Source organism: Comamonas kerstersii, assembly GCF_002056725.1.
GTDB lineage: Bacteria > Pseudomonadota > Gammaproteobacteria > Burkholderiales > Burkholderiaceae_C > Comamonas > Comamonas kerstersii.
Genome location: NZ_CP020121.1, coordinates 1,333,747 through 1,380,000, shown reverse-complemented (window position 1 = coordinate 1,380,000; position 46,254 = coordinate 1,333,747). Strand labels below are relative to the sequence as shown.

The following is a 46,254-nucleotide window of genomic DNA, read 5'->3' as shown; positions in this document are numbered from 1 at the left end:
ATACCATCAGCGCCCACGCGGAAGATGCCCATGCCCCCCATGCCGTCCAGCGGCTTGAGGATGATGTCCTGGTGCTGGGCGTGGAAGGCGCGGATGTCTTGCGGGTTGCGTGTAATCAGTGTGGGGCCGAGCAGCTCGGGGAACTCCATGACCGCCATTTTTTCAGGATGGTCACGCAGAGCTGCAGGCTTGTTGAATACCTTGGCACCTTCACGCTCAGCCTGGCTGAGCATATGGGTAGCGTAGAAGAACTCGCTGTCAAACGGCGGATCCTTGCGCATGAGCACGGCGTCAAAGCTGGCCAATGCTTCCTGCTCTACGGCAATTTCTTCGTACCAGTCTTTCAGGTCACCCGTCAGGCGCAGCTTGCGCACGCTGGCCATGACACGGCCACCCACTTCCCAGCTGATGTCCTTGGGCTCAGTGGCGAACACCGTGTGCCCACGGCGCTGCGCTTCACGCATCATGACAAAGGTCGTGTCTTTCTTGGTATTGAAGGTGTGCAGAGGATCGGCAACAAAAAGAAATTGCATGGCTTGCTGGGGCCTGGCCCCGTTCAATGAATGACAAAAGGTTTAGCGCTGTGTTGTACGCCAAGGTCGGTACTGTTGCACAAACAGGGCCAAACTGCCGGCAACCACACCCCAGAAAGCAGACCCCACCCCCGCAATGACGACGCCGCTGAGCGTGACCAGAAAGGTGATGAGTGCAGCCTCGCGGCTGCTTTCCTGCTGCAAAGCAGCGACCAGGCCACTACCTATCGCACTGAGCAGTGCCAGACCTGCAGTGGCCATTACCAGCTCTTTGGGGAAAGCAGCCAGCAGGCTGGCAACCACAGCGCCGAAGATGCCCATCAAGATATAGAGCAGACCACACCACACGGCAGCGGTGTAGCGCTTGTTCATGTCGTGGTGTGCTTCAGGGCCCATGCACATGGCGGCAGTGATGGCCGCAAGATTCAGCGAGAAAGCACCAAAGGGGGCTAGCAGCAGCGTGGCGATGCCTGTCATGCCGACCAGCCTAGAGACTGGCAGCTGATAGCCTGTTGCGCGAATGACGGCCACCCCGGGCAGGTTCTGCGAAGCCATGGTCACCACAAACAGCGGCAGAGCCAGGCTCACGCAAGCCTGCCAGGAAAAGCTGGGCGTCGTCCATGCAGGCATGGCCATGGACCACTGCACTTGCTCCCAGCGCATCTGCCCTTGCAACGCAGCATAGGCAACACCGGCCAGCAGCGTCACCATGACGGCGTAGCGGGGCGAGAGGCGGCGCGTGAGCAGATATGCCAGCAGCATGACCAACACCAGCGGCAGCGCGGTCTGGGCCGATTCAAACACCTGCAGGCCAAAGCGGGCCAGCACACCGGCCAGCAAGGCCGCAGCAATGGAGGCGGGAATGCGGTCCATGAGCTTTTCAAACCAGCCACTGAAACCCAGCAGCGCAATCAGCGCAGCGCTGATGATGAAAGCCCCCACGGCCTCCGCCATGGAAAAGCCGCCTGCCAGCCCAGCTGCAGCCAGAACTGCAGCCCCGGGCGTGGACCAAGCCACCATCACCGGCTTGCGCAGCAGCAGCGAAGGCAGCGCACAGCACAAGCCAATACCCCAGCCCAGTGCCCACATCCAGGAGCTGATCTGCGCGGCGCTGGCACCAAAGGCCTGTGCTGCCTGAAAAACCAGCGCCACCGAGCTGGTCACGCCGACCAGCATCGCCACAAAACCAGCGCTGAGTGCGGACAGGCTGAAGTCTTTGAAAAACTGCATAGCTGCACATTGTGCGGACCACAGCCAGTCAGCGCCACTGCAGAATTGGTCTGCATCTTCAGCGCCACAAAAAAAGCGCGGGGCTTGCACCACGCGCTTCATTAAAAATAAGAGCTTCTTGCGCTGGTATTTATTGGATTTCAGATAGTTTTCTATTTGAAAACCAATACTGATAAGCGCTGGCAGCTCTATTTTTAATAGCAAATGATTTACTCGTAGACCTCTGCCTCTGGGTTGGTGGCTTCCAGCTCATAGCTGGCGGCCAGCATGGCCAGGCGTGCAATCACGCCGTACATATAGAAGCGGTTGGGCGCACTGGCACCGGGGTTCATGCCGGGCTGAGGCATGTGGGTGCTGTGCGCAAACGCCAGAGGCACATAGCTGGAGCCCGGCGCATTCAGGTTTTCGTCTGTGCCACGCTCGGGGTGCATGCGGTAGAAGCCGCCGACCACGTAGCGGTCCAGCGTATAGACCACGGGCTCGGCCACGGCGTCGTGCATGCGCTCAGAAGTCAGCACGCCTTCCTGGATGATGACGTCGTGCACCATCTGGCCATCCTTGATGACGCTCATCTTGTTGCGCGCTTTCTTGGTCAGGTCTTCCAGCTCCTTGGCATCGCGCACCGTCATCACGCCCATGCCATAGGTGCCGTTGTCGGCCTTGACGATGGCAAAGGGCTTGTCCTTGATGCCGTATTCCTTGTACTTGCGGCGCACCTTGGTCAGCAGGGCATCCACCTGCGCGGCCAGAGCGCCCATGCCAGTGGTGGAGCCTTCGGAGAAGTCCAGGCCTTCCGCCTTGGCGAACAGGGGGTGAATCAGCCAGTGGTCAATGCCCAGCAGCTTGCCAAAACGCTTGGCCACTTCTTCATAGCACTGGAAGTGGCGGCTCTTGCGGCGCGTCCACCAGCCTGCATGCACAGGAGGCAGCAGGTATTGCTCGTACAACTCTTCGAGAATGCCGGGCACGCCTGCAGACAGGTCGTTGTTGAGCAAGATGGTGCAGGGGTCAAAGTGCTTCAGGCCAATGCGGCGCTTGGTGCGCAGCACGGGCTCCAGCAGCACAGTCTCCCCATTGGGCAGCTTCAGCTCTGTAGGCTTTTTGATGTCAGGGCTGATAGAGCCCAGACGCGCATTCAGGCCCGCCATCTTGAAGATGCGCTGCAACTGGGCCAGATTGCTCAGGTACGAGGGGTTGCGGTTGTGGTTCTCCGGAATGATCAGGAGATTGCGCGCCTCAGGGCAGATTTTTTCAATGGCCGCCATGGTGGCCTGCACGGCCAGGGGCAACATCTGGTCGGTCAGGTTGTTCCAGTTACCGGGAAACAGGTTGGTATCCACTGGCGCCAGCTTGAAACCCGAGTTGCGAATGTCTACCGAGCTATAAAAGGGCGGCGTGTGCTCCATCCACTCCAGACGGAACCAGCGCTCAATGGCTGGCATGGAGTCGATGATGCGCTGCTCTAGCTCATTGATCGGGCCAGTCAAAGCAGTGATGAGATGTGGAACCATTTATGTCCTCAAACGACGGTGGTTGTGTAATTGTAGGGAGTTGCAGCCGAATTAAGTACTTACCCTTATCCCTCGAATCATACGCATACGCTTATTTAGCGCCTCCAGAATGCCGGTGTAAGCAGAGCAAGAAAGCTCAAAATCTCCAGTCGCCCTAGCAGCATGCCTAGCGTGCATACCCAGATTTGAAAGTCCGTGAGCACCGCATACGTGGAGGCCGGCCCGACAGCGCCAAGCCCCGGCCCCACGCAGTGCACACTCGCAATCACCGCAGAAACTGCGGTAATGGGGTCCAAGTCCGTGAGCATCAGCACCATGCTGAGCAGCACGATCGTGCCGCCATACACGAGCATATAGGCCAAAACCGCAAAAATCATGCGGTTATCCACGACGCGCGCTCCCAATACAACGGGTTGTACCGCGCGTGGGTGCACAAGCCGTGTCAGTTCACGCCGCGCCTGACTGAACAAAATCAGCATACGCATCATCTTGATGCCGCCACCGGTCGAGCCTGCACTGGTAGCCATGCCCGAGAGAATCAGCATGAACACCGGGGCAAACACCGGCCAGGTCAGATAGTCCGTCGTAGCGAACCCCGTCGTGGTCGCGACGGAGACAGCATTGAACATGCCGTAGCGCAGTGCATCCAGCAGGTCATAGACCCCCTTGAACCACAGCAGCGCCGACACCAGCAGCCCGCCGCAGAGCAGAACGCCCACGGTGGCACGCATTTCCGGGTCACGCCAGAAGCCTCGCCAGTGCCCTTTTCGCATGGCCACAAAGTACAGCGCGAAGTTGCAGCTGGCCGCCACCATGAAGATAAAAGCAATACCTTCCAGTAAAGGCGACCGAAAGTAGCCAAAACTGGCGTCATGGGGTGACAGACCGCCCAGGCTCACCGTGGTGAACATGTGCATCATGGCTTCCAGCGGTGGCATGCCCGCCAGCCAGAAAGCCGCAAAGCAGCTCACGGAGAACACGGCATACACACCCCACAGGCCCTTGGCCGTACTGGTAATGCGCGGCGTGAGCTTGGTGTCCTTGACAGGGCCTGCCGCCTCGGCACGGAACAGCTGGCTGCCGCCCACCCCCAGCAGCGGCATGATGGCCACCGCCAGAATCAGGATGCCCATGCCGCCCAGCCACTGCAAAAAGGTGCGCCAGATGTGCAGCGAAATGGGCAAACCATCGAGATTACGCAGCACGGAAGCACCCGAAGTCGTCAGCCCGGAGACAGCTTCAAAGTACGCATGGGTGAAGGACAGATGCTCGCCCTGCTGGTGGTAGATCAGCATCATGGGCAGTGCAGCACTCAGCGGCAGGCAGACCCAGACCAGCGTGACCAGAATCACACCGTGACGGGGGTGCAGCTCCTGCTTGTGCTGACGCATCAGCAGCCAAAGCAGCAGCCCTACCACCATGGTGGTCAGCATGGCTGCAGGCCATGCCTGCCAGACACCGTCCTGCACAAACCAGGACACGGCCAGCGGCACAGCCATGCTGCAGGCAAAAAACACCAGCAGCACACCCAGCACTCGCAGAACCGGAAACAGATCACGCATGGATGACAGCCTCCGCAACTCAGAAGAAAGTTGCACTCACGCGGAAGAGGCGCTCCACTTCCTGCACCAGACGCTTGTTGGGCAGGAAGAACACCACGTGGTCATTGCTCTCAATCACGGTGTGTGAGCGCGGGATGATGACCTCCGGCTCCACACCTTCGCTTTGCGCGCGAATGTCCTCGGTATCGGGCAGACCACGCACGATCAAACCGATGTGTACTTCAGGTGGCAGCTTGAGCTCACTGACCTTGCGCCCCACCACTTTGGAGCTGCGCCGGTCGCCACGCGCCACAATCTCCAGCGCCTCGGCCACGCCACGGCGCAGGCTGTGCACGGCCTGCACATCGCCCTTGCGCACATAGGCCAGAAACTCCCCCAGCATGGCCTGCGCAGGCGAGAGCGCAATATCGATCTGCGTGCCGTGCATCAGGTCCGCATAGCTGCGGCGGTTGATCAGCGCCAGCACGCGGCTGGCCCCCATGCGCTTGGCCAGCAGGCTGGCCATGATGTTGTTCTCGTCGTCGTCCGTGAGAGCGAGGAAGAGGTCCGTCTCGTCCACGTTTTCGTCGGCAAACAGGTCTTCGTCCGTAGGGTTGCCGTGCAGCACCAGCACCTCGGACGGCAAGGCGGCAGCCAGCTCTTCGCAGCGGCGGGCATCGCTTTCAATGATCTTGACGTGAAAGCGCCCGGGCTCTGCCACCAGCGACTGCGCCAGCTGCAGGCTGACACGGCTGCCCCCAGAGATCAGAATGCGCCGCACCTGGCGCGCCACCTGGCCCATGCGCAGGTGAAATGCCTCCAGCACCTGGCGCAGATGCTCGCGTGCGGCCAGTACAAAGACTTCGTCACCCGGCTCGATGCGCGTGGTGCCATCACAGCGCACAAAGCGGTCGGGCTCATCGGCAAAGCGGCGGTAAATGGCGACGATGCGCAGCCCCAGCTCCGGGTTGTGCACGCGCAAGTCGCCAATGCGCATGCCCACAGCAGCTGCTCCAGCACGCGCCCGCACGGAAGACAGGCAGGCGCGGCCACCGGCAAATTCACGCACCTGCAGCGAGTCGGGGTACTCGATGAGCTTGCGGATATAGCGTGTCATGGAAATTTCCGGACACACCACGGCATCCACCGCAAAGCCTTCGGCACTGAGCAGGCGCGGGTCATGCTCGAAGGCCGTGGAGCGCACGCGGGCTACACGGGCCGGAATGCCAAATGCCATGTGTGCCAGCTTGCAGCACACCAGATTGGTTTCGTCCAGCGCCGCACAGGCGATCAGCAAGTCAGTATCCGCCGCGCCTGCTTCGGCCAGCACGCGCACATCCGTGCCATTGCCCACTACGCCGCGCAGATCGAAGCGATTTTGCAAATCCTCCAGACGCTCAGCGTCCGTATCGATGACCGTGATGTCGTTGCGCTCCGAAACCAGGCTCTCGGCCACGCTGTAGCCCACACGGCCTGCACCCAAAATAATGATCTTCATGCACTGTCCTTGCTATTGCCGCGCACGCCAAAAAGAAAAGGCAGCCCAAGCTGCCCGTTCTTTGCTAACGCCTAGCTGCGTACATCGCCTTCGCCCAGCACCACGTATTTGAGCGAGGTCAGGCCTTCAATGCCCACAGGACCACGCGCATGGAACTTGTCGGTGCTGATGCCGATTTCTGCGCCCAGCCCGTATTCAAAACCATCGGCAAAACGCGTGCTGGCATTGACCATGACGCTGGAAGAGTCTACTTCGCGCAGGAAACGCTGTGCGTGGACATGGTCGCGCGTGAGAATGGCCTCGGTGTGGCCGCTCGAGTACTGGTTGATGTGGGCAATGGCTTCGTCCACACCAGCCACCACCTTCACGCTGAGGATGGGGGCCAGGTACTCTTCGCTCCAGTCGGCTTCCGAGGCCTGGGCCAGCTTCAGGCCTTCCACGGCTTGCAGAATCTGCAGCGATTCAGGGCAGCCGCGCATTTCCACGCCCTTGGCGGCAAACACCTTGCCGATCTCGGGCAGGAAGGCCTGTGCCACACCGCGCGCCACCAGCAGGCTTTCGGTGGCATTGCAGGGGCTGTACTTGTTGGTTTTGGCGTTGTCCGTCACCTTCACGGCCAGCGCGATATCACAGGGATCATCCACATAGGTGTGGCAGTTGCCGTCCAGGTGCTTGATCACAGGCACCTTGGCTTCGCGGCTGATGCGCTCGATCAGGCTCTTGCCGCCACGGGGGATGATCACATCCACATAGGCAGGCATGGCAATCAGCTGGCCCACAGCCTCACGGTCGGTGGTCTGCACCAGCTGCACGCCATGGGCAGGCAGCCCGGCTTCTACCATTGCCTGCTCCACCAGCTTGGCCAGTGCCTTGTTGGATTCGATCGCTTCCGAGCCGCCGCGCAAGATGCAGGCATTGCCGCTCTTGATGGACAGGCTGGCCGCTTCAATCGTCACATTGGGGCGGCTTTCAAAAATCATGCCGAACACGCCGATGGGCACGCGCATCTGGCCTACGCGGATGCCGCTGGGCTGCTGCTTCATGCCCATGATTTCGCCAATCACATCCGGCATATGCGCCAGCTGCTCGCAGCCCTGGGCACAGGTTTCCAGCACCTTGGGCGTCAGACGCAGGCGGTCAACCATGGGCGCAGCCAGGCCATTGGCCACGGCACGCTCCAGGTCCTTGGCGTTGTCGACTTGCAAAGCTTCGGTGCTTTCACGCAGCAGGCGTGCCAGCGCCAGCAGGGCTTTGCTTTTGGTAGCAGCATTGGCACGCGCCATCTGGGCTGCGGCCACTTTTGCTTGCAAACCCAAGGTTTGCATGTATTCGGCAATGTTCAGCGCATTCATGCTGCGATTTTGACCGAGAAGCAGGGCGCGTGCTATGGCTCTTCGCAGCGCCACCTTCTACACTGCGCCTACATGCATTGGAATTTGGAGGTTGGATATGACTGCTCACGCCCAGGCACTGCTGCAATGGCAAGCGCTGCAGGACGCTGTACTGCGGCTGGAGGACGGCACGCTCTCCGCCTCAGCCCTGAACGAACAGGCACGCGCCTCGCAGGCGCTGTTGACGGCCCTGCCCGAACGCTATGGCCCGGCCTTGCTGCAATTGCTCGACCGCCTCGAGTCCAGCGCGCTGTTTACGGAAGAAAGCTGCTCCTTCAGCCAGACCGACCTGAAGCAGCATCTACAGACCTGGCTGGACAAGGCACGCGAAGTGCTGGAACAAAAACAATAGCTGCCAGCACCCATTTGACGGGCTCTGACAGCTATTTTTGGTTCAAACCTCAGACATCACACCTTGCAGACACCAAGACGGTCTGCACGGCGTGAGGGTGGTCAACAGTTTTAGCCGTTGGCACGCTTTTGCAGGATTTCAAAGGCGGGCAGGGTCTTTCCTTCCAGCACTTCCAGGAAAGCACCACCGCCGGTGGAGATATAGCCCACCTTGTCTTCAATGCCGTACTTGGCAATCGCGGCCAGGGTATCGCCACCACCCGCAATACTGAAGGCGGGGGACTCGGCAATCGCGGCAGCAATGGTCTTGGTCCCGTTGGCGAACTGGTCAAACTCAAACACGCCCACAGGGCCATTCCAGACGATGGTGCCCGCCTTCTTGAGCTGCTCAGCCAGCTTGGCGGCAGTCTCGGGGCCGATGTCCAGAATCATGTCGTCGTCTTCGACTTCCGTCGCCTTCTTCACAGTAGCCACCGCATCGGGCGCGAAAGCCTTGGCGCAGACCACATCGGTGGGCACGGGCACATCCGCACCGCGTGCGGCCATGGCGTCGATCACGGCCTTGGCTTCGCCCACCAGATCAGGCTCAGCCAGCGACTTGCCGATCTTCAGACCCGCAGCCAGCATGAAGGTGTTGGCAATGCCACCACCCACGATCAGCTGGTCCACGTTCTTGGACAAGGCTTGCAGGATGGTCAGCTTGGTCGAGACCTTGGAGCCGGCCACGATGGCTGCCAAGGGGCGCGCAGGCGCAGCCAGGGCCTTGGTGATGGCATCGATCTCGGCCGACAGCAGCGGACCCGCGCAGGCGATGGGCGCGAACTGGGCGATGCCATAGGTCGTGCCTTCGGCGCGGTGGGCGGTGCCAAATGCGTCGTGCACAAAGATGTCGCACAGGGCCGCCAGCTTCTTGGCCAGCTCTTCCTTGTTCTTCTTCTCGCCCACGTTCACGCGGCAGTTTTCCAGCAGCACGACCTGGCCGGGGGCCACATCGACACCGTCCACCCAGTTGGCGACCAGTGGCACTTCGCGGCCCAGCAGTTCACCCAGGCGCTTGGCCACAGGAGCCAGCGAGTCGGAAGGCTTGAACTCGCCTTCCGTGGGGCGGCCCAGGTGGCTGGTCACCATGACGGCGGCACCGGCCTTGAGCGCCATCTCAATGGCAGGCACGGAGGCGCGCACGCGGGTGTCTTCGGTGATTTCACCGGCGTCATTCAGCGGCACGTTCAGGTCGGCACGAATAAAAACGCGCTGGCCCTGGACTTTGCCCTGGGCACACAGGTCGGAGAAGCGGATGATGTTCATGGCGTCAGCCTTCAAGTCTTATAGAAGTGTGAAAAACTGGGACGCATTGTAGGCGGCGTGCTGTTTGGGACGGCTTATTTCCAGCGCTCGGGCTCGACATACACCGTGCCCAGATTGCTCGACAGCGTGAGCTGCCCTTCCTGAATCGTGGCCTGCAGCTGCATGCTGCGCTCGGCCAGGCTGCCCAGCTGCTGCGCCACTTCAGAATCGATGTACTGCACTTCCAGCTTGCTCTGGCGGTTGACCTTGCCTTCCAGGCCCTTCCACCAGACGTTGGCGGCGTGGTTGAAGGGGTAGACGATGACGTGGTCCGACTTGTTACAGGCCTTGGTAATGGGCTTTTCGTCAGGCTGGCCCACTTCAATCCACAGGCGCTTCTGGCCGGTGTAGTCGGTGATGTGCACATCGGGGTCGTCGGGGTCGCACAGGCCCACGCCAAAGCTGAGCGTGCCATCGCCATTACACAGTTCCTGCAGCTGCCAGGCATTGAGCGCCAGCGCGACGAGGCGAATCATCATGCGGTCGTCGGTCTCACTGGGGTGGCGGGCCAGTGTCAGGTTATGGTCAGCGTAGTAGTTGTGGTCAATATCGGCAATCGAGAGGTTGGCCTTGTAGACCGTGGATTTGAGGGCCATTGCGGCAATCCTTTAAATAAAAGAAGAGCTGCCAGCGCTTGAAAACAAACGCTTTGACAGCTCTTTGTATCTGAAACGCTTGAATATCAAGCGCTAGCAGCTATGGTTTTTAATTAGACACGGCGGGCCAATTCTGCAGCCTTACCAATGTAAGACGCAGGCGTCATGGCCAGCAGACGGTCCTTGTCGGCCTGGGGAATTTCCAGACCGTTGATCAGGTTGTGCAAGTCAGCCGCCTGCACGGTCTTGCCGCGTGTGACCTCCTTGAGCTTTTCGTAAGCACCGGCCACACCGTAGCGGCGCATCACAGTCTGGATGGGCTCTGCCAACACTTCCCAGGCGTTGTCCAGGTCTTGCTGCAGGCGCTCTTCGTTCAGCTCCAGCTTGTTCAGGCCGGTCATGAGCGAGGTGTAGGCCAATGTGGCGTACCCCAGCGCCACACCGATGTTGCGCAGCACGGTGGAGTCTGTCAGGTCACGCTGCCAGCGGGAGACGGGCAGCTTCTCGGACAGGTGCTTGAGCAGCGCATTGGCCAAGCCCAGATTGCCTTCGGCGTTTTCGAAGTCAATGGGGTTGACCTTGTGGGGCATGGTCGAAGAACCAATCTCACCGGCCTTGAGCTTTTGCTTGAAGTAGCCCAGAGACACATAGCCCCAGACGTCACGCGAGAAGTCGACCAGAATGGTGTTGGCACGGGCCACGGCGTCAAAGAACTCGGCCATGTAGTCGTGCGGCTCGATCTGGATCGAGTAGGGCTGGAAGGTCAGGCCCAGGCCCTTGGGCTCGGGCGACTCGATCACGTTCTTGGAGAACGCTTCCCAGTCGAACTCAGGCCAGGCCGACAGGTGGGCGTTGTAGTTGCCCACAGCGCCGTTCATCTTGCCCAGAATCTTGACGTTGGCGATGTTGTCCACCGCCTTTTGCAGGCGCACCAGCACGTTGGCAATTTCCTTGCCCACGGTGGTAGGGGATGCTGTCTGGCCGTGGGTGCGGCTGAGCATGGGCACGTCGGCAAACTGGTGTGCCATTTCGCGCAGCTTCAGCACGATGCGGTCCAGCGCTGGCATCAGCACCATGTCGCGGCCCACACGGATTTGCAAGGCATGGCTGGTGTTGTTGATGTCTTCGCTGGTGCAGGCAAAGTGCACGAACTCAGCAGCTTTTTGCAGCTCGGGACGGCCGTCAAACTTGGCCTTGATCCAGTACTCCACGGCTTTCACGTCGTGGTTGGTGGTCTTCTCGATCTCCTTGATCGCCGCAGCATCGGCCTCGGAGAAGTTGGCAACCAGGCCATGCAAGTAAGTACGCGCACCTTCGGACAGTGGCGGAAATTCGGCAAAACCGGCATCCGACAGCGCGATGAACCAGGTAATTTCAACCTGGACACGACGGTGCATATAGCCTTGTTCGCTCATGATGGGGCGCAAGGCGGAAAGCTTGGAGGCGTAACGGCCGTCCAGCGGGGAGAGTGCGGAGATGGAAGACAGGCTCATGGACCGTGATTGTAGGTGCCTGCGTTCCTGTCCACAGTGCGCAGAACCCACACATGCCAATCAGCCAAAAAAGAAAGGCACCCAAGGGTGCCAAGAGAGGGGAAGAAAAAGGCTGCGAAGCGTCTTGGTGTGAATTAAGAGAGGGAGGGAGGAGATGCACCCCAAGACTGACAATCTTTCGAAAAAGACAGGCTTCGCAACACGAAACTGGCGGGATCAGAGCCCGGACATAACGATATGAGCGCGGCTTTTTAGATTAGTTCCAAAAAAACTTCACACATTTCGTGATGTCATGAATCGATCATAGGGCCAGCAGTTTTTCCAGGGGTAGGCGAACCATCACATCTTTGTGTGCGACAGGACTGACAATCTTCCAGGCCGGCTGCGCGGTATCGCGCGGCAGCGGCTCACCAGTTGCCATGCCTGAGCGGTTGAGCAGCACTGCCACACGCGGCGTGGCAGCCGATGCACCGCGGCGCACCACTACGCCGATTTCGCCACTGGCCAGCTTCACCCATGCACCAGGCGGGTAAATGCCCAGCGCCTTGACCAGCGCGGCACCTGCCTCGTCCATGGACTTGGTTTCATCGTAATAGCTGGCCTGCATGGCAGATGTTACGGACATGGGCTCACGTGTGACACGTGGTGCAATGCGTGCACCAAATATATCGGCCCGCTGAATCAGCCGCGCCATCTGCTGACCCAGTGTTTTTTCCGCCAGTTTCCCGGGAGCACGGTGGTGGTGGGTCCTGACCGCATCCAGCCACAGAGGATCGGTCACCCCCATGGCGCGCAGGATGCAGGCCGATACATCTGAATGCATGTCCACCTCCTGTGCCTGCTGCGCTGTCAGCGGTGTGGTCTGCTGGGCCAGCTCGTCCTGCAGCCTCGCCATGCCGATGTTCATGCTCAGCGCTGCACGCCCCAGGGGCAGGACGCGGTTTTCCGGCCAGCGCAGGGTCTCACCCGCCACCGTCATGCAGATGGCAGACACCAGCATGGCATGGGTCGCGCAGTAGTATTTCGTCTCTTCTGCAGACATCTGCATCAGCGCAAGCAAGGTGGCATCGGGCTGCTTGAGCAGATAGCGGCGCAGACCAGCGAAGAGATCCTCAAAGCGCGACAGAAAATCCGAAGCATCGGGGTTACGCAGCAGCTGCGTCAGACCGAGCTGCCACTCACGCCAGGGTGGAGGGCTGTTGTCCTGAGTCTCACTGGCTTTGGCCGCACGCTGCTCCAGCGTCATGTTGGCAATTTTTTTCAGCGGCGTATCTGACAGCAGCAGGGACTGCAGCTGCGCCAGAAAGGCGCGGTAGCTATCTCCGGACTCATCCGTGTCCACATACAGCGTCTGCCCGCGCGCGATCAGCACGCGCAGGTCGTCGGCAGAGCGAATGACATAGCCCTTATTGGCCAGCAGCGCGCCACCCACCCCGCGCAAGACAAAAGGCAGGGGCTTGCCAAAAGGGATGGTGGAGACATTGAGTTCAACGAGATTCATACAAATCCAACACAGTTGAACGTATTTTTACATTCTGAAGCACAAGTGCCTGTGCCGGGCGTGGGACGACCCTTCATTGGTCTGCAAAAACCGCCTGCCACAAGGCCAGCACCGCATCCCGGTGGGTCGTGACCAGGGCTTCAGGGACCAGGCCGCTGCCCTCATCCAGACGCGATGTGTGCTGCATGCGGCGCAGTTCCCGATACGCCGATGCTGCCGCCTGGCCCACGCCCGCTGGCAGCAGACCCGCTTTTTCAGCACGCTGCAGCAGCGCAATATTGCCCAGATTGGCCACCAGCTCCGGATGCTGCGCAGACTGCGAGAGCACCAGGTACTGCACGACAAACTCGGCATCGAGCATGCCACCGCGGCTGTGCTTGACGTCAAACCAGTCTCCGCGCACGGGGTGTGCACTGCGCACGCGCTCACGCATGCTGACAATTTCCTGCTTGAGCGCCTGCGCATCACGTGGCGCGGTAATCACCGCCTCGCGCACGGTATCAAAGCGCTGGCGCAGGCTGTCGCTGCCCAGCACGAAGCGGGCGCGCGTCATGGCCTGGTGCTCCCAGGTCCATGCGGTATTACTGCCCCGCTGCTGCTGGTAGTTCGCATAGGACTTGAAGCTGGTCACCAGCAGGCCAGAGTTGCCGTTCGGTCGCAGGGCTGTATCGATTTCATAGAGATCACCCTCGCCCGTCTTCACCGTGAGCCAGTTGATGAGCTTGCGCACCCAGGCGGTGTAGATCTCAGGGGCGTTGTCATCCTCATCGTCAAAGATGAACACTATGTCCAGGTCGCTGCCATAGCCCAGCTCCTTGCCGCCCAGCTTGCCGTAGCCAATGATGCCGAACTGCGGATCTTCGCGGTGGCGCTGTTTCAGGCGCTGCCAGCACCACTGCGCTGTGACACGCAGCACGCTGTCAGCCAGCGCACTGAGATCATCCGCCACTTGCTCGACCGTGATCGCGCCTTCAATGTCACGCGCCAGGGTACGGAAGATTTCCGCGTGCTGTGCACGGCGCAGCAGATTCAGCAGGTTTTCGTCGTCGTCCTCACCCGTGCTTTCCAGTGCAGCCAAGCGCAGCGCCATTTCCTGCTCAAACGCGGCCGCGTCAAACCGCTCGCTAAACAGCTGGTCGCTGGCCAGCTCATCAATCACACCAGGGTGCTGCTGCAGATAGCGTGCAGGCCACTTGGCGGCACCAAGCAGATCCAGCAGGCGCTCATGCACGGCAGGGCGTTCCAGCAGCAGTGCCAGATAGCTTTCGCGGCGCAGCAGTGGCTCCAGCCAGTCAATAAAGCGCAGGGCAGCCGTGGCTTGCAGGCCATCTTGCTCCTGGCCCACGCGCTGCGCGGTGCGCTGCACCAGCCGGAACAGTCGGGCACGCGCTTCGTCGCGCAGACCTCGCACCTTGATGTTGTCACGCCAGCCCATGAGGCGTTCGGCCATCAGCGGTGGCAAATCCTCAATCAGTGTCTCCAGATCCGGTGCGCTGGCAGTCTGGGTGGCACGTGGCCCATTGCAGTTACCGCTAGGGCACTGGCCGGACTGGCTGCCACCCAGCAGGGTGTCAAACTCCTGCGCCACCAATTCGCGGTGTGCGTCCAGCTGCAGCAAAAAGCCACTGGCATCACTAAAGCCCATGGTGCTGGCGATCCACTCCAGGTCATCGTCACGCGTGGGCAGCACATGGGTCTGCTGATCGTCCAGGTACTGGATACGGTGCTCCACATTGCGCAAGAAGACATAGGCCTGCGCCAGCTGTTCGGCGGTTTCCGCAGGCATCAGGCTGGAGCGTGTCAGGCGCTGCAGCGCTTCCAGTGTGGGGCGGCAGCGCAGTTCTGGGAACTGGCCGCCACGCACTACCTGCAGCAGCTGCACGGTGAATTCGATTTCGCGAATACCACCGCGCGAGAGCTTCACATCATTGGCGCGCTCGGGGTGGCCCGCACTGCGACGCATGGCATGTTCGCGGATCTGCCGGTGCAGGCTGCGCAGTGACTCAAATACGCTGTAGTCCAGGTATTTGCGAAACACAAAGGGCAGAACCACATTGCGCAGCGCCTGCACATTGGGTGCACGTACGGCATCCAGCGGCGCCACCACTCGGCTCTTCAGCCAGGCAAAACGCTCCCATTCGCGGCCGTGGATCTGCAGATAGTCTTCCAGCGAAGACAGGCTGATGGCCGCTGGCCCAGAGTTGCCGTGGGGGCGCAACGCCAGATCCACACGGAAGACAAAGCCATGCTCCGTGGTGTCGCCAATCAGGTTGTAGATGGCCTTGACCGCCTTGGAAAAGTATTCATGGTTGCTGATCTTGCCGCGACCATCGGGCAGCCCCAGCGTCTCGCCTTCGTGCTCATAGACATAGATGAGGTCAATATCGCTGGAAACATTGAGCTCCCGCGCTCCCAGCTTGCCCATGCCAATGATCCACAGCGGCACTTCCTGGCCTTCAGGGCCGGCAGGTCTGCCGTGACGGGCGTCCAGCTCCTGGCGCACCTGGGCACAGGCGCGATCCAGCGCAAGCTCTGCCAGTTCCGTCACGCCACGCGTGACCGTGTGCAAATCGGCCTGGCGGGCACAATCGAGCGTCATCAGGCGCTCCATGACCAGCTGACGCACCACCCGCAACGCGGCAGACAGATCCCAGCCCTGCTCCTGCTGCAATCGCTGCAGCGCCTGCTCCATGGTGGCACGCACAGGAGCGCCGGGAGGCAAAACGTCCATGACATCGGCATAACGACGATGGAGGCGCTGCCAGAAACGCGAATGCGATGCGGCAAGAGAAGCCGTGGGCGCTGGAAGATGGTCTGCGATCTGCATGCTTGGCACTTTGGGGTACAAGTTCACAGGTTCTCCGCGCCGTTACACCTTGTGTCCTGCACCGCAAAAAGCCGACAGGGGATAATCCCATCGCCTGTGAACCTTTGAATGATCGATCCGAGTCCCCTGCCATCCCGCCTGTTGCACGTTTTTTCCCATGTGGCCCGCTGGTCACTGGGGCTGGTGCTGGCTTTCTGGCTCTTGCTTGCCACAGCCTGGGGGACTCTCCATGGATTCATTGTGCCGCGAATTACAGAGTGGCGCGCAGAAATCGAAGGCTTGGCGACGCAGGCGCTGGGGGCTCCCGTTCGCATTGACGCCATCTCGGCACAGTCTGACGGCATTTTCCCCACCATACACCTCTCTGGCGTCAGCATTCTGGATGCGCAGGGCAGGCCAGCACTGCAGCTGCAAAGCGTGATTGCTACAGTTTCTGCACGTTCCTTGCTGCGCCGCGGTCTGGAGCAGCTCTACATTGATGCCCCCACCCTTGACATCCGACGCTTGCGCAATGGCCACTGGCAAGTTGCTGGCATAGACCTCATGCAAGGCAGTTCCTCAGACAGCTCTGCACTGGCATGGCTGCTGGAGTTGCCAGAGCTGGTGATACGTCAAGGCCATGTGCATTTCACGGATGAGCTGCGCGCCCCTGATGCCGTGCAGTTGCGCGATGTCGATATCGTGCTGCGCAACCGCCACTGGAGCCATGTGCTGCGCATCGATGCTACGCCTGCCGCAGGAGACAGCGAGCGCATACAGCTGATCGGCGCCTTCCGCCAGCCCTTGCTACCCTCTTCACTAGCCCCCTGGGAACGATGGAGTGGCCAGTGGTATGCCAGCCTGCAGCTGCAGCAAGTCCCCACCCTGCCCTGGCCCCAGGCCTGGGGCATACAGACACTGGATGGCATGGGCCACGTGCGTGCCTGGCTGGATGTGGAAGATGGGCAGCCCATAGGCATCACCACCGACCTGGCTCTGGGCCATGCACGCGTGGACTGGCTGGATCCAGACATTCCTCCCTTGGAACTGCAGCAGCTGCAAGGGCGTCTGGAAGGCCGCTGGCAGCCACACAGCTGGAGTGTGCAAGCCCAGGACTTGGGCTTTCGCGCTGCCAACGGTCGGCTCTGGCCACGCAGCAGCTGGTCGGTCAGCGCGGTGGGCAGCGTCTCTGCGCCCGACAGCACCCAGCTTGAACTGCAGCAGGCCGATCTTTCTGTGGCCAGTGATGTGGTGCAGTCCCTGCCTGTCCCGACCTTTATCCGCGAGGCTGCCGCGCGCTGGCAACCACACGGCACCCTGCACAAGCTGCAGCTCAAATGGCTGGCATCCGGCACATATCAGGTCAACGGACAGGTGGCAGCACTGGCGCTGCAGCCACAAACTGCCGCAGAAGGCCCAGGGATTCCTGGCTTCGAAGGCCTGGATACGGCCTTCGAGTTCAGCAACACTGGGGGAAAAGCTGCCCTGGGCATGCGCGATGGTGTGCTGCACTTTCCCGGTGTTTTTGAAGAACCCGCCATCCCCTTCCAGCAGCTGCAGGCACAGCTGCAGTGGCAGATCCAGGGCGACCACGTCAAGGTAGAAGTTCCCAAGGCCAGCTTTGCCAATGCGGATGCACAGGGCGTGATGCAGGGCTTCTGGCACACCGGCGATACGGCATCTGAGCGCTTTCCCGGCTATCTCCAGCTCAATGGCCAGCTTGCTCGCGCCAATGGCGCACGGGTCTACCGTTACCTGCCTCTCGAAATTCCGGAAATGGCGCGTCACTATGTGCGTGACAGCATCAGGCAAGGTGAAGGACGCCAGGTGGAGTTTGAAGTCAAGGGGCTGCTGCGCGACATGCCTTTTGATCAGCCGGGCACCGGGCGCTTCTACATCAAGGCGCCTGTGAGCCATGTGGTCTATGACTTCGCGCCTGCGACACTGGTGGACACGGGCACAGCACCTGCCTGGCCCATGCTGACCGACCTCAGCGGCACCCTGGTCTTTGAAGGAGCCTCCATGCAGGTCCAGCAGGCCAGCACAGGCTTTGCCGGGCACCAGGGCCTGCGCATGGAGACGGTGTCAGCCCATATTCCCGATCTGCAGCATCCACGCCTCACGGTCAAGGCAGCTGGCCACCCGGATCTGGGGGCTGCCTTGCAGTTCGTGCGTCACTCTCCGCTGACTGCACTGACCGAACATGCGCTGGATGCTGCACAGGCCAAGGGGAGTGTGCAACTGGCGTTTGACCTGGAGCTCCCTATCGAACAGCTGGAGCACAGCAAGGTGCGCGGCCATGTGGGCTTTGCGCACAATGCACTGCAATTTCGCCCGGAAGCACCTCTGGTCCAGCAGCTCCAAGGCAGCGTGCAATTTCACGAACAGGGCTTCAGCCTGCATGAGGTGAAAGGCCAGACCCTGGGCGGAAGCTTTCGCATGCATGGCGGCATGCCTGACCTGCAGGCCGGGGTGCAGCTGAAGGCCGAAGGCGTAGCCACCGCAGAAGGACTGCAAAACGACCGTGCCGTGCCGCTGGTTGCACAGATTGCCCGCCATGCCAGCGGCCAAAGCAGGTACCAGCTGGACATCACCGCCGATGCACAGGGTCAGCGCATTGCCGTGCACTCCGATCTGCAGGGCATGGCCCTGAAGCTGCCCGCCCCCTTGCAGAAAGACAGCGACGAAACGCTGGATCTGCGCGTTACCCAGACACTGAGCCCGGCGCACATGCACAGCCTGCAGGTGGATGTAGCAGGACGTGGTGAAGTGCGCTACACGCTGGACACTTCCAGCGCCACCAGCCAAGTCGTAAATGGCTATATCGCGGTGGGTCAGGTGCCACCAGCTCCCCCGAAACAAGACTCCGTGCTGGCAGATATACGCCTGCCTGAGCTGGACCTCGATGCCTGGCAGCAGGTGCTGCAAACCGAACCAGCGACGGGCCATGCAGACAGCCGCACACCTGCAGATGTGCAGATGTGGCTGCCCCGGCAACTGCACATCGATGTGGGCCGTCTGATCCTGCGCGGCAGAGAGCTGCAGGACGTGCATGCAGAACTCACCCATGCGGAGCAGCGCTGGCGCGGCAAGCTCAGCGGCAAGCACTTTGCGGGCACGGTCGAATATCGCGAGCCTGATGCAGAGGACACAGCGGGCCATCTGTTTGCACGGTTTTCGCGCCTGGCTATCCCGCAGTCTGAAGCCAGTCAGCTTGACACGCTGGCGCAAACCACCGCGGAAGCAGAGCCTGAGTCTTTGCCCGCACTGGATATCGAAGTCGAGCAGCTGGAAATTGCAGGCAAACAGCTGGGCACACTCCAGCTCAAGGCGCGCAATCACGCCGGCCCTTTTGGCCGGGACTGGACACTCGAGCAATTTGATCTGAACACCCCCGAAGCACTGTGGCGCGCCCATGGCATGTGGGGCATAGCCTCACAACAGGCCGCGCCAACGACACAGCTGGGCTTTATGCTGGAGCTGCACAACGCCGGACAGCTGCTGGAGCGCTTTGACATGCCAGGGGTGGTGCGCAATGGCCAAGGTCGTCTCAATGGTCAGATCAGCTGGCAGGGTTCACCGCTGACTCCGCAATGGGACAGCATGGATGGCAATGTGCACATGCAAGTCGACAAGGGGCAGTTTCTCAAGGTAGAACCTGGCATGGGCAAGCTGCTGAGCGTGCTGAGCCTGCAGTCGCTGAGCCGCCGCATCACTCTGGATTTCCGCGATGTGTTCAGCCAGGGCTTTGCTTTTGATTACGTGCGCGGCGATGTACACATTGCGGACGGCGTGGCACGCACCAGCAACCTGGAAATGACAGGTCTGAATGCCGCCGTGTTCATGGCAGGCACTGCCAGCCTGGTGGATGAGACGCAGAATCTGCAGGTCGTCGTTGTTCCAGAGATCAATGCCATGACCGCCTCGCTGGCCGCCACGGCCATCAACCCTGTGGTGGGCGTAGGCAGTTTTCTGGCCCAGATGTTCCTGCGTGGCCCGCTGATGGAAGCCGCCACCCGCACATTCCAAGTCACCGGCACATGGGCTGAGCCCGTGGTGGAACCTGTACGCAACCAGGCAGCGGCACCCACCCTGCCCGCCAAGGAGTGAGTCATGAAAGTTGCTGTCTTGCAAATGGTCTCAACCCCTGATGTTCAGGAGAACCTGGCCAGTGCCGAAGCACTGGTCACAGAGGCTGCGGCACAGGGCGCAGAACTGCTGGTACTGCCCGAATATTTCTGCGGCATGGGCATGCAGGATAAGGACAAGCTGGCCTGGGCAGAAGCGCGTGGCGATGGGCCCATTCAGGCCGCGCTGTCGCGCTGGGCCAAGACCCATGGTGTCTGGCTGGCAGGGGGCACCGTCCCGATTCAAACGGACACTCCGCATCGCGTACACAACACCTGCATGCTGTTCAGCCCCGAAGGTGCGTGCACGGCGCAGTACGACAAGATCCACCTGTTTCGCTTCAGCACGCCGAAAGAACATTACGATGAATCCGTGGTCATTGCGCCAGGCGCGCAGCCTGTGGTGGCACAGGTGCAGGACCGCAGCGGACACACCTGGACTGTGGGACTGAGCATATGCTATGACCTGAGATTTCCCGAGCTATACCGCATGTACACTGCGCTAGGAGCTCATATTCTGATAGCTCCAGCAGCCTTTACCTACACCACAGGACAGGCCCACTGGGAGCTGCTGCTGCGTGCACGCGCCGTAGAAAACCAGTGCTGGATGCTGGCAGCTGCACAAGGCGGCCAGCACGTCAATGGCCGCCAGACCTGGGGACACAGCATGGTGGTTGATCCCTGGGGGCAAGTGGTCGCAGAGCAGACAGCTGCTGGGATGGGCATTCGTTATGCAGTGCTGGACACTGCACTCTTGCAGCAGGTGCGCCAGCGCCTGCCTGCGCTGGAACACCGTTGTTTGTAAATCCGCTTCAACCTTGGCCCTGGCAGCGCTGGCACAGCGCCTGGCGCAGGTGGTCTTTGTGGACGCTGCTGGTCGTCCTGGTCGTTGCCATGCTCATCATCATGGTATGGCTGGCTGGGCGCTATGAAGCGTCGCAGGTGCAGGACAAGCTCGACCGCGACACCGCACAGGCCGTGGTCGAAATCCGCGCGGGACTGAATCGCAACCTGCAGGACATGCAGGCCGTCAACGCGCTGCACGCCACCCCGGAAGAATGGAGCGTACGCGTGGCCGAGATGCTGCAGGTACGCCGTGAGCTGCTGCGCATTGAATGGCGTGACGCACACATGCGCATCCTGCGCGCCGCCCAGAGCCCTTACCGCTCGGTGGACTGGGAAGACGCCTCGCGCGAAGAGTCCTTCAGCAATGCGATCGCCGCCTGCTCCAACGCCAAGCGCACCAGCAGCCCTGCCTATTCCCCCAGCTACTTCCAGCTGCTCAATGACTCCACCGGCGCCGAGCTCATGGAGGTCTGTCTGCCCCAGCTCGAAGCTGGGCAGCTCAAAGGCTTCATGGTGGGCACATATTCGCTGCACAACATCCTGCAGACCCAGCTGAGCAAGAGCCTTACGCAAAGCCAGGAAGTCTCCTTCACCGAGCCTGATGGCACACGCCTGGCTCTGGTGGGTGCCGCATGGCGTGGCTCCCGCGTATTCACCTCCCAACAGCTGCTGGACCTGCCCGGCAACACCATGGTGCTGCGCATGGACAGCTGGCACCGCGCCCCCAGCGTCTTTCCGAATGTGCTGACGGCCTTGGTGACCGGCATGGCGATTGCGCTGGTGTCCGTGCTCATCGTGCTGGTGCGTGACAACCGCCGCCGTCTGCGTGCAGAGCGTGACCTGGGCGATGCCCTGGCCTTTCGCAAGGCCATGGAAGACTCCCTCATCACCGGCCTGCGCGCACGCGACCTGCAAGGCCGCATCAGCTATGTGAACCCCGCCTTCTGTGCCATGGTAGGCTTCAGCGCCGAAGAGCTGCTGGGCCAGAGCTTTGCCCCATACTGGCCCCCTGAGCTGGCGGAAGAATATGTGAAGCGCCAGGCCAAGCGCCTGGCAGGTGCGATTCCTGCCGCCCGCGAAGGCCATGAGTCGGTCTTCATGCGCAAGGACGGTACGCGCTTTCCCGTGCTGATCTTTGAAGCACCGCTGATCAATGCCCAGGGCCAGCAGACAGGCTGGATGAGTGCCTTTGTGGACATCACCGAGCAGCGCCGCATGGAAGAGCTGTCCCGCGCCTCACAGGAACGCCTGCAGGCCACGGCACGTCTGGCCACCGTCGGCGAAATGGCCTCCCTGCTCAGCCACGAGCTGACGCAGCCACTGATGGCCATGTCGAGCTATGCCAATGGCTCACTCAACATGCTCCAGAACGATGGTGACCTCCGCCTGCTGGATGCCGACACCCTGCGCCAGCGCCTGCAGGACCTGCAATCGGCCATGCAGCGCATAGCGTTTCAGGCAGACCGCGCGGGCAAGGTCATCAAGAGCGTGCGTGATTTTGTGCGCCGTCGCAGCCGTGCCCACGAAAGCATTACGGCACAGGAGCTGCTGGATGCCGTGCTGCCGCTGGTGCGCCTGCAGGCCAGTAAATCCGGGGTGCTGCTGGATATTTCCATCGAGCCACGCCTGCCTCCGGTGCTGTGCGATGTCACCATGATCGAGCAAGTGCTACTCAATCTGGCGCGTAATGCCATGCAGGCCATGGAAAATATGGCCCCTGGCCTGCGCAAGCTGTCCATCTCCGCACAGTGGGATGAGAGCGCTTCACGCGTGGCCTTTTCTGTCATGGACCAGGGCAGCGGTATTCCTCCGGAAGTGGCAGAGCAGTTGTTCACGCCATTTTTCACCACCAAACACGAAGGCATGGGTCTGGGTTTGAGCATGTGCCGCACGGTGCTGGAGCAGCATGGTGGAGAATTGCGCTATCGCAGCAATATTCCGCACGGGACGGTATTTACCTTCAGCCTTCCCGTGCAAAACGACTGAGAGATTTGAGCTGAGCTTATGGAACCAGTGACCAATGCCACGGTATATGTCGTGGATGACGATGCAGATGTACGCGACGCCCTGGCGTGGCTACTGCGCTCACGCCGTCTGTACAGTGAAAGCTTTGCTTCGGCCGAAGACTTTCTGAAGATGGTGGAAGAGCGCGCCCTGCCCAGACAGCCGCAATGTCTGCTGCTGGACGTGCGCATGACCGGCATGACAGGTCTGGCGCTGTTTGACCTGCTCAAACAACGTGACGGCTTCATCCAGACGGTGCCTGTGATTTTCCTGACCGGCCATGCCGATGTGCCCACGGCCGTGCAGACTGTTAAACAGGGCGCTTTCGACTTCTGTGAAAAACCGTTTTCCGACAATGTGCTGGTAGACCGCATCGAGCAGGCCCTGCAGCAATCTGCGGTCTACCTGGAAGAAACCGCCCACCGCCATGCCTTGCTCAGCCGCCTGGCCGATCTGACCGAGCGCGAAAAAGGCGTGATGAAGCTGGTAGTGGAAGGCGTGCCCAACAAGCTGATTGCCGACCAGCTGGACATCAGCGTGCGCACTGTGGAAGTGCACCGTGCACGGGTGTTTGACAAGATGCAGGTCAAATCCGCCGTCGAACTGGCCAACGTGCTTCGAGCTCACGGCCAGCTCCCCCAGTAAAAAAGGCAGCTTCGCTGCCTTTTTTGTTGTCTGCCTCAGTCCTTGGGGTCCACAGCGGCAATGATGCCGCCGCCCAGACACACGTCCCCGTCATACAGCACAGCAGACTGCCCTGGCGTCACCGCCCATTGGGCTTCCGGAAAGTCCAGACGGAAGTGGGTGTTGCTGGCCTCGCTGCCGATGATGGCGGGTGAATCGGGCTGGCGATAGCGTGTCTTGGAACCATAGGTACCAGGCGCTGGTGGATGACCCGCCACCCAGCTGGCGCTATCAGCATCCAGACGGTGCGACAGCAGCATGGGGTGGTCATGGCCCTGCACCACGCGCAGCACGTTCTTGTCCATTTCCTTGGCTGCCACAAACCAGGGCTGGTGATCGCCCGCACCACGTGCAGCGCCCTTTTCCTTGACCCCGCCAATACCCAGACCAGAACGCTGGCCCAGGGTGTAGAAGCTCAGGCCCACGTGCTTGCCCAGACGGCGACCACGGTCGTCCAGAATCCAGCCAGGTTCCTTGCTGATATAGCGGTTCAGAAACTCGCGGAAAGGGCGCTCACCGATGAAGCAGATGCCTGTTGAGTCTTTTTTCTTGGCGTTGGGCAGGCCGATTTCTTCGGCAATGCGGCGCACCTCGGTCTTGCACAACTCGCCCACGGGGAACATGGCCTTGGACAGCTGTGCCTGATTCAGGCGGTGCAGAAAGTAGCTCTGGTCCTTGGTGTTGTCCACGCCCTTGAGCAGCTCGAACAGACCGGTGCTTTCGTTCTGGCGCACGCGCGCGTAATGGCCCGTGGCAATCTTCTCTGCCCCCAGGCGCATGGCGTGGTCCAGAAAGGCCTTGAACTTGATCTCGGCATTGCACAGCACGTCCGGGTTGGGCGTGCGGCCTGCCTGGTATTCGCGCAGAAACTCGGCAAACACGCGGTCTTTGTAGTCCGCAGCAAAGTTCACATGCTCGATTTCAATACCGATCACATCGGCCACGCTGGCGGCATCCAGAAAGTCCTGACGGCTGGAGCAGAACTCGCTGTCGTCATCATCTTCCCAGTTCTTCATGAAGATGCCGACCACATCATGGCCCTGCTTTTTGAGCAAATACGCAGTAACTGCGGAATCTACGCCGCCGGACAGGCCAACGACTACACGGTGCTTGGTCATAGCGAAATTATGGCTGTGCGCCCGCAGCGGCGTGCGGGCGCGGTTTTGGCGGCAGTATCAGGCGTGTGCTTCGTCGTCGTTGCTCAGTGCCTGCACGATCTGGCGATTGCTGTAGTCTGAGGAGCGCTGGTACAGCGACAGACCAAACAGCGGCATCACGCCAATCAGGTGGTCAAAAATCTCGCCCTGAATACCTTCGTATTCCACCCAGACCGTCGTGGCGGTATAGCAGTACAGCTGCAGCGGAATACCCGTGGGGGAGGGCTCCAGCGTCCGCGCCAGCAGGAACATGCCTGGCGCCTTGGAGATACGGGGGTGTGCCATCAGATAGGCATAGGCGTAGGCCTTGAAGGCAGCCAGATTGGTCACCATGTCAGGCGCAATCGCCTGTGTGGGCATGGCGTTGGCGGCAGCATCAGGCTGCGCCAGCAGCCCATCGCGCTCGCTCCAGTAGTCCTTGAGCAAGGCAATGCCGGAGAGCGTCTGACGCTCCTGCGCTGTCAGCAGGTGTACGGTCGCAGCGTCAATATGAATTGCACGCAGAATGCGGCGGCCGCCAGAATTGAACATGCCACGCCAGTTCTTGAAGCTGTCGCTCATCAGCTTCCAGGTCGGGATGGTCGTGATCGTCTTGTCCCAGTTCTGCACCTTCACGGTGTTGAGCGCAATATCCACCACAAAACCATCAGCACCGACCTGTGGCATTTCAATCCAGTCGCCCACACGCAGCATGTCGTTAGATGCAATCTGCACCCCTGCCACAAAAGACAGAATGGTGTCCTTGAACACCAGCATCAGCACGGCCGACATGGCACCCAGACCCGAGAGCAGCAGCAAGGGCGAGCGGTTGAGCAGCGATGCCGTAATCAGCAGCGCACCCACGATATAGGCAATCAGTTTGCCCAGCTGCACGTAGCTTTTGATGGAGTTGGTCTGCGTAATCTTGGGGCCATCATGGCGGTCATGGGCCTCATTGATTTCCTCCAGCAGCGTGGCCAGCACACGGACCACGTGGAATACGGTCAGTGCAGTCGCCACATTCACAATGCCTACAGACACATCCTGCGGCAGCTCCTGCACCCAGCGCGTCCCGAGCTGAAAGACCAGCGACGGCACAATCTTTGCCATGCGCGAGAGCACATGGTCGTGCATCAGAATCGGTGCCCAGCCAGAAGCAGGCATGGCGCTGCGCCATACGCGCACAAAATGCATCAGCGTCAGGTGCACAGCAAAACGCAGCACCAAGGCCAGCAAGGCCAGCAGCAGCAGGCCTGTCGTAGCCTTGGCCCAGGGGGCCATATCGGCGTAAAAAGCAATCGCAGTTAAATCCACAGCAATCCACCTCCGTGGGTTTGCGGCCCCACGAATGACAAGTATCAGGAGAGAGAAGCGCACAGACAGGCCGCAAACACCGGGGCGTCCGTGTACGCACATGGGAAAGCGCGCAAGCGCCTAAAATCCAGTCGAAGCAGTATTTTGACTGCACAACCGATCTACCAGCTCCATGCAAGACAAATACAACCACATTGAGGTCGAGCGCGCCGCGCAAGACCACTGGTCTGCCGCCGATGCCTATCGCGTGGTCGAAGACGCCAGCAAGCCCAAGTTCTACGCCTGCTCCATGCTGCCCTACCCTTCCGGCAAGCTGCACATGGGCCACGTGCGCAACTACACCATCAATGACATGCTCACGCGCCAGCTGCGCATGAAGGGCTACAACGTCTTGATGCCCATGGGCTGGGATGCCTTCGGCCTGCCTGCTGAAAACGCCGCGCTCAAGAACAAGGTGCCGCCAGCCAAGTGGACGTATGAAAACATCGCCTACATGAAAAAGCAGATGCAGGCGATGGGTCTGGCCATTGACTGGAGCCGTGAAGTGGCCACCTGTGACCCTGACTACTACAAGTGGAACCAGTGGCTGTTCCTGAAAATGCTGGAAAAGGGCATTGCCTACCGCAAGACCCAGGTCGTGAACTGGGACCCGGTCGACCAGACTGTGCTGGCCAATGAGCAGGTGATTGACGGCCGCGGCTGGCGCACCGGCGCACTGGTGGAAAAGCGCGAAATCCCTGGCTACTACCTGAAGATCACCGACTACGCCCAGGAGCTGCTGGACCACGTACAGGTGGGCAACGACAAGGCCACCCTGAACGGCTGGCCCGAAAAAGTGCGCCTGATGCAGGAAAACTGGATCGGCAAGTCTGCCGGTGTGCGCTTTGCGTTCACCCACGCCATCAAGAATGCCCAAGGCGACCTGATCGGCGACGGCAAGATGTATGTGTTCACCACCCGTGCCGACACCATCATGGGCGTGACCTTCTGCGCCGTGGCTGCCGAGCACCCCCTGGCCCAGCACGCTGCGGCCTCCAACCCCAAGCTGGCGGCCTTCATTGAAGAGTGCAAGAAGGGCGGCACGACCGAAGCCGAACTGGCCCTGAAGGAAAAAGAGGGCATGCCTACGGGCCTGTTCGTCACCCACCCCCTGACCGGCGCACAGGTCGAAGTCTGGGTGGGCAACTATGTGCTGATGAGCTATGGCGACGGCGCTGTGATGGGCGTGCCAGCCCACGACGAACGCGATTTTGCCTTTGCCAAGAAGTACAACCTGCCCATCAAGCAAGTCGTGGCTGTGGAAGGTGCTTCCTTCTCCACCGATGCATGGCAGGAGTGGTATGGCGACAAGCAAAAGTGCATGTGCGTCAACTCGGGCGAGCTCGACGGTCTGACCCACAGCCAGGCGGTGGACAAGGTGGCCGAGCTGCTGTCTGCCAAGGGCCTGGGCGAGAAAAAGACCACCTGGCGCCTGCGCGACTGGGGCATCAGCCGCCAGCGCTACTGGGGCACCCCCATCCCTATCATCCACTGCGCAGACTGCGGCCCTCAGCCCGTGCCTGAAAAGGACCTGCCCGTGGTGCTGCCGCAGGACCTGGTACCTGATGGATCGGGCAACCCGTTGGTAAAAAGTGAAGCATTCCACGCAGGCGTGGTGTGCCCTTGCTGCGGAAAACCTGCGCGCCGCGAAACCGACACCATGGACACTTTTGTGGACTCGTCCTGGTACTTCATGCGCTATTGCGACGCCAAGAACAGCGAGCAGATGGTGGCCGACGGTGCCAAGTACTGGATGCCCATGGACCAGTACATCGGCGGCGTGGAGCACGCCATCCTGCACCTGCTGTACGCACGCTTCTGGACCAAGGTCATGCGCGACCTGGGCCTGCTGCAGGTGGACGAGCCTTTCACCAAGCTGCTCACACAAGGCATGGTGCTCAACCACATCTACAGCCGCCGCACCGCCAAGGGTGGCAAGGAATACTTCTGGCCTAAGGATGTAGAGCACGTCCATGACGAGGCCGGCAAGATCATCGGCGCCAAGCTGAAGGTGGAAGTGGAAAGCGCTGATGGCCTGCTGCCCGTAGGTACAGCCATTGACTACGAGGGCGTGGGCACCATGTCCAAGTCCAAGAACAATGGCGTAGACCCTCAGGACCTGATCGAAAAGTACGGCGCCGACACCGCACGCCTGTACACCATGTTCACCGCGCCGCCCGAGTTGACGCTGGAGTGGAACGAAGCCGCCGTGGAAGGCAGCTACCGCTTCCTGCGCCGCGTCTACAACTTCGGTCACAAGCTGCTGGGCATCAACTACACGCCCGCCATCATGCTGGCACTGGGCCTGGACAGCCTCGATGATGTGGAGTTCGGCAAGGACGCCAAGGCCCTGCGCCTGGAAATCCACACCGTGCTCAAGCAGATCGACTACGACTACCAGCGCATGCAGTACAACACCGTGGTCTCTGGCGCGATGAAGATCATCAACGCGCTGGAAGGCTTCAAGGGTGGTGAGACTGCCGATGGCCAGATCGCCATGATCGAAGGCTTTGGCATTTTGCTGCGCGTGCTCTACCCGGCCACCCCCCACATCACCCATGTGCTGTGGAAGGAGCTGGGCTACGCCAACAAGCAGGGCGACATTCTGGATGCCGCATGGCCCCAGGTGGATCCCAAGGCCCTGGTGCAGGACGAGCTGGAGCTGGTGCTGCAGGTCAACGGCAAGCTGCGTGGTTCCATCCGCGTGCCTGCCGGTGCCGACAAGGCCCAGATTGAAGCGGCCGCCCTGGCCAACGAAGATGCCCAGAAGTTCATCAACGGCGCGACACCCAAGAAGGTCGTGGTCGTTCCTGGCCGTCTGGTCAACATCGTCGTCTAAGCCACGCAAGGAGGCCGCCACCATGCGCAAACGCACGCTTTTATCCCTGATGGCGCTGGCCCCTGTGGTCAGTGCCTGCGGCTTTCGCCTGCGTGGCGTGCCGACCTTTCCATTCAGCTCGCTGTACCTGCAGGCACCCGAAGGCTCACCACTGACGCGTGAAGTGCTGCGCCATCTGGCCACGGCAGGCAGCGCGCTGCAGATCGTGCTGCCTCCGGCAGCTTCCAGCTCGGCCCAGGTCACCCTGCGCCTGCTGGGTGAGCGCCGCGAGCGCATCGTGCTGGCCAAGACCGTTTCCGGCCAGGTCCGCGAAGTGGAGCTGCGCCTGACTACGCGCTTTAGCCTGGTCGACAACGAAGGCCGCATCTGGATTGAAGATGCCGAACTGTCCCAGAAGCGTGACATGAGCTACAGCGAGACCCTGGCCCTGGCCAAGGACGAGGAAGAAGCCGCGCTCTACCGCAATATGTATGCCGACATGGCGCAGCAAATCCTGCGGCGCCTGCAGGCAGCCCATCCGCCAGCTGGCGAATAAGCCCTCATGCAACTGGCATTGAACCAACTGGCCGCACACCTGCAAAAAGGTCTGCGGCCTTTGTATACCCTGCATGGCGACGAGCCCCTGCAGCTGCAGGAAGCGGCCGATGCCATCCGCGCGGCAGCACGTGCCGCCGGGCACAGCGAACGCAGCGTCTACACCGTGCAGGGCGCTCACTTTGACTGGAGCAGCGTGCTGGCCGCAGGCGGCTCTTTCAGCCTGTTTGCCGACAAGAAGCTGGTCGAAATCCGCATTCCTTCGGGCAAACCCGGCAAGGATGGCAGTGCTGCCATCCAGCAACTGGCCGAGAACGCGGCACAGGACGACAGCACGCTGACCATCATCACTCTGCCGCGCCTGGACGCAGCCACCAAAAAAGGCGCATGGTTTGGCGCGCTGGACGCCAACGGCGTCACCATCCAGATTGACCCCATCGAGCGCGCAGCGCTGCCGCAGTGGATTGCGCAGCGCCTGGCACGGCAGAACCAGCGCGTGACCTCCGGTGAAGCGGGGCAGCGCACACTGCAGTTCTTTGCCGACCGCGTAGAAGGCAATCTGCTGGCCGCCCACCAGGAAATCCAGAAGCTGGGGCTGCTACAGCCCGAGGGCGAACTGAGCTTTGAAGTAGTCGAACAAGCCGTGCTCAATGTGGCGCGCTATGACGTGTTCAAGCTCTCGGAAGCCGTGCTCTCCGGCAATCTGCCACGCGCCATGCGCATGATGGATGGCCTGCAGGCTGAAGGCACGGCCGAGGTGCTGGTGCACTGGACGCTGTCGGAAGACATCCGCAACCTCAAACGCGCCAAGGATGCACTGGCCAGCGGCCAGCCCCTGCCCATGGTGCTGCGCAGTCTGCGCATCTGGGGCAACAAGGAAAGACTGTTTGAGCGCGTGGTGCCACGCCTCACGGCCAATGCGGCCGTGCGCCTGCTGCACTCGGCCCACGTGGTGGACGGCATCGTCAAAGGTCTGCCCGCAGACAACTGGCCCAGCGACAGCTGGCAAGCCCTGCGCAAGCTGGCGGTAGACATGGTCACCACCCTGCAGGGCCCCGCCAGACGTCTATAAAAACAGGAGCTGCCAGCGCTTGATTTGTAATGATTTCAGAAACATTTGAGCCTGAAACATAGGTATATCAAGCGCAAAACGCTCTTATTTTTCAAAACAGCAACAAAAAAGCAGCCAATGGCTGCTTTTGTTTTTTGGGGTATCGAGCGCGTTTAAGCGGTCAGACGCTCCAGCGCTTCACGGTACTTGGCCGCGGTCTTTTCAATCACTTCCTGAGGCAGACGGGGTGCAGGCGCTGCCTTGTTCCAGGGCTTGCCATTAACCTTGGCCTGCTCCAGCCAGTCACGCACAAACTGCTTGTCGTAGCTGGGAGGGTTGACGCCCGCCTTGAGCGCTTCTTCATAGCCTTCCACAGGCCAGTAGCGTGAGCTGTCGGGGGTCAGCACTTCGTCCATCAGCACCAGCTCGCCGTCTTCGGTCAGGCCGAATTCGAACTTGGTGTCGGCAATGATCATGCCCTTGGTCAGTGCGATTTCTGCCGCTTCCTTGTAGATGCGGATGGCGGTGTCGCGGATCTTGGAGGCCAGCTCCTCTCCCACCATCTCCACAGTGCGCTCGTAGGTGATGTTTTCGTCGTGGTCGCCCATTTCTGCCTTGGCAGCCGGCGTGTAGATGGGCTCGGGCAGCTTGGCGGAATTGACCAACCCAGCAGGCAGCTTCACACCGCACACGGCCTGGCTTTCCTGGTATTCCTTCCAGCCGCTGCCTGCCAGATAGCCACGCACCACGGCCTCGATCAGCACGGGCTTGAGGCGCTTGACCAGCATGGAGCGGCCCTTGACCTGAGGCACTTCCTCGGGCGTCACCACGGATTCAGGGGCTTCGCCCGTCAGGTGGTTGGGGCAGATGTGGCCCAGCTTGTCAAACCAGAACAGCGCCATCTGCGTCAGCAGCTCACCCTTGCCGGGGATGGGTTCACCCATGATCACGTCGAAGGCCGAGAGGCGGTCAGAGGCCACCATCAGGATGCGGTCATCGCCCACCGCATAGTTGTCGCGCACTTTGCCGCGCGCCAGCAGCGGCAGCGAAGTGATATTGGAAGTGTGCAAAGCGGAAATCGTGGGCTGTGTCATGAGAGAAGCAGACAAAATGGGGTTCGGAACACGTCAACGCCTGCAGCTTCTGGCTGGCAGGCGCAACTCCGATCCGGGATTTTAGAGCCGGACAGGCGCGCCAGACATGGACAATTGCGACTGCTTCAATCTCTATCCCGACCATCACGGACAGCCCCGCCAAGCAGGCGCTATCCACAAACGATTCATTGTGCGCTGTTTTACCGCCTGCGTCTGCCTGCCCGTCATATCCCAGCAGAACATGGCGAAATGCCATTGCGCACATCAGGCAACAGGCGCATAGTGACTCACAAGCGACGAATGCGCATTCAACCGCCACCACTGCTTCGACACAGAAGCAGCAAGCTTTTTCGTGAACCTGAAAGCACAGGAGGTTGATTTATGAACTTGACCATCAGCGGCCACCATCTGGATGTCAGCCCTGCACTGCGTGCCTACGTGGTTTCCAAGCTTGAACGCGTGCTGCGCCACTTTGACCAAGTCATCCACATCAAGGTACTGCTGTCCACGCAGAACGAATCACAGAAAGAACGCCGCCAGCGTGCCGAATGCAGCATCCAGGTCAAGGGCAATGCGCTGCACGCTGCCAGCAAGCACTTTGACCTGTATGCCGCCATTGATGAGCTGGCAGACAAGCTCGATCGCCGTGTACTCAGCTATAAAACGCGTAAACTGGCTGTACGCAATGTCGCAAGCAGGCATGAATTGGCCTTGTCAATACAGAGTTGACGCCAGATGTCTTTTGCTTGTGCGAAGATTTAGGTAAAGTCTGGAGTAACAGGCCGCCCGATGGCGGCCTTTTCGCTCCACCGCACCAGCCAGATACGTCCGGTTCGGGCGATACACCATAGTTTCCACATGAACCGTCTTGCCTCCATCCTGTCGCCTGCTCAAGTGCTTGTCAGCGTTGATGCCACCAGCAAAAAACGCGCTTTTGAAGAAGCGGGCCTCTTGTTCGAAGGGCTGCATGGCCTGCCCCGCGCATTGATCACCGACAGTCTGTTCGCACGCGAACGTCTGGGCTCCACAGGCCTGGGGCACGGTGTAGCCATCCCTCACGGGCGCATCAAGGGCCTCAAGACACCCATGGCAGCGGTTTTCCAGCTGGCACGGCCCATCGGCTTTGATGCACCTGATGAACAGGCTGTGCAGTTGCTCATCTTCCTGCTGGTTCCCGAAGCTGCCACACAGCAGCACCTGGAAATCCTGTCTGAGATTGCCGAACTGCTCAGCGACAACCATCTGCGCGAATCTCTGAAAACGGCGAACAATGCCGAAGCGCTGTACCAGCTGATCGTCGACTGGAAGTCGGCCACCGCCGCATCCTGAGCGCCTCTGCTGGTCAGCATCCCACCGCCACGCCTTTTCTGCCTGCTGTTCCATGCGCCACAAAGCCATCAATGCCAACCGCCTGTTTGAAGCATTTCGCGAATCCCTAAACTGGGAATGGCTGGCTGGCATGGGGGCTTCCGAGCGCCGCTTTGACGAAATGGCGGTGCGCTCGGCGCGTTCGGGCGCAGACCTGGTGGGCTACCTCAACTACATCCACCCTTACCGCCTGCAGGTACTGGGCGAGCGCGAAATCGCCTACCTGACCAACGCGACCGACGAGGACTGCGCGCGTCGCATCGGTCGCATCGTCAAGCTCGAGCCACCCGTGCTGGTGCTCGCTGACGGGCAGACTGCACCTGCTGCACTGCTTTCCATGTGTGAAAACGCAGGCATTCCGATGTTTGCAACCAGGGAAGCCTCGGCCTTTGTCATTGACGTGCTGCGCGCCTACCTGTCCAAGCACTTTGCCGACCGCACCACCATGCACGGCGTGTTCATGGACATTCTGGGCATGGGCGTGATGATTACCGGCGAATCTGGCCTGGGCAAAAGTGAGCTGGGGCTGGAGCTGATCACACGCGGCAATGGCCTGGTCGCAGACGATGCCGTAGACCTGTACCGCATCAACCAGACCACCATAGAAGGCAAATGCCCTGAGCTGCTGCAGAACCTGCTGGAAGTGCGCGGCATTGGTCTGCTGGACATTCGCGCCATCTTTGGCGAGACAGCCGTGCGCCGCAAGATGCGCCTCAAACTCATCGTGCACCTGGTCAAGAAAGAGACCATGGAGCGTGAATACGAGCGCCTGCCGCAGGAGCCACTCACGCAGGATGTGCTGGGCATTCCCGTGCGCAAAGTGGTGATTCCCGTCACCGCAGGCCGTAATATCGCGGTGCTGGTGGAAGCTGCCGTGCGCAACAGCATTTTGCAGCTGCGCGGCATCGACACCTATGCCGAGTTCGTCGAGCGCCACCGCCAGGCCATGGAACGCGACATGGGCAGCAGAAGTTCTTACTGAGCACGCAGCTTCACGAGCTCACAACAAAAAAAGGCATCCGCATGGATGCCTTTTTTTACATGGGCACAGGACCTTGACTCTGGTCTTAGCGCTTGGCTGTACGTGCCACGCAATCAGCGCACTGGCCATACAGCGACATGGAGTGATCCTGAATCTGCCAGCCCATCTGCTCAGCAATCATCATCTGACGCTTTTCAATCTCAGGGTCATAGAACTCTTCGACCTTGCCGCATGCCGTGCAGACAAAGTGGTCATGGTGCTGGCCTTCATTGAGCTCATACACCGCCTTGCCACTTTCAAAATTGCTGCGCAGCAAGATGCCTGCCTGCTCAAACTGGGTCAGTACGCGATAGACCGTTGCCAGACCGATGTCCGAGCGCTCATCGAGCAGCACACGAAAAACATCTTCTGCGGTCATGTGACGCTGCCTGCCAGTCTGAAAAATTTCCAGAATCTTCAAGCGCGGCAATGTCGCTTTCAGACCTGTGCTTTTGAGCTCTTCAATGTTTTTCATGTCGTACGTGAAAAGTGGCAGTTGGCACAAGCTTACGACAGCTCATACCGAATACAAAACTATGGTTTTCGCATGCTGTAAAACATGCGCGAGCCGGAGCAAAACCTACCGCTACAATGGGGCAAATCATATCCCTTGCTTATTACCCATGCATGTACAAGCTCGTTACCGCCTGCAGTTGGGGCTGACTCTGTCTCTCGCCGCTTTTTTGGCTGCTTGTAGCAGCATCAGCGAAACCACTCGCAACGCCATGAGTGCGGTCACCCCCTATAAAGTGGAAGTGGTGCAAGGCAACTTTGTGTCGCGCGAACAGGTGCAAGCTTTGCAGCCCGGCATGAGCCGTCAGCAGGTGCGCGAAATTCTGGGCACACCGCTGATGACCAGCGTGTTCCATGGAGATCGCTGGGAATATGTGTTCACCATCAAGCGCCAGGGCGTAGAAGCACAGAACCGCAAGCTGACCGTGTTCTTCGATAACGACCGCTTTGTGCGTGCCGAAGGTGATGAAATGCCTTCCGAAGACGAGTTCGTCGCATCGCTGGGCAGCAGCAACAAGAAAATCAAAGTACCGCAGCTGCAGGCCACCGAAGAACAGCTGGCCAAGCACAAGCCCGCAGCCAAGGCCGATGCACCTGCCACCCAGGAAACTGCACAGCCTCGCAGCAGCTACCCGCCTCTGGAACGCAATTACTGACGCACCGGCTTCTTGTGTACCAGCCGCTCAGCGCATGACAGCTTGAGCGGCTGTGTCTGTTTGACCTCTTGATGGATTTGTTATGACCGCACCCTCTTCTTCTCCTTTGCGCGTGGCAGTGGCCGGAGCTTCTGGCCGCATGGGCCGCATGCTGGTGGAAGCCATCCAGAACAGCGCGGACTGCACCCTGACTGCAGCACTGGACCTGCCCCACAGCCCAACCATCGGCACCGATGCAGCGGCCTTTCTGGGCCAGACCAGTGGCGTGCTGATTGAAAGTGATCTGAAGTCTGCCCTGTCCAAGGCCGATTTTCTGATCGACTTCACCCGCCCCGAAGGCACCATGGCCCACCTGGCTGTGTGCGCAGCGCTGGGCGTGAAGGTGGTGATTGGCACGACCGGTTTTACCGAGGCGCAGAAGGAACAGATTGCGGCTTACGCCCAGCGAACCGCCATCATGCTGGCGCCCAACATGAGCGTGGGTGTGAACGTGACGCTGAAGCTGCTCGAAATGGCCGCCAAGGCACTGAGCACGGGCTACGACATTGAAATCGTCGAAGCCCACCACAAGCACAAGGTGGACGCCCCATCAGGCACCGCCATCAAGATGGGCGAAGTCATTGCCCAAGCCCAGGGCACCAAGCTGGAAGACCGCGCCGTATACGAGCGCTTTGGCCACACTGGCGAGCGCAAGGAAAACACCATTGGTTTTGCCACCGTGCGTGGCGGTGACATCATTGGCGACCACACCGTGCTGTTTGCCGGCACAGGCGAACGCGTGGAAATCTCGCACAAGTCCAGCAGCCGCGCTGGCTATGCCGATGGCAGCCTGCGCGCTGTGCGTTTTCTGGCAGGCCAGAGCACCGGCCAGTTCGACATGTTTGATGTGCTGAATCTGCGCTAAGCCGACTGCACACTTCGCGCACTGCACAACAAAAAAGGCGCTGAACAGCGCCTTTTTTGTTGACTGGAAAAAACTGAACCAAAGCTCACTCCGCACACACTTCTGCAGCACTGACCACGCAATTGCGGCCTTTTTCCTTGGCTGCATACAAAGCCTCATCACTGCGTCGCAGCAGCTGCTGGTAATCAGGGTGTCCGTCAAATGTGGACACACCAATGCTGACCGTCAGAAAGAGCGGGGGCTTCTGGGGCATGCTGAACGGCGTCTTTTCCACGCAGGCACGCAATTTTTCCGCCACATGCAAAGCGGCCGCCGGGCTGGTGTCTACCAGCAGCAGCAAGAACTCTTCCCCACCCAGGCGGAACACATAGTCGCCACCGCGGCTGTTGTCGCTGAGCAGAACCGCCATCTGCTGGAGCACGGCGTCACCACATTCATGACCCCAGGTGTCATTGATGCGCTTGAAGTAATCGATGTCCACGGTCAGCACGCTGAACACTGTGCCGCTATCGCGCGCCATGGCGATTTCCTGGCTCAGTACCACAGGCAAGAACTTGCGGTTGAGCAGCTGCGTCAGCGCATCACGCCCGGCATCCATCTGGCTGTTGTACTCAAACAAGGCGTCCAGATTCAGGCTGATGTTGCGCGCCTGCTCTCGCAGCGCATTCAGAAACTGCAGGCTGTCCTGCTGCGATGCCTGCGCAAACGCGGGCAGCAAATGGCTGTCGATATGCTCGATTGCCGACTGGATATGCCCGACCTCTGCCAGACCCTGAAAGATATGCGCACCTTTGTGACGGAACCACAGGCCAAAGTCAGAACTGCCCAGCCTGGGCATGGCCATCACGGAATGTCCCAGTGCGTGGCTGTACAGGCACTGGTTCTGCCAGTCCAGCAGCTCTGCACGACGACGCTCACGCAGCGTAGCCACGTTGTGCGTCAAGGAAAACAGGCGGTATGCCTCCTTGGAGCGGGAGCTGCGTTCGCGCGATGTGGCATAGGCCTGTGCCATGATTTCCATGGACAGATCCATCACCCGTGCAATGAGCTGCATGGCAGCCAGTCGCTCTGCCTCGGTCAGCAGTGTATGCACCATGAGCAGGCTGCAGATGCCGTCCTTGATACAGGAAGCACCGCGCAACACCAGGTACACCGGCAGATCGAGGCGTGCATGCACCTCGCCAATCTTGACCTGCCGCTGCGCCTGCGCCTCCAGATCTGCCTCGGGGTCCAGCGCATAGACCTCCTGCAGCCACATTTGCATGGAGGGTTTCAGTCGCGTCTGCACCTGCTCGTGCGAGAGGAAGATGCGCGCCGCCTCATCTTCCAGCATGGCCTGATAAAAGTGCGAAGCCAGCAAGGCACTATGTTCATGCACCAGCTGCTGCACCGCAGCCCGCACCCGAGAAGTAAAGCACAGCAAGATGCTGCGCCACTCCACTGCATACGCAGGAGACATTCCAACTCCAGAAAACCCGGCGCATAACACGCCACACACTACACAAGCTGCAGCGACTCGCATCGTAGCGAAAAGTGCACCGCAGTTCAGCACTCACGCGCGAAATCGCCTTTATTTTTTCATCATTTTTTCAGGCATTGAACGAGAGCAAGAACTCACTTCAACAAGTTCGTTAGGTAGCCCTGCAGGCCTGTGAAAAGGAGCCTGCAGGGCTCCTGCTGCATCAATTGAGCGCCATGCTCAGCTTGCGGCGATAGCTGTTGACCAGCACCGTGGCTTCGTCCTGCTCTGCGCTGCTCTTGCCCAGAATCTGGATACCACCGGCGCTCTGGCCGGGCGCTGTGTCCTGATGCTTGGGCTTGGCAGGCGTGAGCAGTTCCAGAATGGCCACATACAGCTTGCGGGCGGCCTGCTCATTCCAGGTCTTGTCGCGCATGATGATTTCCAGCAGTTCCTCCATGGAAGCGGTCCACTGGCCTTCCGCTGCCAGCACCTGTGCCTTGGCAAAGCGCGTGTCAAAGTCACGCTTGTTCTGAGCGATAGCAGCATCAAACTGCTCAATGGGCCAGTTGCCGCGGTCGTCGTTTTGCACAAACAGCATGCACTGCAGCCACTGGTGCAGGGCTTCAAAGCGCAGCGGCTGGGGAATGCGCTTGAGCGGCTCGTGCAGCAGCTCGGCCGCTGCCTCGTAGTTGCCGGTGGCTATCAGCAGGCGCACATAGTCAAAGCGTGCATCATCGTTGGCCGGGTCTGCCGCCAGCGCATCGGCCAGCTTCTGCAGCGCCGCCTGGGTGTCGCCCGATTCCAGCAAGGCTTCGGCCTCCTCCACCTCGGCTTCTGCAGCCAGAGCATCTTCAGAAGGCAGGTGCTTGTCCAGGAATTCACGCACCTGACCTTCGGTCTGTGCCCCCATGAAGCCATCCACAGGGCGGCCGCCAATCATCAGCACGCAGGTGGGCACACTGCGAATACCGAACATGCCGGCAATCTGCTGGTTGGCATCCACATCCACCTTGGCCAGCTTGAAGCGGCCGGCGTACTCCACCTCCAGCTTTTCCAGCGTGGGCACCAGCGTCTTGCAGGGGCCGCACCATGTGGCCCAGAAATCCACCAGCACAGGGGTGGTCATGGAGGCGGCGACCACCTCGGTCTCAAAATTCTGAATGGTGATATCGATCATCGGGCTGTCCCTGGGCCGCAGCAGTGCTGCGCAAAAAATAATGAAAAGCGCCTACAAAAGCGTATGGTGCTGATTCTCTAGCAATTTGGCAGTGTGCCAAGCACGCAATGCCTTGCAGATGCGTACGCTGCCCACAATTTCAAGCCAGCGGATATGGCGAGCCCCCTGTCCACTCGCCAACCCAAGGCTTGCCCGTAAAATCCCGGGTTCCACTTGGCTGGGCCGCAAGCGCCCTTTGAGAGAGAACATGAACCCCATCCAGATCGGTGTGGTCATGGGTTCCAGCAGCGACTGGGACACCATGCAGCACGCAGTTGCCATCCTCCAGCAATTCGGTATCGCTTTTGAGGCGCAAGTGGTTTCGGCCCACCGCATGCCTGATGACATGTTCCGCTACGCAGAAGCTGCGGCTGAACGTGGCCTCAAGGCCATCATCGCTGGCGCGGGCGGCGCGGCCCACCTGCCCGGCATGATTGCTGCCAAGACCCCCGTGCCCGTGCTGGGCGTACCCGTGGCCAGCCGCCACCTGCAGGGTGTGGATTCGCTGCATTCCATCGTACAAATGCCCAAGGGCGTGCCTGTGGCCACTTTTGCCATTGGCAATGCAGGTGCTGCCAACGCGGCCCTGTTTGCCGTGGCTCTGCTGGCCAACGAAGACCCTGCGCTGCGCGAAAAGCTCAACGCCTTCCGCGCCGAGCAGACCGAGGCCGCCCGCAACATGACCCTGCCGGTGAACGCATGAGCGAAGCACGCAATGTGATCTTGCCCGGCGCCACGCTGGGCGTGCTCGGCGGCGGCCAGCTGGGTCGCATGTTTGCCCATGCCGCGCAGGCCATGGGCTACTTCACCGCCGTGCTGGACCAGGACCCCACCAGCCCCGCCGGTCGGGTCAGCCACCACCACATCCGCACTGGCTACGAAGACCCACAGGGTCTGACCGAGCTGGCCAAGCTGTGCGCCGCGGTCACCACCGAATTTGAAAACGTGCCCGCAGGCAGCCTGAACCAGCTGGCCCAAAGCCTGCCCGTCTCGCCTGCTGGCAGCGCGGTGGCGATTGCCCAGGACCGCGCCCGCGAAAAGGCCCACTTTGTGCAGTGTGGCGTACCTGTCGCACCACATGCCGTGATTGAAACGCCTGAGCAGCTGGCCGCCGTGTCTGCCGACCTGCTGCCTGGCATTCTGAAGACCGCCCGTCTGGGCTATGACGGCAAGGGCCAGGTGCGCGTCAAGACGCTGGAAGAGCTCGCCAAGGCCTGGGACGAGCTGGGCCGCGTGGCCTGCGTGCTGGAAAAAATGCTGCCACTGGCCCACGAGTGCTCCGTCATCGTGGCGCGTGGCCGTGATGGCGCCATCGTCAACCTGCCCGTGCAGTGCAATCTGCACCGCGACGGCATTCTGGCCGTGACCGAGGTGTATGAAGGAAATCTGCCTGCAGCCCAGGTAGAACAAGCGCTGGCAGCTGCAAAGTCCGTAGCAGAAGGTCTGAACTACGTCGGCGTGCTGTGCGTAGAGTTCTTTGTGCTGCAGGACGGCTCGCTGGTGGTCAACGAAATCGCCCCCCGCCCCCACAACAGCGGCCACTACAGCCAGAACGGCTGCGATGTCTCGCAGTTTGAGCTGCAGGTGCGCTGCATGACCGGTCTGCCATTGGTGCAGCCCCGCCTGCACAGCCCCAGCATCATGCTCAACCTGCTGGGTGACCTGTGGTTCAAGGACAGCGACACCGCCCAGACGCCCGCCTGGGACCAGGTACTGGCACTACCCGGCTGCCACCTGCACCTGTACGGCAAAGTCGATGCCAAGCGCGCCCGCAAGATGGGCCACCTGAACATCACCGGCAGCACGCCTGAGCAGGTACGCGCCACAGCCCTCAAGGCGGCAGAGATTCTGGGCATTGCGCCCTTCTGAGCGGCCAGGCTGCTTTCAAAAAAAGAAGCTGCTAGCGCTGACAGAACAAGGGATTCAGATAGTTTTCTATCTTAATCCTTTGATATTTCATCGCTAGCAGCTATCAATTTTTATTCTGCGCATGCCGCTGCTTCCCAGCGTAAACACGTATGGAGCGGGGGCATCGCGCAGCGCGTTTGGCGGCCAAGGCTGCTGCGCAGAAAATATGGTTTTCCACCGGCTACGCCCTTGCTTAAACACTTAAGCAAGGGCGTCTGCATTGGCGAGCCATTGACACACAAAGGACATCAAGATGATTTTGGATGGACAGCTTCAAGCATCGGTACAAGCCGCAGCAGCCGCCCTGCAGCGCGGCGAGTTGCTGGGCTTGCCCACCGAAACCGTCTATGGCCTGGCCGCGGACAGCGACAACGATGCCGCCGTAGCCCAGATCTTCATGGCCAAGGGCCGCCCCGCCAACCATCCGCTGATCGTGCATGTGGCAGACAGCGACGCCATCACGCGCTACGCCAAGGAAGTGCCCGTATTTGCCCAGCAGCTGATCGACGCCTTCTGGCCCGGCCCGCTGACCCTCATCCTGCCGCGCCTGCCGGATGCCGCCAAGGCATCGACCGGCGGTCAGGACAGCGTGGGCCTGCGCTGCCCCGCACACCCCGTGGCCCATGCCCTGCTCAAGGCCTGCCAGCAGCTGAACCCGCCCGTGTGGGGGATATCCGCCCCCAGCGCCAACAAGTTTGGGCGCGTGAGCCCCACCACGGCCCAGCACGTGGCCGCCGAGTTTGGCGACGAGCTGCTGGTGCTCGACGGCGGCGCCTGTGAGGTAGGCATTGAATCCACCATCGTCGACTGCACGCGCGGCGTGCCTGTGCTGCTGCGCCCCGGTGCGATCACGCGCGACGACATCGAACGTGCCTGCGGCCAGCGCCCACTCTCCAAAGAAGAGCTGCAAGCCAATACTCCACGGGCCTCTGGCACACTTTTGGCCCACTATGCGCCGAACGCCAAAGTGCGCCTCATGGATGCCAAGCAGCTGCAGGCCGCGCTCGACATGCTGGGTACTGATGGCAAAAACATTGCCGTCTACCACCGCAGTCCGCTGAGCAATGCCTCCCAGGGCGTGCACCTGCGCCCCATGCCCCAGCAGGCCCTGGGCGCAGCCCACGAACTGTTTGGTGCGCTGCGCGACTTTGATGCCATTGGCGCCCAGCTGATCTGGATTGAAACCCCGCCCGACACCGCCGACTGGGAAGGCGTGCGCGACCGCCTGCAGCGCGCGGCCGCTGCTGGCTAAGCCCTGCCTAAAAAGCAACCAGCCCTCAGGCTGGTTGCTTTTTTTAATCCTGCGCCACCCAGTCCACCAGGGCATCCATCACCGGCCGCGCGCCACCGGCATTGGGGTGGTTGATCATGGCCACCAGCACATAGCGCTGGCCCGAATTACCGTGCACATAGCCCGCCAGGGTGTTGGCATCGCGCAGCGAGCCTGTCTTCAGATGGGCATTGGCGCTGGCCTTGCTGCGGCGCAGCGTGCCGTCCATGCCAGAAATCGGCATGGACGCCACAAACTCCGGCATCACGGACGATCCCCAGGCTGCCTGCAGCATATGACCCAGCGCCTGCGCGCTGATGCGTCCCTGGCGGCTCAGGCCTGCGCCGTTTTCCACGACAGGCATGTCCTGCGCAGGCCAGCGCAGCTGCCACCACTGCGCCAGTGCCGTGCGCCCAGCATCAAAGCTGCCTATGCCCAGGCGCTCCTTGCCCAGCGTCAGCAAGACCTGCTGGGTCATGACGTTGTTGCTGTATTTGTTGATGTCACGTACCACCTCAGCCAGCGCAGGCGACTGGTTGACCCACACGGGCTTGAGCCCCTCAGGCACCACCCCCTCGCGCACGCTGCCCGTGATCTGGCCACCCATGCTGCGCCACATGCCTTCCACGGCCTTGAGGGCAAAACGCTCTGGCTCAGGCAGGGCTACGGGCCAGTTCTTGTCACCACAGCTGGCGGGGTAGCTGCCGCGCAACTGCAGGCGCTGGGGATCGCTCCAGTCTGCCTGTAACTGCGTGCGCCAGTCACCACAGGCCGTACCTCTGGGGGCCAGCGGCACCGTGGCAGGTGCCTGGATGCCCGCCAGCGGCAGTTCGTAGTGAATGCGCGCCACACCAGCGGCAGGATCGGGAATAAAGCCCAGCACCTGGGTCTTGTAGTTCACCAGCAGGGCATCAGACCCGGCGTTGTAGGGCCTGAAAGGCTCACCATCAAAGGCGGCAGGGTCGTGCCCCTGCACATCAAAGGCGCTGCGGTCCAGCACGATGTCACCCACAATGACTTTCACGCCCATGCCCTGCAGACGGCCCAGCATCAGCCACAGGCGCTCAGACACCAGCTTGGGGTCGCCCGAGCCCTGGATATAGACCGTGCCCCGAAAAGCACCGTTGTCGATCACCCCATCCAGATACAGCGGTGTGCGCCACACATAGGTGGGGCCCAGCTGCTCCAGCGCGGCATAGGTGGTCACCAGCTTCATGACCGAAGCCGGGTTCATGGACGCTTGCGGCTGCCAGGTCAGGCGCGGTGGCTGCGCTGCCTCGACCGGCGCCACATAGATCGACATCGCACTGGCAGGAATCTGCGCTCGCCCCAGTGCCGCCGCGACAGACGCAGGCAGGGACTGCGCAGCCGCACTGGCAGCTGCACACAGGGCCACAACGGCCATACTCTGGCGCACACTGCGCCACAACAAGGATTTGCACATGGGCACAAAGTGTAGAGGTGGCCTGCGCGGTTTTGCCAGAGCCCACGCGCATGACAATGCCATGCCGCCGATAATTGCAGGCTTGGACGCCACCTGGGCGTCCGTTTTTTCTGTGGCGCGCTCCCTATGAATCTGCTTGCTTTTGACACCAGCACCGACACCTTGTTTATCGCCATCCAGCGTGGCGATCAGCTGTGGCAACACCAGGCAGCCGGAGGGGCGAACTCCTCGGCCACCTTGATTCCCGCCATCCAGCAAGGCCTGAAGGCGCTGGAGCTGCAGCTGTCCGACCTCAAAGCCATTGTCTTTGGCCGCGGCCCCGGCTCTTTCACCGGGCTGCGCACTTCGTGCTCAATTGCCCAAGGTCTGGCCTTGGGCGCCCATCTGCCACTGCTGCCCATCGACACTTTGCTGGCCGTGGCAGAAGATGCCCGCGCCCAGCATGGCATGACCGAGCTCATGGCCGTGCTCGACGCACGCATGTCCGAGGTCTACCACGCAGGCTACCGCTGGAATGCACGCAACAGCCTGTGGGAAGCCACCAGCGCCCTGGGCCTGTGCGCCCCCGAAGCGCTGCAAGTGCCCGAAGGTCTGGCGGTGGTAGGCAATGGCCATGCCGCCTACCCCGACCGCCTGGCACCGGATGCCCGGCATCTGCCGGCCCTGCCCACGGCCACCGCCCTGCTGCGCCTGGCCCCCGCACTGATTGCCAGCGGGCATTTGATGGATGCCTCCCACGCGCTGCCGCTGTACATCCGTGACAAGGTGGCCCAGACCACGGCAGAACGCGAAGCAGCCCGCAAGGCATGATGGCGGCAGACTACCCCCTGGCCGCAGGCCACCAGCTGCTGCCCATGACCGAGGACATGCTGGACACCATCCTGCCCATTGAGCAGGCAGCGTTTCCTCACCCCTGGACGCGCGGCAACTTTGCTGACGCCCTGCGCAGCGGCTATGCAGCGCGCGTACTGGTGCGCGGTGACGAGGTGCTGGGCTACTTCATCGCCATGCAGGTGCTGGACGAAGTGCATCTGCTCAACATCACCGTGGCACCGGCACACCAGCGCCAGGGCTTTGCGCGTGAGCTGCTGCAGTGCCTGGCCCACTGGAGCCGCCACGAGGCCCAGGCCCTGACGCTCTGGCTGGAAGTGCGTGAGAGCAATCTGCGTGCACGCCAGGTGTACGAACGCCACGGTTTTACCCAGGTCGGGGCGCGCAAGAAGTACTATCCGGTAGATCACGGCGAACGCGAAACCGCCATCTTGATGAACATGTCTTTATGTCCTTGAACCTCGACGCCCGCCAACGTGCCATGCTGCAGGAAATGGGCATCACCATCTGGTGGCCCAAGCCTGCGGCAGCTGCAGTCGCTGCACCAGTTCCTGTTGCACAGGCTGCTGCCATGGCCGTAGCGCAAGCGCCGGTTCAAGCCACAGCCACTGCGGTGGTGGATGCGCCTGCCACCGCAGCTCCAGCCGCCACAGCCGCCGCAGCCGCTATCACGGCCCCTGCTGCCGTACCACAGCCAGTGCCTGCGACAGCACCTGCACGCCCAGCCCCCACACCGGCGCCTGCAGTGGCACAAGCCCCAGAAAATGCCGTACAGGACACCGCCTGGCGCATCACCCCTGCGGTGCAGGCCTACCCGGCGGCCACAGGCGGCAGTGCGGACGACGCCTGGCTGGTCATCTGCGAAAGCCCCAACCCCGGCGCGCCACTGGAAGGCGACACCGGCAAGCTGCTCAACAACATGCTGCGTGCGCTGCGCCTGCACCACAGCCCCCATGTCTGGATTGCCTGCATGCAGCGCCCCGGCCATGAGGCCCTGCCTGCACTGAGCCTGCCCCAGACCCCTGTGGACTGGCAAGACCTGCCCGCGGGCCTGGCTGCGAATATGCGCCTGGCGCGCCCCGCACGCATGCTGCTGCTGGGCATGCAGCCCGCACGCGCCGTGCTGCACAGCCAGGAGGCACTGGGCCGCCTGCGCGCCCAGGTACACCAGGTGCACGATGTGCCCACCGTGGTCAGCTACGACCCTGCCTATCTGCTGCGTGCGCCGCATGCCAAGCCCGCCGCCTGGGCCGATCTGTGCCGCGCCCATGCGCTGCGCCCGCCGCCGGCGCTTTGACCCCCTGCACCTGCAGGGCCAAACCTGCAGGCTTTGAACAGGCTCGGCATAATCGTGGGCTTGTCATATTTTTGAGATACCACCGTGGAAACCTACCCCAGTCGGTAGCTTCCATCCTCTCCCAAGGCCGTGCGAGGCATGAGGAAGGACTGGAAGCGCACCCATCTTCGCCCCGCTAAAGCCACAAAAACATTTGGGAGAGCTGCATGCTCAATATCTTTTCGCTGTCCAACGGCCGTCTGGTCCAGGAAGAAATCGAATCCCTGGAAGACCTCAAGCGCTTCCAGCCCATCTGGGTGGACCTGGAGTCCCCCACCCTCGAAGAAAAACGCTGGGTCAAGCAGCACTATGGCCTGTCGATTCCTGACGACGCCATGGACCTGGACATCGAAGAGTCCGCGCGCTTTTACGAAGAAGACAACGGCGATCTGCACATCCGCAGTGACTTTCTGCTCGACGACGAGGAAGACCCCCGCAGCGTGCGCGTGGCCTACATCCTGAACCAGCACAACACCGAGCTCAAATCCTGCGGCGTGCTGTTTTCCATCCACGAAGAAGATATTCCGGTGTTTCGCCTGCTGCGCCTGCGCGCACGCCGTGCGCCCGGCCTGATCGAAGACGCCAAGGATGTGCTGCTCAAGCTGTTTGACGCAGACGCTGAATACTCCGCCGACACGCTGGAAGGCATTTACGACGACCTCAAGCACGTCAGCTCCCGCGTGCTGGACGGCAACGTGACCGACGACTACGCCCAGGAAGTGCTGGCCGATATTGCCCGCCAGGAAGACCTGAACGGCCGCATCCGCCGCAATATGCTGGACACACGCCGCGCCGTGAGCTTCATGATGCGCAGCAAGATGCTCAACGCCGAGCAGTTCGAGGAAGCACGCCAGATCCTGCG

38 protein-coding genes (2 of these 38 cut by a window edge) are annotated in these 46,254 nt (G+C 61.0%); 20 read left to right on the top strand and 18 right to left on the bottom strand.

The genetic code is table 11. The features are described from left to right. From gshB to B5M06_RS06395, 6 genes are all read right to left on the bottom strand, one after another. Positions 1–533, bottom strand: the 5' portion of a protein-coding gene (gshB, locus tag B5M06_RS06420; protein WP_054065432.1) for a glutathione synthase. Its footprint begins 418 nt before the window's first position; the window shows 533 of its 951 coding nt (coding positions 1–533); it begins with the start codon at positions 531–533; its stop codon lies off the left edge, out of view. Positions 534–575: 42 nt separating this feature from the next. Then, positions 576–1,763 (bottom strand): benzoate/H(+) symporter BenE family transporter, encoded by a 1,188-nt coding sequence (locus B5M06_RS06415; RefSeq protein WP_054065442.1) that lies wholly within the window; start codon positions 1,761–1,763, stop codon positions 576–578. Positions 1,764–1,972: 209 nt separating this feature from the next. Next, the gene (gshA, locus tag B5M06_RS06410) at positions 1,973–3,274 is read right to left on the bottom strand and encodes a glutamate--cysteine ligase (RefSeq protein WP_054065431.1); all 1,302 of its coding nucleotides are present in this window, start codon (positions 3,272–3,274) and stop codon (positions 1,973–1,975) included. A 95-nt stretch (positions 3,275–3,369) separates the two neighbouring features. Continuing rightward, entirely contained in the window at positions 3,370–4,836 is a 1,467-nt protein-coding gene (locus tag B5M06_RS06405; protein WP_054065430.1) for a TrkH family potassium uptake protein, read from the bottom strand. A gap of 19 nt (positions 4,837–4,855) precedes the next feature. Next, positions 4,856–6,313, bottom strand: a complete 1,458-nt coding sequence (gene trkA, locus B5M06_RS06400; protein ID WP_054065429.1) for a Trk system potassium transporter TrkA — start codon at positions 6,311–6,313, stop codon at positions 4,856–4,858. A 71-nt stretch (positions 6,314–6,384) separates the two neighbouring features. After that, complete coding sequence (locus B5M06_RS06395; protein ID WP_054065428.1) at positions 6,385–7,665, bottom strand: glutamate-5-semialdehyde dehydrogenase; 1,281 nt, start codon at positions 7,663–7,665, stop codon at positions 6,385–6,387. A 97-nt stretch (positions 7,666–7,762) separates the two neighbouring features. On the opposite strand from B5M06_RS06395, the gene B5M06_RS06390 reads away from it, so the two are divergent. Further along, a complete protein-coding gene (locus tag B5M06_RS06390; RefSeq protein ID WP_054065427.1) occupies positions 7,763–8,056 on the top strand; it encodes a hypothetical protein in 294 nt (97 codons plus the stop codon). Positions 8,057–8,166: 110 nt separating this feature from the next. Here B5M06_RS06390 and B5M06_RS06385 read toward each other — a convergent pair whose 3' ends face one another. From B5M06_RS06385 to glnE, 5 genes are all read right to left on the bottom strand, one after another. Beyond that, positions 8,167–9,360, bottom strand: a complete 1,194-nt coding sequence (locus B5M06_RS06385) for a phosphoglycerate kinase (protein ID WP_054065441.1) — start codon at positions 9,358–9,360, stop codon at positions 8,167–8,169. A 74-nt stretch (positions 9,361–9,434) separates the two neighbouring features. After that, positions 9,435–9,995, bottom strand: a complete 561-nt coding sequence (locus B5M06_RS06380; RefSeq protein ID WP_054065426.1) for a YaeQ family protein — start codon at positions 9,993–9,995, stop codon at positions 9,435–9,437. Between the two features lie 113 nt (positions 9,996–10,108). Then, the gene (purB, locus tag B5M06_RS06375; RefSeq protein WP_054065425.1) at positions 10,109–11,488 is read right to left on the bottom strand and encodes an adenylosuccinate lyase; all 1,380 of its coding nucleotides are present in this window, start codon (positions 11,486–11,488) and stop codon (positions 10,109–10,111) included. A 301-nt stretch (positions 11,489–11,789) separates the two neighbouring features. Further along, positions 11,790–12,989 (bottom strand): HD-GYP domain-containing protein, encoded by a 1,200-nt coding sequence (locus tag B5M06_RS06370; protein WP_054065424.1) that lies wholly within the window; start codon positions 12,987–12,989, stop codon positions 11,790–11,792. A gap of 73 nt (positions 12,990–13,062) precedes the next feature. After that, positions 13,063–15,816: a bifunctional [glutamate--ammonia ligase]-adenylyl-L-tyrosine phosphorylase/[glutamate--ammonia-ligase] adenylyltransferase gene (gene glnE / locus B5M06_RS06365; RefSeq protein WP_054065423.1), complete on the bottom strand. Its 2,754-nt coding sequence runs from the start codon at positions 15,814–15,816 to the stop codon at positions 13,063–13,065. A gap of 108 nt (positions 15,817–15,924) precedes the next feature. Between glnE and B5M06_RS06360 the strand changes: the two genes are divergently transcribed. From B5M06_RS06360 to B5M06_RS06345, 4 genes are all read left to right on the top strand, one after another. Further along, positions 15,925–19,905 (top strand): YhdP family protein, encoded by a 3,981-nt coding sequence (locus B5M06_RS06360; protein ID WP_077344364.1) that lies wholly within the window; start codon positions 15,925–15,927, stop codon positions 19,903–19,905. Between the two features lie 3 nt (positions 19,906–19,908). Continuing rightward, a complete protein-coding gene (locus tag B5M06_RS06355; protein ID WP_054065421.1) occupies positions 19,909–20,727 on the top strand; it encodes a carbon-nitrogen hydrolase family protein in 819 nt (272 codons plus the stop codon). Positions 20,728–20,816: 89 nt separating this feature from the next. After that, the gene (locus B5M06_RS06350) at positions 20,817–22,754 is read left to right on the top strand and encodes a sensor histidine kinase (protein ID WP_077344386.1); all 1,938 of its coding nucleotides are present in this window, start codon (positions 20,817–20,819) and stop codon (positions 22,752–22,754) included. 18 nt (positions 22,755–22,772) lie between these two features. After that, positions 22,773–23,417, top strand: a complete 645-nt coding sequence (locus B5M06_RS06345; protein WP_054065419.1) for a response regulator transcription factor — start codon at positions 22,773–22,775, stop codon at positions 23,415–23,417. A gap of 35 nt (positions 23,418–23,452) precedes the next feature. Here the strand turns inward: B5M06_RS06345 and mnmA are convergent, their stop codons facing one another. Next, positions 23,453–24,574, bottom strand: a complete 1,122-nt coding sequence (gene mnmA, locus B5M06_RS06340; RefSeq protein WP_054065418.1) for a tRNA 2-thiouridine(34) synthase MnmA — start codon at positions 24,572–24,574, stop codon at positions 23,453–23,455. Between the two features lie 57 nt (positions 24,575–24,631). Continuing rightward, positions 24,632–25,873, bottom strand: a complete 1,242-nt coding sequence (locus tag B5M06_RS06335) for a mechanosensitive ion channel family protein (protein WP_054065417.1) — start codon at positions 25,871–25,873, stop codon at positions 24,632–24,634. A 205-nt stretch (positions 25,874–26,078) separates the two neighbouring features. Here B5M06_RS06335 and leuS point away from each other — a divergent pair, with 205 nt between their 5' ends. The 3 genes from leuS to holA are packed head-to-tail and all read left to right on the top strand — an operon-like array spanning position 26,079 to position 30,390. Then, a complete protein-coding gene (leuS, locus tag B5M06_RS06330; protein WP_054065416.1) occupies positions 26,079–28,784 on the top strand; it encodes a leucine--tRNA ligase in 2,706 nt (901 codons plus the stop codon). Between the two features lie 22 nt (positions 28,785–28,806). Further along, positions 28,807–29,319 carry an LPS-assembly lipoprotein LptE gene (locus B5M06_RS06325; protein ID WP_054065415.1) on the top strand — a complete coding sequence of 171 codons (513 nt, stop codon included), beginning with the start codon at positions 28,807–28,809 and terminating at the stop codon, positions 29,317–29,319. A 6-nt stretch (positions 29,320–29,325) separates the two neighbouring features. Continuing rightward, positions 29,326–30,390 carry a DNA polymerase III subunit delta gene (gene holA, locus B5M06_RS06320; RefSeq protein ID WP_054065414.1) on the top strand — a complete coding sequence of 355 codons (1,065 nt, stop codon included), beginning with the start codon at positions 29,326–29,328 and terminating at the stop codon, positions 30,388–30,390. 152 nt (positions 30,391–30,542) lie between these two features. Here holA and B5M06_RS06315 read toward each other — a convergent pair whose 3' ends face one another. After that, positions 30,543–31,463 (bottom strand): phosphoribosylaminoimidazolesuccinocarboxamide synthase, encoded by a 921-nt coding sequence (locus B5M06_RS06315; protein WP_054065413.1) that lies wholly within the window; start codon positions 31,461–31,463, stop codon positions 30,543–30,545. A gap of 381 nt (positions 31,464–31,844) precedes the next feature. Between B5M06_RS06315 and hpf the strand changes: the two genes are divergently transcribed. The 3 genes from hpf (at position 31,845) to hprK (ending at position 33,813) form a co-directional block, all read left to right on the top strand. Continuing rightward, complete coding sequence (hpf, locus tag B5M06_RS06310; protein WP_054065412.1) at positions 31,845–32,192, top strand: ribosome hibernation-promoting factor, HPF/YfiA family; 348 nt, start codon at positions 31,845–31,847, stop codon at positions 32,190–32,192. 129 nt (positions 32,193–32,321) lie between these two features. Beyond that, entirely contained in the window at positions 32,322–32,792 is a 471-nt protein-coding gene (ptsN, locus tag B5M06_RS06305) for a PTS IIA-like nitrogen regulatory protein PtsN (RefSeq protein ID WP_054065411.1), read from the top strand. A gap of 52 nt (positions 32,793–32,844) precedes the next feature. Then, a complete protein-coding gene (gene hprK, locus B5M06_RS06300) occupies positions 32,845–33,813 on the top strand; it encodes an HPr(Ser) kinase/phosphatase (RefSeq protein WP_054065410.1) in 969 nt (322 codons plus the stop codon). Between the two features lie 85 nt (positions 33,814–33,898). Here the strand turns inward: hprK and fur are convergent, their stop codons facing one another. Further along, positions 33,899–34,327, bottom strand: a complete 429-nt coding sequence (gene fur / locus B5M06_RS06295; RefSeq protein ID WP_054065409.1) for a ferric iron uptake transcriptional regulator — start codon at positions 34,325–34,327, stop codon at positions 33,899–33,901. Between the two features lie 148 nt (positions 34,328–34,475). Between fur and B5M06_RS06290 the strand changes: the two genes are divergently transcribed. After that, on the top strand, positions 34,476–35,021 hold the full coding sequence (locus B5M06_RS06290; RefSeq protein ID WP_054065408.1) for an outer membrane protein assembly factor BamE: 546 nt from the start codon (positions 34,476–34,478) through the stop codon (positions 35,019–35,021). Between the two features lie 82 nt (positions 35,022–35,103). Beyond that, on the top strand, positions 35,104–35,925 hold the full coding sequence (dapB, locus tag B5M06_RS06285; protein WP_054065407.1) for a 4-hydroxy-tetrahydrodipicolinate reductase: 822 nt from the start codon (positions 35,104–35,106) through the stop codon (positions 35,923–35,925). Between the two features lie 85 nt (positions 35,926–36,010). Here the strand turns inward: dapB and B5M06_RS06280 are convergent, their stop codons facing one another. Together B5M06_RS06280 and trxA are read right to left on the bottom strand one after the other, a co-directional pair. Continuing rightward, entirely contained in the window at positions 36,011–37,384 is a 1,374-nt protein-coding gene (locus B5M06_RS06280; protein WP_054065406.1) for a GGDEF domain-containing protein, read from the bottom strand. Positions 37,385–37,607: 223 nt separating this feature from the next. After that, entirely contained in the window at positions 37,608–38,564 is a 957-nt protein-coding gene (trxA, locus tag B5M06_RS06275; RefSeq protein ID WP_054065405.1) for a thioredoxin, read from the bottom strand. 247 nt (positions 38,565–38,811) lie between these two features. Between trxA and purE the strand changes: the two genes are divergently transcribed. The 3 genes from purE to B5M06_RS06260 all read left to right on the top strand — a co-directional run bounded on the left by purE (position 38,812) and on the right by B5M06_RS06260 (position 41,763). Then, entirely contained in the window at positions 38,812–39,306 is a 495-nt protein-coding gene (gene purE / locus B5M06_RS06270; RefSeq protein WP_054065404.1) for a 5-(carboxyamino)imidazole ribonucleotide mutase, read from the top strand. Then, complete coding sequence (locus tag B5M06_RS06265) at positions 39,303–40,472, top strand: 5-(carboxyamino)imidazole ribonucleotide synthase (RefSeq protein ID WP_054065403.1); 1,170 nt, start codon at positions 39,303–39,305, stop codon at positions 40,470–40,472. Before purE ends, B5M06_RS06265 begins: the two co-directional genes overlap by 4 nt. Before the next feature lie 292 nt (positions 40,473–40,764). After that, entirely contained in the window at positions 40,765–41,763 is a 999-nt protein-coding gene (locus B5M06_RS06260) for an L-threonylcarbamoyladenylate synthase (RefSeq protein WP_054065402.1), read from the top strand. Between the two features lie 43 nt (positions 41,764–41,806). On the opposite strand, the gene dacB is transcribed toward B5M06_RS06260, so the two are convergent. Beyond that, positions 41,807–43,186, bottom strand: coding sequence for a D-alanyl-D-alanine carboxypeptidase/D-alanyl-D-alanine endopeptidase (gene dacB, locus B5M06_RS06255; protein WP_240184039.1), 1,380 nt, complete (start codon positions 43,184–43,186; stop codon positions 41,807–41,809). 165 nt (positions 43,187–43,351) lie between these two features. Here dacB and tsaB point away from each other — a divergent pair, with 165 nt between their 5' ends. The 4 genes from tsaB to corA all read left to right on the top strand — a co-directional run. Continuing rightward, complete coding sequence (gene tsaB / locus B5M06_RS06250) at positions 43,352–44,035, top strand: tRNA (adenosine(37)-N6)-threonylcarbamoyltransferase complex dimerization subunit type 1 TsaB (RefSeq protein WP_054065400.1); 684 nt, start codon at positions 43,352–43,354, stop codon at positions 44,033–44,035. Continuing rightward, a complete protein-coding gene (gene rimI, locus B5M06_RS06245; RefSeq protein WP_054065440.1) occupies positions 44,035–44,514 on the top strand; it encodes a ribosomal protein S18-alanine N-acetyltransferase in 480 nt (159 codons plus the stop codon). Before tsaB ends, rimI begins: the two co-directional genes overlap by 1 nt. Next, positions 44,505–45,353 carry a uracil-DNA glycosylase family protein gene (locus B5M06_RS06240; RefSeq protein WP_077344371.1) on the top strand — a complete coding sequence of 283 codons (849 nt, stop codon included), beginning with the start codon at positions 44,505–44,507 and terminating at the stop codon, positions 45,351–45,353. The genes rimI and B5M06_RS06240 overlap by 10 nt, the downstream gene beginning before the upstream one ends. A gap of 206 nt (positions 45,354–45,559) precedes the next feature. Then, positions 45,560–46,254, top strand: the 5' portion of a protein-coding gene (gene corA, locus B5M06_RS06235; protein ID WP_054065398.1) for a magnesium/cobalt transporter CorA. Its footprint extends 292 nt past the window's final position; 695 of the gene's 987 nt are visible here — the first part of the coding sequence; the start codon lies at positions 45,560–45,562; its stop codon lies beyond the right edge, outside the window.

Bases quoted from the DNA above. Each gene is read 5' to 3' on its own strand.
- B5M06_RS06390 (WP_054065427.1), top strand. From the start codon at position 7,763: ATGACTGCTCACGCCCAGGCACTGCTGCAATGGCAAGCGCTGCAGGAC.
- B5M06_RS06370 (WP_054065424.1), bottom strand. From the start codon at position 12,989: ATGAATCTCGTTGAACTCAATGTCTCCACCATCCCTTTTGGCAAGCCC.
- B5M06_RS06380 (WP_054065426.1), bottom strand. From the start codon at position 9,995: ATGGCCCTCAAATCCACGGTCTACAAGGCCAACCTCTCGATTGCCGAT.
- B5M06_RS06240 (WP_077344371.1), top strand. From the start codon at position 44,505: ATGTCCTTGAACCTCGACGCCCGCCAACGTGCCATGCTGCAGGAAATG.
- trkA (WP_054065429.1), bottom strand. From the start codon at position 6,313: ATGAAGATCATTATTTTGGGTGCAGGCCGTGTGGGCTACAGCGTGGCC.
- dapB (WP_054065407.1), top strand. From the start codon at position 35,104: ATGACCGCACCCTCTTCTTCTCCTTTGCGCGTGGCAGTGGCCGGAGCT.
- B5M06_RS06395 (WP_054065428.1), bottom strand. From the start codon at position 7,665: ATGAATGCGCTGAACATTGCCGAATACATGCAAACCTTGGGTTTGCAA.
- B5M06_RS06280 (WP_054065406.1), bottom strand. From the start codon at position 37,384: ATGTCTCCTGCGTATGCAGTGGAGTGGCGCAGCATCTTGCTGTGCTTT.
- B5M06_RS06290 (WP_054065408.1), top strand. From the start codon at position 34,476: ATGCATGTACAAGCTCGTTACCGCCTGCAGTTGGGGCTGACTCTGTCT.
- ptsN (WP_054065411.1), top strand. From the start codon at position 32,322: ATGAACCGTCTTGCCTCCATCCTGTCGCCTGCTCAAGTGCTTGTCAGC.
- B5M06_RS06345 (WP_054065419.1), top strand. From the start codon at position 22,773: ATGGAACCAGTGACCAATGCCACGGTATATGTCGTGGATGACGATGCA.
- gshA (WP_054065431.1), bottom strand. From the start codon at position 3,274: ATGGTTCCACATCTCATCACTGCTTTGACTGGCCCGATCAATGAGCTA.
- B5M06_RS06405 (WP_054065430.1), bottom strand. From the start codon at position 4,836: ATGCGTGATCTGTTTCCGGTTCTGCGAGTGCTGGGTGTGCTGCTGGTG.
- B5M06_RS06260 (WP_054065402.1), top strand. From the start codon at position 40,765: ATGATTTTGGATGGACAGCTTCAAGCATCGGTACAAGCCGCAGCAGCC.
- glnE (WP_054065423.1), bottom strand. From the start codon at position 15,816: ATGCAGATCGCAGACCATCTTCCAGCGCCCACGGCTTCTCTTGCCGCA.
- hprK (WP_054065410.1), top strand. From the start codon at position 32,845: ATGCGCCACAAAGCCATCAATGCCAACCGCCTGTTTGAAGCATTTCGC.
- B5M06_RS06350 (WP_077344386.1), top strand. From the start codon at position 20,817: ATGCTCATCATCATGGTATGGCTGGCTGGGCGCTATGAAGCGTCGCAG.
- trxA (WP_054065405.1), bottom strand. From the start codon at position 38,564: ATGATCGATATCACCATTCAGAATTTTGAGACCGAGGTGGTCGCCGCC.
- purB (WP_054065425.1), bottom strand. From the start codon at position 11,488: ATGAGCCTGTCTTCCATCTCCGCACTCTCCCCGCTGGACGGCCGTTAC.
- B5M06_RS06360 (WP_077344364.1), top strand. From the start codon at position 15,925: ATGATCGATCCGAGTCCCCTGCCATCCCGCCTGTTGCACGTTTTTTCC.
- B5M06_RS06415 (WP_054065442.1), bottom strand. From the start codon at position 1,763: ATGCAGTTTTTCAAAGACTTCAGCCTGTCCGCACTCAGCGCTGGTTTT.
- dacB (WP_240184039.1), bottom strand. From the start codon at position 43,186: ATGGCCGTTGTGGCCCTGTGTGCAGCTGCCAGTGCGGCTGCGCAGTCC.
- B5M06_RS06315 (WP_054065413.1), bottom strand. From the start codon at position 31,463: ATGACACAGCCCACGATTTCCGCTTTGCACACTTCCAATATCACTTCG.
- fur (WP_054065409.1), bottom strand. From the start codon at position 34,327: ATGAAAAACATTGAAGAGCTCAAAAGCACAGGTCTGAAAGCGACATTG.
- B5M06_RS06355 (WP_054065421.1), top strand. From the start codon at position 19,909: ATGAAAGTTGCTGTCTTGCAAATGGTCTCAACCCCTGATGTTCAGGAG.
- B5M06_RS06265 (WP_054065403.1), top strand. From the start codon at position 39,303: ATGAGCGAAGCACGCAATGTGATCTTGCCCGGCGCCACGCTGGGCGTG.
- mnmA (WP_054065418.1), bottom strand. From the start codon at position 24,574: ATGACCAAGCACCGTGTAGTCGTTGGCCTGTCCGGCGGCGTAGATTCC.
- B5M06_RS06385 (WP_054065441.1), bottom strand. From the start codon at position 9,360: ATGAACATCATCCGCTTCTCCGACCTGTGTGCCCAGGGCAAAGTCCAG.
- hpf (WP_054065412.1), top strand. From the start codon at position 31,845: ATGAACTTGACCATCAGCGGCCACCATCTGGATGTCAGCCCTGCACTG.
- purE (WP_054065404.1), top strand. From the start codon at position 38,812: ATGAACCCCATCCAGATCGGTGTGGTCATGGGTTCCAGCAGCGACTGG.
- tsaB (WP_054065400.1), top strand. From the start codon at position 43,352: ATGAATCTGCTTGCTTTTGACACCAGCACCGACACCTTGTTTATCGCC.
- holA (WP_054065414.1), top strand. From the start codon at position 29,326: ATGCAACTGGCATTGAACCAACTGGCCGCACACCTGCAAAAAGGTCTG.
- leuS (WP_054065416.1), top strand. From the start codon at position 26,079: ATGCAAGACAAATACAACCACATTGAGGTCGAGCGCGCCGCGCAAGAC.
- B5M06_RS06335 (WP_054065417.1), bottom strand. From the start codon at position 25,873: ATGGCCCCCTGGGCCAAGGCTACGACAGGCCTGCTGCTGCTGGCCTTG.
- B5M06_RS06325 (WP_054065415.1), top strand. From the start codon at position 28,807: ATGCGCAAACGCACGCTTTTATCCCTGATGGCGCTGGCCCCTGTGGTC.
- rimI (WP_054065440.1), top strand. From the start codon at position 44,035: ATGGCGGCAGACTACCCCCTGGCCGCAGGCCACCAGCTGCTGCCCATG.